Consider the following 47686-nt stretch of genomic DNA (forward strand, 5'->3'; position numbering starts at 1 on the left):
GCCAAACCCTCGGCTGGGACACCCCAGCCGAACGCCTCGCCCAGTTCCTCACCACCAACTGAAACGCCGTGTTGCAACGACCCCTGGAAACCACCCTCTCTCGCCATCGGACAAGTATCGATCGCGGAAGCGAACAGCGGCCACCGCGCGGGCAACCGATGGGATCCGTGCCCCACCGGGTGGCGGCGGGCGGCGGGACAGGGCACAGTATCCGCGTGTCTTCGTCCGCCCAGTTGGCCAACGCCGTGCAGGGCGCCCGGGCGATCGCCGCGCACGGCGATCAGCGGGGCGCGCTGGCACTGCTCGACCAGGCGCTCGACGCGGCGGCGGCGACGCTCGGGTCCGACGACCCGGACGTGCTGGCCGCGACCGGGCAGCTCGCGCGGTACCACGTCGAGCTGGGCGAGCTGGCCGACGCGCGCCGGGTGCTGGAGGAGGGGCTGGCCGCCGGGTACCACCGGCTGGGCGACGGGCACGCGGTCATGCTCGGGCTGTCCTACGAGCTGGCCCGCATCGCCGACGAGCTGGGCAACGTGTTCGAGGCCAAGCGGCGCTACGGGCAGCTGGCCAAGCTCGGTCCGGCCGCGCTCGGCGAGGGGCATCCGAGCGTGCGGGCCGCCCGGCAGTACCTCGGCCTGCCCGAGCCGGAGGGCATAGCCCACGTCCCGGCGCCCCCGCCGCCGACCTTCGACCCGGTGAGCCCGCCGCCGTCGCACCAAGCGCTGCCGCCGTCGCACGTCGCACCAGCACCCCAAGCGCCGCCACCGTCGCACGCGCCGACGCCCCAGGCACCGCCCGCCGAGCAGCGGCCGATCTACCGGCCGGAGCCACGGGACGAGGACGACCAGCCGACGATGTCCCTGCAGGACATCCAGGCGGCCCCGGAGGCACCGGAGGACGACTACCAGCCCGCGCCGTGGCAGCGGGCCGCGCCCGGCGTGCTGCAGCGGGCCGACTACGAGCCGCTCTCCGGCCCGAACTGGCAGGTCGCGCCCGCGCCCAGCTCGGCGACCGCGCCACCGCTGCCGGTCGGCGAGGCCCCGAAGCGCCGCTCGTCGCCGATGATCGCGATCCTCGTCATCGTGATCGTGGCGGTGCTCGGCGGCGGGATCGCGGCCGGCATCGCGTTCTTCGCGGCGAGCAACGGCAACGACGTCGCCGACCCGCCGGCCACGCAGGCGCCGCCGGCCGGCTCGGCCACGCCGACCCCGGCGCCGTCGGCCGGGTCGCCCGGGTCGCCCGGCAACCCGCGCGCGCCGGGGAGCCTCGGGCTGAAGGACAACTCGACGAGCGTCACGCTCACCTGGAAGGACCCGTCGGATGGGAACGCCCCGTTCGTCGTGGCCGGCGGCAGTCAGGGCGTGATGCGGCAGTTGCAGGGGCTGCCGGCGGGCACCACGAAGTACACCATCAGCGGCCTGAACCCGAAGCTCGAGTACTGCTTCACCGTGGCCGCCGTCTACGGCACCCAGGACGTACAGCTCTCAGATCTCGTCTGCACCAAGCGAAAGTAACCTGCCTGAACCGAGCGTAAGTAACTTGCCTGCACCAAGCGTAAGTAACACGTAGCCGAGAGCACGCCCGGGTATCCCGCACCCATCGACGGGAATATGATGGGCGCCGGTTTCGCCGGAGGGGGCCGGGATGGTGAGGAAATGCGTCTGAACCTGCGCTCACGCAAGAGCGGCGGGGTGGTAACGCTCGCCACCGTCGTGGCACTGCTCGCGGTGCTCGGCCTGACGTTGTTCGGCACCGGCGCGGCCAACCACGCGGTGGCGAGCTTCGACGTCAGCGCCTGGATGTGGAGCGCCGACAAGGGCGAGATGGCCCGGGTCAACGGCGTCACCGGCAAGGTCGACACGCGCACGAAGATCACCGATACGCAGGGGCACACGATGCAGGTGACCCAGAGCGACCGGTTCGTCATCCTGCGGGACCTCAGCACCGGCAAGATCAGCGTGCTCGACCTGTCCAGCCTGAGCCTCGGCGCCACCACGCAGACCACGCCCGGGCTGGGCGTGACCGTGGCCGTGCACGACGACACGGCGTTCGTGGTCGACACCGTGCAGGGGCAGGTCCGCCAGCTCGACCCGGCCACCCTGCTGCCGGTCGGCGAGACGCTGAGCTTCCCGCCGGGCATCTCCGGCGGTGCGTTCGACGACAGCGGCAAGCTCTGGCTGCTGGTGCCGTCCGAGGGCACCGTCGTGGCCATCGAGCCGGCCCCCGCCAAGAAGCCCTCCCCGGGCGGCCAGCCCAGCCAAGGGGGCCAGGGCGGCGGGTTCACCGGCGACCCGGTCAAGGTCAGGACGGTGGGCGTCGCCGACCCCAGCCACGACTTGGCGCTGTCCATCCTGGACTCCGGGGTGGCCGTGCTGGACAAGACCGCCACCACGCTGACCACCCTGCGCGGCGACAACGTGAAGAAGGTGCCGCTGAAGCTCGGGGGCGAGGGCGCGATGCCCGGCCGCACGGTCGGCGCCGACGTGCCGGTCACCGTGGTCGACGGCGCGCACGTCTACGTGGTCGCCAACGACAAGGTGACCGACTTCGCGGTGCCGGGCGACAGCCCGAAGCTGCAGCCGTGCGTGGCCTGGTCCGGCCGGCTCTACTGCGCCGACGACGCCACCGGCACCGTCTACGTGCTCGACGGGCAGGGCAAGGCGCTCGAGCCGATCCGCATCCAGGCCGGCGGCAAGCCGCTGGAGCTCGAGGTCCGCGAGGACCGCATGTTCATCAACGCGCCCGGCGGCTCCACGGCCCGGGTCGTGGACAGCAAGAACCACGTGATGACCGTGGACAAGTACGCCAACGACGTCCTCGGCGGCGACGCGCCGCCCGCCCCGCCGCCCCCGCCGCCGGCCAAGCCGCCGGTCGGGCCGCCCGGCGCGCCGGGCCGGGTCACCGCGGTGGCCGGCGACGGGGTGGCCCGGGTGACCTGGACGGCCGCCCCGCCCAACGGCGCCACGGTGACGAAGTACGTGGTCGAGGGCGACGGGCAGCCGCCGCACGAGGTCGGCGGGAGCCTGCGCGCCCTGGACATCGCGGGACTGACCAACGGGCAGACGTACAAGTTCACGGTCTACGCGGTCAACGCCAAGGGCAACGGGCCGAAGAAGGCGGCCAACCCCGTGGTGCCGACCCGCGAGGTGCCCGACGCGCCGGCCAGCGTGGCCGCGACCGCCAACCCGGACGGCACCGTCGCGGTGTCCTGGCCGGCGGCCAACGGGCAGGGCCACAAGATCGCCAAGTACGTGGTGACGACCGTGTCGTCGGCCGAGGCGAAGACGTACGAGACGGCCGGCCCGGCGCTCAGCGTCCCGGCCGGGGAGCTGCCGTACGGCACCCAGGTCGCCTTCAAGGTGGCCGCCATCAACGACATCGGGGCCAGCTCCGCCCAGTCGCCGCTGAGCCCGTCCGTGGTGCCGTTCAACAAGCCCACGGCGCCCGGCTCGTTCACCGTCAAGGCGGTGGCCACCAAGCGCGGCACGGTGGTGGCGGCCTGGAAGGCGCCGCAGGACAACGGGGCGCCGATCACCGGCTACGAGGCCACGGTCAACGGCACCAAGACGAACGTCGACACCGCGCTGAGCCACGAGTTCGGCGGGTTCAACGACGCCGAGCACGTCACCGTGCAGGTCCGGGCGATCAACAAGGCCGGGATGGGTCCGGCCGCGTCCGGGGCCGCCGACACGCTCGCGGCGCCGAAGATGACCGTCGACGACGGGGCCGACACCGCCACCCTCAACTCGATCACCGCCCACTTCACCGCCACCGACGGCGGCGGCGCGCCGGCCACCTGCCGGCTCGACGTGGCCGGGGTCGGCGGGACGCAGGGCACCTGCTCGGGCTCGCTGACGATGAACGGGCTGTGGCCCAACACGGCGTACACCTACACGGTCTCGATCACCAACGCGGCCGGCATGACGGCCAGCGGCAACGGGTCGATCAGCACGCCGGTGTACAAGGGCACGGTCGTCTGCACCGTCGCGAGCTACTGCGGCCGGGGCGCGAAGAACGGCGGCATCTGGGTGTACAAGACCCCGTCGCAGAACGGCACCTCGGTCGGCGACACGTTCGACGGGGAGAGCTGGGTCGCCATCTGCCAGACCGACACCGGCACGTCGATCAACGCGGCGCCGTACGGCGGCAAGCAGAGCACCCAGTGGATCAAGATCGAGTTCAAGGGCGAGAACTACATCCCCTACGCCTGGTTCAATCTCCCCAGCGGCACGGGGCCGCTGAAGCCATGCTGATGGAGCACCGTGATCGCGCCTGAACTGACCACCGTCTCCGGTCCACCGAGCCACGAGGAGGTCGGCGCGGCCGCCGAGCTGATCGGCCGGCTCGCGCACAACGTCGAGACGATCGTGCTCGGCAAGCCGCACGTGGTCCGGCTGACCTTGACCGCCCTGCTGGCCGAGGGGCACGTCCTGCTCGAGGACGTGCCCGGGGTCGGCAAGACCACCCTCGCGCGGGCCATGGCGGCCAGCGTGCAGGGCCAGTGGCGGCGCATCCAGTTCACGCCCGACCTGCTGCCCTCCGACGTCACCGGGGTGACCATCTTCAACCAGGCGACCCGCGGCTTCGAGTTCCACCCGGGGCCGGTGTTCGCCAACATCGTCATCGCGGACGAGATCAACCGGGCCTCGCCGAAGACGCAGTCGGCGCTGCTGGAGGTCATGGAGGAGCGCACGGTCACCGTCGACGGCGTGCGGCACGGGGTGCCGCGGCCGTTCCTGGTGGTGGCGACGCAGAACCCGATCGAGATGGACGGGACGTACCGGCTGCCGGAGGCACAGCTGGACCGGTTCATCATGAAGCTCGCCGTCGGGTACCCCGCCGAGGCGGTCGAGATCGAGGTGCTGCGCGGCGCCGTCTCGCGGTCCCCGGAGTCGCTGGAGCCGGTCACCGACACGCAGGCGGTGGCGCAGCTGGTGAAGCTGGCCCGGCGGGCGCACATCGCCGACCCGCTGCTGGGGTACGCCGTGAAGCTCGCCAACGCCACCCGCTCGCACCCGCAGGTCCGCATCGGGGTGAGCCCCCGCGGCGTCATCGCGCTGACCCGGGCGGCCAGCGCCTTCGCGCTCACCGACGGCCGCGGCTACGTGGTGCCCGAGGACATCAAGACCCTCGCCGAGCCCGTCTTCGCGCACCGGCTCGTGCTCTCGCCCGACGCGCAGGTGCGCGGGGTGGCGCCGGGCGACGTCGTGCGCCAGGTGCTTGAGGCGGTCCCCGTGCCGTCCCCGGCCGCGGCCTGAGCGGATGCGTCCCACCTCCCGCGGAGTGGGCCTCGGGGCCGCCGCCGTGGCGCTGCTCGGCGTCGGGCTCGTCTTCGGCTACCCGCATCTCGTCGTGCTCGGCACCGCCGCGGTGGCCGCCCTGGTCTTCGCGGCCGGCTACGTCTGGTGGCGCCCCCGGCTGACCGTCGAGCGCGGCGTGGAGCCGGACCGGGTCATGCGCGGCGAGTCGAGCACGGTGACGCTGCGGGTCGGCAACGCCAGCCGGCTGCGCGGGGCCACGCTGGTCGCGCACGACCGGTGCGGGCCGGTGTCGATCCCGGTGCCGCTGCTGCGGCTCAAGGCGGGCGGCGAGACGACGGCGCAGTACCAGGTGCCGACCGCCCGCCGCGGCGTGGTGGCGATCGGGCCGCTGCGCGTGGTGCGCCGCGACCCGCTCGGCCTGCTCTTCCTCGCCCGCGGCTACGGCGGGACGGCGCAGGTGTGGGTGTACCCGCGGGTGCACCGCCTCGACGCGGTGCCGACCGGCGTCCAGCGCTCCCTGGACGGCCGCGACGACAAGGTGCCGCACGGCACGATCACGTTCGACACGCTGCGGGAGTACGTCGTCGGCGACGAGCTGCGCCGGGTGCACTGGCGCACGTCGGCCAAGGTGGGCGAGCTCATGGTGCGCGAGCAGCTGGACACCAGCCTTCCCCGCCTGGTCGTACTGCTGGACGACCGCCGGGCCTCGTACCCGGATCCCGAACTGTTCGAGGCGGCCTGCGAGGCGGCGGCGTCCCTGGTCATGGCGGCGTTTCGCGAGGAGCTGCCGATCGCCCTGCGCCTGCTCTCGGGCGCGCACGCGGCGGGCCGCTCGACGCGGGACTATCTGGACATCCTGGCCGAATCCGAGTTATCCGAACAATCGCAGCCGATACAGCTTCTGCGCGGCCTCGGCGACACGCTGATCTACCTCACCGGCGACCCCGACCTCAGCCACGTCAGCCCGCTGAAGTCCGCCTACCCCACGCTGGTGGCGGCCGTGTTCGGGGAGACCAGGCCAGCGCTCGAGCGGGTCGTCGTGCTCGCCGCCCGCACCGGCGAGGAGTTCGCCGCCGCCTGGGACGGGGTCCAGGCATGGTGAGGCGCCTGCTCGTCCCCGCCAGCCTGTTCGCCATGCTGGTCCTGGCCGGCCTGGCCCTGGCCCCCATCTACAACGGCACCCTGCTGCCGCTGCTCACCACCTGCGCCGCGGCCGGCTCCGTGCTCCTCAGCGTCGCCGTGCGCCGCCTGCCCGGCCACACCGCCGCCCCGGCGTCGGTGCTCGGCCTGGTCGTCATGGTCTTCGCCGCCGTCGCCGTCTCCGCGCGGGCCGGCCAGGTCGCCGGCGCCGTCCCCGACGTGGCCCGCGAGGCGCTGCGCAACAGCATCCCGCGCCTGCTGACCGCGCTCATCCCGATCGAGCCGCAGCCGGACACGGTACTGCTGCCCGTCATCGCCACCTGGCTCGCCGGGCTGGCGGCGGCGGAGGTCGGGGTGCGGTACCACCGCGTCCTGCTCTCCTATGCCCCGCCCACGGCGCTGCTGGGCGGCGCGCTCTACCTCGTCGGCCCGGACACCACCGCGGCCCGGGCCACCACCTGGATCCCGCTGGCCTACGCGGCGTTCGCGGTCCTCGGCCTCATCGCCGGCTCCCGCCCCGACTTCGCCGGCGACGAGCTGAGCACCCCGCAGCGGCGCACCCTGGGCCTGCGGGTCGGCGCCGGCGCGGCGGCCGGCCTGGCCGTCATCGTGCTGCTCTCCCAGCTGCTCGGCCCGGCCGTGGCCGGCCAGGGCCGCGACACCCCGGTCGACCCGCGCGCCTACGTCACTCCGCCACAGCTGGACGCCCTGGACGAGAACCCCCTCGTCCGGCTGTCCGGCTGGAACCTCAACAAGGACCAGCACCTCTTCGACGCCGTCGTCCAGCCCGGCCCGGGGGCCGAGACCGAGCCGCTGATCCGGCTGGCGGTGCTCAGCGACTACGACGGCATCACGTGGCGGATCGGCTCGGTGTACCGCAACGCCGGCCGCGTCCTGGGCCGCCCCGACGGCGACGGCCCCGAGGTCACCCAGGCCATCACCATCGACGAGCTCGACGGCCGCCTGCTGCCCGGCATCGCCACCCCGCAGCGGGTCGAGGGCGTGCGGGTCGCCTACGACGCCGGCACCGGGACCATCGCGCTCAACGACAAGCTGCGCCGGGGCCTGACGTACACCGTCACCTCCCGCCAGCAGCCCCGCCCCGACGACCAGGCCCTCTTCGTCGCCGACGTCCCCGAGCCGCAGGAGGCCGCGCGCTTCCTCGCGCTGCCCGGCAAGGTCCCCGACTCGATCGCCCAGCTCTCGGCCCATCTCAACGAGGGCGTCTCCAACCCCTACCAGCGCGCCTTCGCCGTCCAGCAGTGGCTGGAGGAGCACTACAAGCTGGTCGCCGACGCCCCGAGCGGCCACGCCTACCCCAACGTCGAGCACTTCCTCTTCGGCCCGAAGCAGCTCGGCGGGCAGAAGGGCACGTCGGAGCAGTTCACCGCGGCGTTCGCGGTGCTGGCCCGGCTGGCCGGCCTGCCGACCCGGGTGGCCGTGGGCTTCCAGACCCACAAGGGCGACAAGGCGGTCCGCGGCGCCGACGCCCTGGCCTGGCCGGAGGTGCTGTTCAAGGGCTTCGGCTGGGTCGCCTTCGACCCGCTGCCCAAGTCCGACACGGTCCAGCGCCCGGTCGAGAACGACTTCCGCCCGAAGCCGCCGGCCTCCCAGCCCCCGCCGCCGTCGGTCCCGCCCCCGTCGGACGTGGCCAGCGCCGCCGCCTCCCGCTCCCCCGCACCGCCGGCCGCGGCCGCCCCCGGTTCCGGGGGCAACCCGGCGCTGGTCGCCGCCTCGGCCGCCGCGGGCGCGTTCCTGCTCGTGGCCGGTTTCTTCGCGGCGGTACCGGTCGTGCTCGCCCGGCGCCGCCGGCGCCGCCTCACCGAGGGACCCCCGTCCGTGCGCATCGACGCGGCGTGGCGCGAGGTGCTGCTCGGCCTGCGCCAGGCCGGCCGCCCGGCCCCGCCCCACCTGAGCGCGGCCGAGGTCGCGCACTACGCGGCGACGGCGGCCGAGCCGCGGGCCCACGCCGGCCCCCGCGCCGTCCGCCCGCCCGCCCCGCCGGTCGACGACCTGGCCGGCCTGGTCAACGAGGTCGCCTTCGCCGGCCAGGCCGCCCGCCTCGACGAACCGCAGGCCTCGCGGGCCACGGCCCAGGCGACGGCGTACCTGACCGACCTGAAGGCCCGCCGCCCCTGGTGGCGCCGCCTGCTGTGGACCTTCGACCCCCGCCCCCTGCGCTGGCGCAAGTAGTTCTGTTCAGCGGGTCAGGATGAGGTCCGCGCGGTTGCGGGTGGCCGCGATCACCGAGGCGTTGGCCTCGTCGCTGCGCAAGACCCAGTCCTGCGCCTCCGGCAGGTCGAGGCCCTTCGCGAGCTGGCGGCGCACCAGCGACTCCTGGCGCACGTTGTCGGGGGCGTCGAGGTACAGGACCAGGTCGAGCAGGTCGCGCACCGACGCCCACGGGCCGTGCTCCAGCAGCAGGTAGTTGCCCTCGACCACGACGACCCGCACCGAGGACGGCACCGGGATGGCGCCGCCGATCGACTCGTGCAGGGTGCGGCTGTAGGCGGGGGCGTAGACGAGGTCCTCGCCGGCCCGCAGGCGGCGCAGCAGGTGCACGAAGCCGGCCGAGTCGAAGGTCTCCGGCGCACCCTTGCGGTCGGTCAGGCCGAGCCGCTCCAGCTCCACGTTGGACAGGTGGAAGCCGTCCATGGGGACGGCCACACTGGACAGTCCGATGTGGACATCCGGGAGGGCCTGGGCGAGCGCTGAGGACAGGGTGGACTTGCCGGCCGCGGGCGGGCCGCAGATGCCCACCACCACCCGGCCCTGGCGGCCGCGGGCGAACGGCGCGACCACGTCCAGGGCGGCCTGGAGCACGTCCGGCTGCCTCATGACAGCGCGTCGCGCAGGTCGCGCAGGCCGGCGAGCCAGCGGTCGGTGTCGGTGGCGCGGTGCAGGTAGTACCGCGCCACCTCCGGGTGCGGCAGGATCAGGAACCGCTCGGCGTCGAGGCCGGCCACGACGCTCTCGGCCACGTCGTCGGCGGACAGCACGGCGCCGCCGGCCGCGGTCACCCTGGCGCCGATGTGGCCGGCCTCGAGGCCCTCCCGCAGCATCGGGGTGTCCACGCCCTGCGGGCACAGCGCGCTGACCTTGATGCCGCGGCTGCCGTACGTGATGGACAGCCACTCGGCGAAGGACACCGCGGCGTGCTTCGTCACCGAGTAGGGGGCGTCGCCGACGGCGGTGAGCAGGCCCGCCGCCGAGCAGGTGTGCAGGAGGTACCCCTCCCCGCGTTCCAGCATCGAGGGCAGCACGGCCCGGGCGGAGTACACGTGGGACAGCACGTTGACGGCCCAGGTGCGGGCCCACGCCTCGTCGCTCGCCTCCAGGCCGGCACCGCTGGTGATGCCGGCGTTGGCGCAGAACAGGTCGACGCGGTCGTGCCGCTCGAGGGTCTCCCCGACCAGCTCGGCCACCTGCTCCTCGCTGGTCACGTCGACCTCGACGCCGACGGCCTCGCCGGGCAGGCTCGCGGCCAGCGCGGCGGCGGCGTCGCCGTCGAGGTCGCCCAGCACGAGCGCGGCGGCCTTGCCGGCGAACCGGCGGGCCATCGCCGCCCCGATGCCGCCGGCGGCGCCGGTGATGACGACGACCTTGCCGTCCACGTTCACGATCCGGCTCCCAGTCTGCGCAGGGTGTCCAGCAGCGCGGGCGCGCCGCCGGCGGTGAGCTCGCGGGTCGGCAGCAGCGCGATCACCGGGGTGGTGACGCCGGCCTCGGCGTAGCGGCGCACGTGCTCGCGGCACCGCGCGGCCGGGCCGTGCACGATGAGGGCGTCGACCACCTCGTCGGGGATCGCCGCGAGGGCGCCCTTGCGGTCCCCGGCCGCCCACGCGTCCCACATCGGCCGCAGCGCCTCGCCGCGGCCCAGCCAGCGGTGGAATGCCGCGTAGGCGGGCACGGTCAGGTAGGCCGCGATGAGCCGGCGCCCGGTCGCGCGGGCCTCCTCGGCGTCGGCGGTGGGGCAGACGAAGATCCGGGCGGCCACCTCGAAGCCCTCGGGCGCGGCCGCCAGCTCGGCCCGCGCGCGCGCCACGTCCTGCACCGACAGCCAGTTGAGGATCGCGCCGTCGGCCTCGGCCGCCGCCAGGCGCAGCATGCGGGCCCGCAGACCCGCCAGAAACAGCTTCGGCGGTACCGCGGGAGCCCGCTCCAACCGGAACCGCCGCACCGCGAACGTGTCGAAGGACCCGTCGACGAGCTCGCCGGCGAGCGCCGCGCGCAGGAAGCGCAGGACGTCGCGGCTGCGCTCGTAGGGCCGCTCGAACGGCACCGCGTTCCAGTCGCCGACCACGACCGGCGAGGAGGCGCCGATGCCGAGGGTGAACCGGCCCGGCGCGGCCTCGGCGAGGGTCGCCGCCTGCATCGCCAGCAGGGCTGGCCCGCGCGTGAACACGGGGACGATCGCGGTGCCCAGCCGCAGGGCGGGCGACCAGGCGGAGGCCAGCGCCAGCGGGGTGAACGCGTCGGTCCCGGCGACCTCCGAGGTCCACACGTCGGTGTACCCGAGGTCGGCGAGGGTAGCCAGTAGCGCCGCGTGGTCGGGCAGCGGCACCCCCGGCAGAGGGATCGTCAGCCCCCATTGGCCGTTCATCAGCCGATCATCTCCGCGAAACGGCGGATGTGGCAAGCGCAACGGCCGCTCGTCCGGGCGCCCCTGGCGTCGCCGCCGGTAGCGCCGCAACGTAGCCTGGCGCCGATCTGCCACAAGGAGAAAGGACCGTACCCATGCTGGGTCTCGAGAAGAAGCTCATGAAGGAATGGGAAGGCAAGAGCGCGCAGGAGCTCGCCGACGCCCCCGTCACCGCGATCGCCGGTGTGAGCGAGGGTGACGCCGAGAAGCTGCAGGCCGCCTTCAACATCAAGACCGTGCGGGACCTGGGCACCAACAAGTACTTCCGCTGGGCACAGGGTATCGTCGCGCTCGCCGACTGATCACGGGCCACGGCGGCCGCCCACCGTTTCGGGGGGCGGCCGTTGGGTCTGTCAGAGAAGCGACAGCGAGCCCGTCACCGGGTGCAGGTCGGCGCCGCGGGCCGGGCCGATCGCGCAGCAGGTGGCGGTGCCGGCGGCGACCTGGGTGCGGCCCGCGTCGTGCACGACCTCGACCGGCAGCCCGGCCTCCTCGGCCGCCGCCACGACCAGGCCCAGCGTGTCCTCGTCGGGCACCTTCAGGACCACCTTCGGCTGCCCCGCCCGCCACCAGTCAGCGAAGGCGGGCGAGCGCACGCTGGCCATGGCCGCCGCGACCGCGGCGTGCGCGGCCTGCGCGGCGATCTTGCCCTTGCCCATGCCGAGGTCGGTCCGCATCACGATGACGAGCCGGGTCTCGGCACTCGCAGTCACGACTGGATCGTAGACGTTACAGCTGGATGTTGAACCGATCCATCAGCACGGGAGCCAGCAACACGGCCCCGGCGAAGATCGCCACCGTGGCGAAGACCGTGCGCAGCAGGACGGTCTCGGTCTTGTTCCCGGCGGTGAGCGCCACCGAGTCCGGCAGGCCGAAGCAGCGCCACATCCGCCGCCCGGTCGGGATCGGCCAGAGGATCGGCGAGCCGTGCCGGGTGATCATGTCGCCCAGCAGGTGGACCAGGCCGCCGACGCCGACCGCCACGCCGAGCAGCGGGTAGCCGCGGTCACCGGGCAGCCGCTCGTACACGCCGAAGGCCGCGGCGGCCGCGGCCAGGGTGACGACGAGCCAGCCGGCCCGCTGGGCCCACTTCTCGAACAGCCCGCGCAGCGCCAGGGCGAAGGAGAAGAACAGCACGCCCATGACCGCCCACTTGCCGTAGGCGTTGCACAGGGCCAGGGTGCCGTAGCCGACGCCGACGTTGAAGATGATGGTGTGGGTCAGCGTGCGGTGGCCGTTGTGCCGCGGCGGGTCGTGCTTCATCCTGGTGATCTTGTAGACGCCGAGCGAGAACTTCTCGACGCACTCGGCCAGGAACAGCGAGAACACGCCGAACGTGTGGGCCACCATCGCCCCGCCCTGCCCGCGCGTGACCCGGCCCGAGAGGTCCAGGTCGGGCACCAGGGCGCCGCCGGCGCAGATCGCGGTGCCGACGGCCAGCTGCAGGGGGGTCTGGTGGAAGTGCGCGAGCTGTTCCAGCGCGAGTGAACCGGTCAACCAGACCGCCGCCCCGGAAAGAGCGTGCGAAGAGCCCATCATGCCTGGTGACTATCCCAGGTGGACGATCATTCGTACATAGGACCTACCGCCGCATCAATGTGCCGCGACATCGAGCGTCGTTGCCGTCATGCTCGCCGCGGCGTCCGAGGCCAGGTAGAGGGCGGCGAAGGCGGCGGCGTCGACGGTGGACTCGCGCGGTGTCCAAGACACGACATTGGCCCGCACCCCGGCCCCGGCGACCAGCCGGGCGTAGTGCTGGGTGAGCGCGGTCACGCCCCCGCCGACCGCGTTGGTGGCCGGGTCGGCCCCGCTCGGCGCGAGGGTCACCACCGCGCCGCCGCCCGCCTCGGCCATGTGCGGCACGAACGCCTGCAACGCCTGGAAGGTCGCCGTCAGTCCACTGTCGACGGTCTGCTGCCAGCCGCCGGCGCTGCGCCCCGGGCAGGGCAGCACGAACAGCAGGTCGGGCGCGCCGAGCTCGGTGAGCACGCTGACCCGCACCGCGTCCATGGCGGCCGCGCCGGTGCCCTCGGCGACGATGCCGACCGCCTCGGCCCCGCCCCAGCGCAGCTCGTCGACCAGGTCGGCCAGCTCGGCCTCGTCCGGGCCGATGACGGCGATGCGGGCGCCGCGCTCGGCGAGCATCCGGCACACCGCCGCGGGCATTGCGTCGGGCCCGCCCAGCACCACGGCGACCCGGTCCTTCAGCTCGAACAACGACGATCCCAGCATGCCCAGCCTTCTCCCCGGGTCGGCGGGGCCGCCGCGCCCAGGCGGCGGCCCCGGTCGGTGTGTGTCAGCGGCCCCAGCCCTGGCGGTCGGACGCGGCCCCCCACGGTCCGCGCCCCCAGCCGTGATGGCCGCGGCCCCAGCGCGGGTGACCGCCGTAGGCCCGCCAGCGGGCGTGCCGGGCCAGCCCGATCACCATGAAGAAGAGCGGGATCGCCGGCCAGAAGAAGTGCGCCCCCGACAGCACCCACAGCACCGTGAGCACCGTCGCGAGGACCGCGACGAAGCCCGTGTGCCCCCACAGGTGGCGGCGGGAGTCCCGGGCGAACTGTTCCTTGGCCTCCGGCGTCTCGTACAGCCCGCGCCGGCCCCCCTCGGGCAGGTCGGCGGTCAGCGGCGGCAGCTCGTCGCGGAACTTCGCGGCGTAGACCCCGCTGAGCCGTTCCTCCCCCTCCTCGAGCGTGAGCCGGCCCTCGGTCATGCCGGCCCGCACCATGTTGGCGTACTGTTCGCGCTCGCTGTCCGAGGCGCGTACCCGTTCGCCGGCCATGTTCTCGGCCCCCTTCCGTCGATGGACTCCAGCGTGCCCGGCACAGCGCTCCCGCGCGTCGCACCGGCGTCGGCTCGTGCCGTACCGCGGCAGACGCAGCCGGACGGGTGCCGTACTCCCGCGGGAGTACGCGCCGCCGCGCCCGGGAGGCGATGCCGCCCGTCGCGCCGCTGCACTACCGTTTGTGGCGTGGGGAGAGCGCCGTGGGCCAGCCAGCGGCGCGCCGCGCGCCTCGCGCGCAAGGTCCAGTGGTTCGAGCGCAGAGCGGCGTGGGCCAGCGAGCAGCGCGCCGCGCGCCTCGCGCGCAAGGTCCAGCGGTTCGAGCACGCAGCGCCGTGGGCCAGTGAGCGGCGCGCCGCGCGCCTCGAGCGCAAGTTCCAGCGCTTCGAGCGGCGCGGCCCCGGGCGCTGGCCCGGGCCGCACCCGCTGGGGCTGGCCATCTTCATCGCGCTGCTGCAGGTGTTCGGCACCCGCGCGGCCGCCTACGGCAGCACCGGCCACGAGCTGGACCAGACCGGCTACCTGCTGCTCGTCGCCGGCCCGGCCGCCCTGATCCTGCGCAACAGGGCGCCCCTGATCACGCTGGCCGGGGCGCTGGCCGCCACGGTCGCCTACTTCGCCCAGCTGTACCCCAACGGACCGGGGTTTCTCGCCGCCATCATCGCCGTCTACGGCGCCCTGTCGGCGGGCTACCGCTGGCTGACCTGGATCGCCGTCGTCGCCGCCTACACGACGTTCGTCGTGCTCGTGCTGCCGCACGCGTCCGTCGCGCGCCTGGTCGCCATCGGGGTGTGGTGCATCATCATCGCGTTCTTCGGCGAGGCGGCGCGGGTGCGCGGGGCGCGGTACAGCCAGATGGCCCGCGACCGGGCCCACCAGGAGGCGCTCGCCCGGGCCGAGGAGGAGAAGGCCCGCAAGGAGCAGCAGCGCCGCCAGGCCAGCGACGAGCGGCTGCTCATCGCCCGGGAGCTGCACGACGTCATCGGCCACCACCTGTCGCTCATCAACGTGCAGGCCGGGGTCGGGCTGCACCTCATGGACGAGCAGCCGGAGCAGGCCCGGGTGGCGCTCACCGCGATCAAGCACGCCAGCGCCGAGGCGCTGCGCGAGACCCGGGCGGTGCTGGCCGGGCTCAACCCCGGGGAGGCGGCGCCGCGCACCCCCGCGCCGGGCCTGGCCGACCTGGAGCGGCTGGCCGGCGAGGCGCGGGGCGCGGGCCTGCCCGTCACGCTCGACACCGTCGGCGCCGCCCGGGCGCTGCCGCCGCAGGTGGACCGGGCGGCGTACCGCATCGTCCAGGAGGCGCTGACCAACGTCCGCCGGCACGCCGGCCCCGGCGCCACCGCCACGGTCGTCGTCGGCTACGGCCCGGCCGAGCTCACCCTGGTCGTCACCGACGACGGCACGGGCCCGCCCGCGGACCGGCCGGAGGAGCCGCGGGCCGAGGCCGGCAACGGCATCGCGGGCATGCGCCACCGCGCCGCGACGTTCGGCGGCACCGTCGAGGCCGGCCCGCGCGAGGGCGGCGGCTTCGAGGTCCGCGCCATCATCCCGCTGCGTGAGGAAGACAAGCCGTGATCAAGGTGCTGCTGGCCGACGACCAGGCGCTCGTGCGGGCCGGCTTCAAGGCCCTGCTCGACGCCCAGTCCGACATCGAGGTCGTCGGGGAGGCGGCCGACGGGGCGGAGGCGGTCCGGGTGGCCGTCCAGTCCCGCCCCGACGTGGTGCTCATGGACATCCGCATGCCGGTCCTCGACGGCCTGGAGGCGACCCGCCGCATCGCCGCCGACAACCGCCTGGCCGACGTGCGCATCGTCATCCTGACCACGTTCGACCTGGACGAGTACGTCTTCGAGGCGCTGCGGGTCGGCGCCAGCGGCTTCCTGGTCAAGGACACCGAGCCGGTCGACCTGCTGCGGGGCGTGCGCGCGGTCGCGGCCGGCGACGCGCTGCTGTCGCCCGGCGTGACCCGCCGCCTCATCGAGGAGTTCGCGAGCCGCTCCCGCGCCCCGCTCTCCCCGATGTCCCTGGACACCCTGACCGACCGCGAGCGCGAGGTGATGGCCCTGGTCGGCGCGGGCCTGTCGAACGAGGACATCGCGGCCAAGCTCTACGTCAGCCCGGCCACCGCCAAGACCCACGTCAGCCGAGCCATGATCAAGCTCGGTGCCCGCGACCGCGCCCAGCTCGTCGTCTTCGCCTACGAGGCCGGCCTGGTCCGCCCGGGCTGGCTCGGCTGATCGACGAGTCGTCGCGGCGTCCGGCACGGTTCGGCCGGCCTGACGTCCTCGGCGCGGCCGTATTGCGCCGCACCGGAGCAAACCGGCGCCATCCCCTCGGCGCGGCCACATCCCCGCCGCACTGAGCAACCCGCGCCATCTCCTCGGCGCGGCCGCGTCCCGCCGCGCCCCGGAGCAACCGGCGCTGGCGGCGCCACTGGGAGGGCCTGTTCGGCCCGGCGTGAGGCGGTTCGGGCGGCGGCGGATGACAGCATTGTGGGGTGACCAATGCGACGCGACGTTCCTTGCACGGGCTGGCCGAGCTGGTGCTGGCCGGGCCGCAGCATCGGGCCAGTGGGACCATCCGGCTGCGGGTGACCCAGGACGGCTTCGCCACCGTGGCCGGGCCGGACCTGCGGGTGAACGCCGACGCACTGTTCGCCGGCGGGCGGCGGGTGCCGCTGGCCGGGCGGACCCTGCGGGAGCTGGCGGACGAGGCCGGGGTCGGGATCGGGGCGCCGGAGGGGATCTACGCGGACGGGTCGGGGGCGGGGCCGGACGACCGGGTCGTGCTCGACGGGGCCGGGGAGATCCTGGGCGCGTTCGCGGCCGGCGACGCGGCGCTGCGGACGCTGGGCGGGGAGGCGGCGCCGGTGCTGTGGCCCGAGCACTTCGACGTCGGGGTCTCGCTCGACGAGGTGAACTACGGGGTGTCCGCGGGGGACACGGCGATCGACGAGCCGTACGCCTATATCGGGCCCTGGACGCCCCGCACCGGGGACTTCTGGAACATGTCCTTCGGCGCCGGCCGGCCCGTCCGCGAGGTGCCGGACATCGCGGCCTTCTTCGCCGAGGGGCGCCGCCTGGCCGCGCAGGGCTGAGGCCGCGCAGGGCAGGATCGCCGGGGTTCGATGACCCGGGACCCGTGGTACGCCGATCGGCGGTGGCAGGGTCACCCGTGCCCCCGAGGAGATCGCGGACGAGGCAGGATTGATCGCGTGGGACTTGACCGCGTTGCCGGAACTGACCTCGTTCATGATCGCGTGACGGTGTGGGACGACCTGCTGACGGCGCACGAGCGGGCCGCGCTGGCGCCCGGGCGGCCGGAGGACCTGGACCGCACTCCCGACGTGCTGGTCGTCGGGGGCGGCGCGATCGGGCTGGCGGCGGCCGCGTTCTGCCGGCGGCGCGGCTTCGAGCGCGTCGTGCTGATCGAGCGCGCGCCGCGGCTCGTGCCGGGGCCTTCCTCCGGCAACGGCGGCTCGGTCGCACCGGACATGCACCTGCTGACCGACACGCCGCAGTTCGTGGCGTTCGGTCGCCGGAGCCGGCAGCTGTACCTCGACCTCGACGCCGAGTGGGACGGCGCGATCGGGCTGCGCCGGACCCGCTGGCTCGACATCCGCGCGGAGGTCCCGCGGCAGCTGCCGGCCCCGCTGCGCGCCCTGACCGAGGACGAGGTGCGCGACCTGGAGCCGGACGTGCGGCTGCCCGACGGCGCGTCGGCCGTGCTCGCCGAGGGGCAGCTCGCGGTGCACCCCGCAAGGCTGGCGGCGGCGCTGGCCGGCCGGGCCGGGCAGGTGGCCACCGGGGTCGGGCTGCTCGGCGTGTCGATGCGCGGCGACCGGGTCGCGGTCGCACACACCACGGCCGGCGACTTCGCGCCCGGGGCGCTGGTCGTGGCCACCGGGCTGGTACCGCGGCCCTGGCACACCGGCGTGGTGCAGCGCTGGGTCAAGGGGCACATGCTCGCAGTCGCCCCCGGGCCGTGGCGCCTGGGCAGCGTGCTGGCCGGGCCCTACGGCGGCGGCACCCCGCTGCCGGGCGGCGGCGTGGTCTGCGGCGGCACGTTCGACGACGACGCCGGCCCCGAGGTGCGGCCGGAGGTCGCCGACCCGATGGCGAAGGCCCTGGCGACGCTGCTGCCGGGGGCCGCGGAGGCGCCGATCAGCCACCGCTGGTGCTGCTTCCGGCCCTGGATCGAGGGCCGCCAGCCCGTGGTGGACCGGCTGCCGGGCCTGGACAACGCCTGGTTCGCCGGCGGGCACTTCACCACCGGGATCATGATGGCGCCGGCGACCGGGGCGGCCGTGGCCGAGTGGATCGCGACCGGCTCGACGCCGTCCGAGGTGGAGGGGTTCACCCTGCCCGTGACCGAACCCTGCCCGTGACCGAACCCTGCCCGTTCAGCGGGGCGGGTCACGGCGTCAGGTCGATGTAGGGCGACCAGCCGCCCGCGTAGTACTTGTAGTAGCTGTGGCCGTCCTGGGCCAGCGTGTAGGCCTCAGTGCTGCCGAAGCGCGGGTTGTAGAGCACGGACGGCGCGCCGGTGTTGGCCCCGCCCAGGTTGTTCCAGCCGGACCAGCCCCCGAGGTAGTAGACGTACTGCAGTTCCGCGCCCGGCGTGTGGACGTACACCTCCGTCGTGCCCGACGAACGGTTGACGACCGCCGACGGGTCCGTGTCCAGGCTGCCGCCGAGGCCGATCCAGTCCGACCATCCGCCGAGGTAGTAGCGGTAGGCGAGCGTGTTGCCGGCGGTGCGCAGGTAGACCTCGGTCGTGCCGTACTTCGGGTTGTAGAGCACCGACGGGGTGCCCCGCACGTCCCCGCCGAGGCCGATCCAGTCCGCCCAGCCGCCGAGGTAGTAGCGGTAGGCCAGGCCCGCGGCGGTGCGCGCGTAGGCCTCGGTGGTGCCGAAGCGCGGGTTGTAGAGCACGCCCGGGTCGCCGGTCAGCGCGCCGCCGAGGTCGATCCAGTCCGACCAGCCGTTGCTGAAGTAGCGGTACGCGAGGGTGCCGGCGGCGGTGCGGGTGTAGACCTCGGTGGTGCCGAAGCGCGGGTTGTAGATGACCGCCGGGTTGCCGGCCGCGGCGCCGCCGAGGTCGATCCAGTCCGACCAGCCGCTGGAGTAGTAGCGGTACGCGATGTGGTTGTTCGACAGCCGCGCGTACGCCTCCGTGGTGCCGAAGCGCGGGTTGTAGAGCACCGCCGGGTCGCCGGCCACCGCGCCGCCGAGGTCGGTCCACGACGACCAGGCGCCGGACCAGTAGGCGTAGACGAGGTGGTCGGTGCCGGTGGCCCGGGCGTAGACCTCGGTGGTGCCGAAGCGGGGGTTGAACAGGCTCTGCGGCCGGCCCGCCGGGCGCGGCGGGTCGGACTGGCGCACGAAGAGCAACCGGTTCGGCGAGGTGGCGGCCGCGTACGCCGGATAGGACGACATGTTCAGCGCCCCGACGGTCGAGCTCTGCACCAGCGCGTTGCGGACCTGCTCGGCGCTGTAGTCCTGGTGCGCCTCGAGGATCAGCGCGGCCGCCCCGGTGACGTGCGGCGCGGCCATCGACGTGCCGTCAAGCGTCTTGGTGGCGCCGCCGATCCAGTCCGAGGTGATGCCCTCCCCCGGCGCATACAGGTCTACGCACGGGCCGTAGTCCGACCAGCGCACGGGGTGGTCGTCGATGGTGGAGGCGCCCACGACGAGCGCCTCGGCGACGTCGCCGGGCGAGTTGGTGCAGGCGTCGAGGGGGTTGTCGTCGGCGTCGCCGTTGCCGGCCGCCACCGACCAGGTCAGGCCGGAGGCGATGGAGCGGCGCAGGGCGGCGTCGAGAATGACGGAGGTGTCGTCGGAGCCGAGGCTCATGTTGACCACGGCGGGGCGGCGGGCGTTGGCGGTCACCCAGTCGATGCCGGCCACGACCTCGGCCAGGAAGCCGTTGCCACTGCAGTCCAGCACCCGCACGGCGACCAGCGAGACGCCCTTGGCCACGCCGTAGGTGGCACCGCCGATGGTGCCGGCCACGTGGGTGCCGTGCCCGTCGCAGTCGTTGGCGTTGGCCGGGTCGTTGCTGTTGGCGCTGTTGGCCGGGTTGTCGTAGGGGTTGGTGACCCGGTCGACGAAGTTGTGCCCGTAGCGCGCCCGGCCGCCGAAGTCGCTGTGCGTGATCGCGATGCCGGAGTCGACGACGTACGCCGTGACGTGCGAGGCGGTGTTCGGGTAGGTGTAGCTGGCGTCGCGGGTGTTGGCGTGGCTGTCGATGCGGTCCAGGCCCCACGCCGGGCCGGCCTGGCTGGCCGTCGCGCGCAACCGGGTGTTGCGCTCGACCCGGGCCACGCCGGACGCGGCCGCCAGCTGCCGGGCCTGGGCGTCGGTGAGGTTGTCGACGGCGAAGCCGCGGACCGTGGCGCTGTACTGCTCGCGGACGTCGCCGCCGTACTGCCGGGACAGCTCGCGCGCCGCGTCGCTCACCGCCGCCTGGGCCTGCGCCGCGCTCTGCGCCCCGGGCGGCTCCTCGAGCAGCACCACGTAGCCGCCGGACTCCTGCGCCCCGGCCGCGCCGAACACGACGCCTTCGGGCGGCGCGGCGTTCGCCGGGCCGGGACCAAGCGCGGCCAGCGACGCGAGGGCCAGGACCTTGCCGATGCGGACCATCTTCGCCATCACCCTCGGATATAGGACGACTACTCAGGGTCACCCTATCGGGGTGGGCCGGTCAGCGGCGCTTGATCCACCAGATGAGGCCCAGCACCACGGCGAAGCTAGCGGCGGCGGTCACCACGTACGGCACGGCCCGGCGCACCGCGAACCCCACCCCGCTGATCGCGAGCAGATCGATCGGCTCGGCATCGGGCTGCACGGCGGCGATCGGCTCGGAAGACCTGACCGGAACAACCGGAGCCTCCTCGGCAGCCGCGAGCTTCGCCGCCAGGCAGTCCGCGAACTGGCCGATCAGGCGGCCGCTCACCTCGCCGATCAGGCCCCGGCCGAACTGGGCGGCCTTGCCGGTGATGTCGAGATCGGTGCTGACGCTCACCCGGGTGGCGTCGCCCTCGGCGGCCAGCGTCGCGGTCACGGTGGCCCGGGCCGTGCCACCGCCGCGGCTGTCCGCCCCGGACGCGGCGATGACCACCCGGCGGCCCTCCTCGTCGCGCTCGACGAAGCGGCCGGAGCCCTTGAACATCAGGCTCACCGGGCCCAGCTTCACCTTCACGGTGCCGGTGAACTCGTCGCCGTCGACGGAGCTCAGCGTGGCCCCCGGCATGCACGGCGCGATCGTCTCGATGTCCAGCAGCACCGCCCAGGCCCGCTGCACGGAGACGGGCACGGTGAAGGCGTTCTCCAGTTGCACGGCCGTACCTCCAGCGCTCGGCGACCGGTCCGACTCGACCGTAGCCCCCGAGGGCGACACCGCGCAGCGCGGCGCCGCATGTCGCCACGACGGACGCGGTCCTGCGGTGCCGGTTGGCCCGCGTGGCTCAGGTGATCTCGAGGTTGGCCATCATGCCCATGTCCTCGTGCTCGGCGTTGTGACAGTGGAAGAGGTACCTCCCGCGGTACCCCTCGAAGCGGGTGATGATCTCCACCGCCTCGCCCGGGCGCAGCGCGACGGTGTCCTTGAGCCCCGCGTCGTGCGCCAGCGGCGGCCCGCCCCGCCGCGACAGCACCCGGAAGCCGACCAGGTGCAGGTGCACGGGGTGGTGGACGTCGGCGACCAGCCGCCACACCTCGACATCGCCGAGGGCGGCGGTGACGTCGGCGCGCGCCGGGTCGAAGGGGCGCCCGCCGATCAGCCAGCCGTGCCCGCCGCCCATCCGCCCGGCGCGGAACGCGAGGTCGCGCACCCGGACGGCGTCGCGGCGGCGCCAGGCGGGCAGGTCGGTGCAGAGCACCGGCGGGATGCGGCTGTCGTCGGGCGCGCGACGGGCGACGCGGAACGCCATGACGTCGCGGGTCCGGCCCTCGCCGATCCGGTTGCGCAGCCGCACGCGGGCGCCGGCCGGGACCGCCGAGAAGTCGATGACGACGTCGTAGCGCTCGGCGGGCGCGATCGGCAGGCTCCCGTGCACGACCGGCGCGGCGAGCAGGCCCTGGTCGGCGCCGACCTGCACGAGATCGAGCCGCCGCCCGTCGTCGGTGCGCGCCTCGAGCTCGTAGTGGCGGGCGTTGGACGCGTTGAGGACCCGCAGCCGGTACCGGGCCGCGTCCACCTCGTGCACCGGCCAGGGGGCGCCGTTGACCAGGATGACGTCGCCCTGCACGCCGGCGAGGTAGGCCGGCCGCACGCCCGGGCGCTCCTGCAGCGTCGGGTCGAGCGCGGGATAGGCGAGGCTCCCATCGGCGGCGAACGCCCGGTCGGCGAGCACGATCGGCACCTCGCGCGGGCCGGACGGCAGGCCGAGGTTCTCCTCGGCGTCGTCGCGCACGACGTGCAGGCCGGCCAGGCCCCGCCAGATCGCCGGGCCGGTGAAGTCCATGCGGTGGTCGTGGTACCACAGCAGGGCCGGCCGCTGCTCCAGCGGGAACGTGTAGTCCCGCGTCAGGTGGCTCACCACGGCCCGCGGGTCGCCCCCCATGTGCATGCCGGCATGGTGGCCGCCCGCCGGCAGGACCAGGTCGGTCGGGTAGCCGTCCGAGGCCGCCGGGGTCCGGCCGCCGTGCAGGTGCACGACGGTCGGGACGGGCAACTCGTTGCGGTGCGTGACGGTGATCGGGCGGCCCCGCCTCGACTCGATCGTCGGGCCGGGGAAGGTGCCCTCATAGGTCCACATCGGCGTGCGCACGCCCGGCAGGATCTCCACGACCGTTTCGCGTTGGGTGACGGTGTACCTCCCGTCGCCGGCCGGTCGCAGCACCGGCGGGATCGGCAGCGGCGTGCGGTAGGGCTCCGGCAGCGCCACCGCGCTGCGCAGCTGGGCGCCGGTGACCGCGGGACGGCGGGCCAGCGCGGCCGAGACCGACAGGCCCGCGGCCGCCACCAGCCCGAGGCCCAGCACTCGCCGCCGGGTCAGGTCGTGCTCAGCCAACGCTCGTCCCCTCCCCCGTCCGCCAGACGAGCAAGAACTGCACCACGACGCCGGCGACGGTCAGCACGCCCAGCGGGATGTGCAGCCACAGCGCGCCGTCCAGGCCGGCGAAGTACTGCACCGTCTCGGCCGTCACCAGGCCGGCCGTGGGCGGGAAGAGCCCGGGCCGGCGGGTGCGGGCCCAGGCCACCGCCGCCACGATCAACTGCACGTAGCCGATCGAGGTGACCACGTCGGCGCCGGTCGCGTGCCAGCGCAGGGCGTCGAAGTCGCCGCTGAGGTACACCCCGGCGAACACCGGCTGGGCGGCGATCGCCACCAGGTGCGCGCTGACGACGGCGCGCAGGACCCATCCCGGCATCCTCAGGACCCGATCGTCTCGCGCGGCAGCGGGACGGTGGTGGTCATGCCCCGGCCCGCGGCGCGTTGCCCCCGAGGGGGGACATGTCGACGTAGCGCATCTCGTACACGCGCTCGCTGAACTTCCAGCCGTCCCCGGTGCGCCGGTACCGGTCGTGGTAGACGGCGTAGTTCACGCCCTGCTTGCCGTCGAGCAGCCGGGCGATCTCCTGCATGTAGGTGCGGCCGGTCGCGGTGTCGCCGTCGAGCTCGATGATGCCGGGGTGCGAGTTCTGCACGAAGAAGTCCCACCGCGCCTGGAGCTGCTCGCCCACGACGCGGATCTCCTCGCGCCCGGTCATCTCGGCGACGGGGGGCATGCGCAGCACGCCGTCCTCGGTGAACAGCGACGCGAGGCGGGCCCGGTCGCGCATCATGACGGCGTCGGTGAACTCGCCGCGCAGCGCCTCGATCTCAACGCGGTCGGCGATCGCTTGAAAGTCGGTCATGCCCGTTCCGACACCGCAGCCGCCCGCAATGTCAGGCTCGGTGTCCGGGCGGGACGCACCTCACATTCCGGTGCGCTGTGCTGTCGGAGAAGGTATGAGCGACCGAGTCATGAGCGAACGCCGGCAGCTGACCAACGTGGCGTACCGGATGCTCGGCTCCCTGGCCGACGCCGAGGACGTCGTGCAGGAGGCCTACGCCCGCTGGTACGCCCTGTCCCCGCGGGAGCGCGACGCGATCGCCGCACCGGGCGCCTGGCTGACCACGGTGGCCACCCGCACCAGCCTCAACCTGCTCGGCTCGGCCCGGGCCCGCCGGGAGCGCTACGTGGGCGAGTGGCTCCCCGAGCCGCTGCCCGGGCGGCGGGGCTGGGCGGACGGCGCCGTGGCCGACCCGGCGGACCGGATCACCCTCGACGAGTCGGTCGGCATGGCGTTCCTCGTCGTGCTGGACCACATGACGCCGGCCGAGCGCGTCGCCTTCGTCCTGCACGACGTCTTCCGGTACTCGTTCGCCGAGGTGGGCCAGATCATCGGCCGCACGCCGGCCGCCTGCCGCCAGCTGGCCCTCTCCGCCCGCCGCCGCATCCGCGAGTCGCGGCGGCCGGCCACGCCGACGGGGACGCGGGCCCGCGTCGTGCGGGACTTCAAGCGGGCGTGGGAGGCCAAGGACGTCAAGGCCCTCGTCGGGCTGCTCGACCCCGGCGCCACCCTGGTCGCCGACGGCGGCGGCCTGGTCGGCGCCCTGCGGCGGCCCGTCGCGGGGGCGCAGCGGGTCGCCCGCACCTACCTCGGCATCGCCCGCGTCGCGCCGGGGCTGACGCTGGTGGAGCGCCCGGTCAACGGCCAGCCCGGGCTGGTGGGGCAACTGGACGGCGTCACGGTCACCGTGTTCGCGTTCCAGGTCGCCGGCGGCCAGATCACCGACATCTGGGCGATCCGCAACCCGCAGAAGCTGCGGGCCTGGGCATAGGACCGCCTACTGGACCAGCCCCGCGGCCGGCGCCACTGCTAAAGACTTTTAATCCCCTGGAACGCGTCATCATTGTCGCCCAAATCGAGTTGCTAGCCTCGCGCTGGCCAACGTTCTTCGCTGGATCGGTGGGCGGGGCACCGAGGAGCCGTCCCGGCGATCCGACCTTCTGATCCGTAGCGGCGTCCAAGGCCGGCCGAGGTCAGTTGAGCGGACATGCCGCCGGTCGGGCTTGGCTGGTTGGCGTGGCTGTCACGCTCGGTAGGCCATACACGCCGGTAGTCCCGGCCGGGCAGCATCACTGATCACCCCTCGCCGCCGGGCGACTGGAAGGACGGTTCGTTGGTCCAGGGCTCGCCCAGCCCGGTCCGGTAGGCGCTCTCGCCCGGCTCGAGGTCTAGCACGTCGAGCAACGTGAGGTCGTGCTCCACGGCGTGGTGAAGGTGACTGAGTTTGCCCGTTGCGGGGTCGGCGTCGCTCGCGCCGATGAGTTGCCAGAGTCCGTCGTCGGCGTCGTGGCTGACATACAAGATCGGCTCTGTCCGTGCGAAGACCTCACCGGTCTGAATGCTGGTCGTACCCAGCAGCCAATGCTTCCGATGATGGCATCAGCGGGTGCGGTCCTTCGCTGGTGTCATGTTGTCTCAGCAACCCCATGATCACCGATGGATCGCATCTGTCCCGCACCACCCCAACCCCGGCCACGGACGCCGACATCCGCCCAGGTCAAACGCCTGTCAATCGACTACGCAAACACCCTGGCACTCAACCCGCGGCCCTACCATCGCCTCGTCACCGAGCAGGTCGGGGAGTAGCCGCCACCGGCCGATGTTGTAGAGTACGTCGGACTCGTACAACAGCGATAGAAGTCAGTGGTCACCTCGCACACGACGAGCCTTTTACATAGGAGCCTGGCTATGGTCGACCCGGATTCCGAGCTCGCCGCGCAGCTTCGTTTCGATGTGCCACACGCGGCGCGGATCTGGAACTACTGGATGGGCGGCAAGGACAACTTCCAGGCCGACCGGGCCGCGGGGGACGCAGTGGTCCAGGTCTATCCGGAGATCGCCGTCATGGCGCACGAGTCCCGGCAGTTCCTCATCCGGGTCGTGCGGTTCCTGGCGGCCGAGGCGGGCGTCCGGCAGTTCCTCGACATCGGGACGGGCCTGCCCACCATGCAGAACACCCATGAGGTCGCCCAGCAGGTCGCGCCCGAATCCCGGATCGCGTACGTCGACAACGACCCGATGGTGCTGGTGCACGCCCGTGCCCTGCTGACCAATTCCAGCACCGAGGGCCGAACAGACTATGTCCACGCCGACTACCACGACCCGGAGCTGATTCTCGCCGAGGCGGCGAAGACGCTGGACTTCTCCGAGCCGGTCGCTGTGATGTTCATGGGCGTCATGGGCTACGAGCCCGACCTGGACGTGGTGCGTTCCATCGTCGGGCGGGTGATGGACAGCGCCGCACCCGGCAGCCACCTGGTCCTGTGGGACGGCACCGACACCACCCCGGCCGTGGTCGAGGGCGCCAACAAGCTGGCGGAGAGCGGCGGTGTCCCGTACATCCTGCGCAGCCCCGACCAACTGGCCGGATGCTTCGAGGGTCTCACGATGGTGGACCCCGGCCTCGCGCCGATCACGCAGTGGCGCGCGGAGGACCCTGCGGCCGAGCACATCGACGCGTATGGCGCCGTGGCCCGCAAGCCGTGACGCGTCCCTGATCGGACGGGGCTGCGTCCCGGGAGGTGTGCCGCAACAGCCGTCGAACAGGGCGTCAGTCGTGGTCAGGGCGTGCTCCGCAACGTCGCCGCCGGGCCGCTGAATGCCGCATGCGGCGTGATCAACGACAGCGTCTCGTTCTGCGGCGCCGCGCTCCGGCTCGCCATGAACCCGAATGGCCCCGTCAGTGGCGCTGCTGTCGGGGTCGTTCCTCGTCAGCGCCGCCCACCAGGCCGCCGGATGCGGGCACCACCAGATAGTCCCGGCCGGCGTGCGGTGGTCACCACCGGACGCTGCCGCACGAGGATCAGATCGGGACAGGTCATCGGCTCGAGGTGCTGCACCGCGCCAGCCGGGAATGGTGCCGGGTGGTGCACGGCGCCGACATCCTCGACAACCTCGACATGGACTAGGCGCTACACCTGCTCACGGTCGCCGGCCTGGACGTAGCCGACCTCGCGACACCGACAACGAGGCGGCGTGACACACCGCCGTCGCGGGGAACCGGGCGTCGTTGAACCGCTCGCCGACCGCGGCGAGCCGCCCGGTAATGATCTTCACGGCAGGGCGGATCCAGACGCCGTCAGATGCCGACACAACACTGCTCGCGGCCAGTTCGGCCAGCCAGGCACGGCCCAAGATCCAGACGGGTCGGCACGAACCAGCACGCACCGGCGCCAACCGATCTGGACCCTTCCGAAACAGCCGATCACTTCGGAACACATCAGGTCCACTGTGAACGAACGAAGAGAGGCGGTTGATCTACGTTTCCGCAGGTCAATCGCGCCTCTTGATGTTGCGCGCCCGAAGGGACTCGAACCCCTAACCTTCTGATCCGTAGCGACCTCGGCAACGGCACCGTCCTGCAGGGCTTCGCCCTGCGCGGACCGGTGATCGCCAGCGCCGGCACTGGCGGACTCCTCAACGCCTCCGCCGACATCGCCGCGGACCTGCTCACCAAACAGATCGACCGCTACACCGACGCCGCCACCAGCTAGACAACCGACGGGAAGGGCCGTCGGCTGGAACTCCTGGACCGGCCCCAACGTCGGCTCCGTCGGTATCACCGTGACCGCCCTAGTGATCGCCTGGATCGTGTACCGGGTCGCCCGCACGACCCCGGACCCGGGTCGCCCGCATGCGGAAGGCCGTCCCACCACTGGAACTCCGGCCCCGTCGAAGGCACCCGGCTGTGTTCCGGAAGCGGTAGTGGTTGTCCTGGAATATGGCCACCGTGCTGATCTGAAGACGGTCGAGGGCGGTGGGGGTATGGAGGTGACGCTGGCCAGGAAGGGCTCCCGGCGGATCATCGTCAACGGTGTCGATTTCCGCTGGACAGTGCGCCGCAGGCCCACATACTGCCAGGCCAATGGCTGGTCGCCACTGAAGTTCGTGGTGGAGCGGGCCGAGGAACCTCAGGGGGCCTTGCTGGTCGTGTCGTTGCCGTGTGCGCATCCCGGCAACTGGATCGGATTGCAAAGCCGATCTGTGCGTCCCGCGATGGTGGCCGCGGGTATCCGCCAAGCGCTGACCGGCGGCTGGCAGCCCTCGCGGCCGGGGCCGGTGTTCGCACTGACGCTCAGCGACACAATCAGCGCATGGTCTTGATGTCCTGCAGAACGCCGCCGCACTGCGCGCCCGGCCCGCCGCCCTGCCCCGCCACCTGCCACCCGGTCGCCGCCGCGGTGGCCGGCCTGGCAGCGCGGCCCCCGGTCGCCTTGCCACAGCAAGCCGGTGAAACCCGCGGTGAGGGGTGCGGACACTACGGAATGTGGCGGTGAGCGAGCAGGACGAGGCGCTGCTGTGGCGGCGTGCATGCGGCGGTGACGCGCAGGCGTTCGCCGCCGTGTTCGACCTGCACCGCGACCGCGTCTACGGGCAGGCCGTCCGACTGCTCGACACCCGCAGCGACGCCGAGGACGTCACCGCCTCGACATTCCTCGAACTGTGGCGTCGCCGAGCCGTGGTGCGGTTGGTCAACGGCTCAGTGCTGCCCTGGCTGCTGGTGACCACGGCGAACCTGGCCCGCAACGCGGCCCGAGCACGCCGCCGCTACCGCGACTTCCTGGCCCGGCTGCCCCACGAGCCGGCCGCGTCGGACGCCGCCGACGTGGCCCTGGCCGGCCGGGACGTCGGCGTTGACCCCAGGCTCCGGCAGGCCCTGCGCAGCCTGCCTGAGCGAGACATGGCCTTGCTGATCCTGGTGGCCTACGAGGACTGCGCGGTGGCCGACGCCGCCGCGCTGCTGGGGATGACGCTGGCGGCGGCCAAGACGCGGCTGCACCGCGCTCGACACCGCATCCGCGAGCAGCTTCCGGACTTCCCTGCGGCCCTCGACCGGACCGGAGCCCTGTGATGACCGTGCAGATGAACGACTGCTACGCCAGCGCGCTGCGCGCTGCGTTGATCGAGCACGTCGAGGCCACCTCTGCGCGTCGCCGGCGGACCGGCCTGCGTGTGGTCGCCGGCGTTGGCGCCGCCGTGCTGGTGCTCGGCGGAGGCGTCGCCGCCGCGGACGCCGGGTGGCTCTCCCTGCCCGGCGGCGACGTCGTCGCCACCGAAGCCCCCACCGTGACAGTCACCCGCACCGGATCCGCCACCGTGGAGCTCGGCGCAGCGCCGAAGGGCACCACCGACGTCATGCTGAAGCTGACCTGCCTCACCGCCGGCACCTTCACGTTCGAAGACGGGGCATCCCTGGTCTGCTCGCCGGCCGACGCCAGAGCCGGCAATGTGACCACCTACAAGCTCGCCCTCGCTCCCGGCCAGCACTCCACGTCGATCACCACCGCCGACGGCGCACGGTGGACCCTCAGCGCCACCTACGCCCACGTCGCCGTCAGCGAGTGGGGCAAGAACGCTGACGGCCTGACCTACGGCGTGGTCAACGAGCGCGGCGCCCCTGACCTGGTCGCCGTCATCGCGACCAACGGCCGCCGCGGCTACGCCTACAACCGCGACCTCAACCCGCCCGGCCCCACGACCCTGCAAACCGGCACGGAACCGCCGCGGACGGTCCCGGTCTACACCTCCGATGGCCACACCCGTATCGGCGAGTTCGTCATCGGCGGCCCAGCTGCCGGACCAAGCAGCCCCGGCGGGTGACACTCGAGCTCTATGACGCCGTCGCGACCGGCTGTTCCAACTGCCGGCTACAGCACCGGTCCTCGGAGAGCACATAAGCGCCGTTCCGGTGCACCCGCCTCGCGCTGCGGCTACGCGCGGTAGGGCCGGAAGAACTCGCGCAGCTCCTCGGCGTACACCTGCGGCTGCTCGAACGGGGCGAAGTGCCCGCCGCGTGCGTGCTCGCTCACCCGCACGGTATTGGCGATCCGGTCGAGCCAGGGCCGGGGCGGCCGCACGAGGTCGGCCGGGAACAGCGAGAAGCCCGACGGCACCTCGACCCGGCGGGCGTGCGCGGCACCGTACGCGTGACCGCCGGCCAGCTGACGATGACCACGGACGCAGGCACCGAGCCCACATCCGCCGCCGAACCCGCCGACCGGCCAGTCGTATCGCTGCTGCCGATCGGCCCAGGCCCGGACAAGATCTACAGAGCCTGGATGGACAGCCACGTCCCGGAGCTGCGGACTCTTAGCCGTGGTGGATGCGGCCGGAGGTGGTGGTCAGCCGGGCCCCGCCGCCGCCCCACCGCCCCGCGATGATCTCGGCGGCGATGCTCACCGCGGTCTCCTCCGGCGTGCGGGCGCCCAGGTCCAGCCCGATCGGCGAGGACAGCCGGGCCAGTTCCGCCTCCCCAGCCCCGGCCTCGCGCAGCCGCGCCATCCGGTCCTCGTGCGTGCGCCGCGACCCCATCGCGCCGATGAAGGCGAAGTCGTGGGCGAGCGCCACCCGCAGCACCGGCACGTCGAACTTCGGGTCGTGGGTGAGCACGCACACGACGGTGCGCTCGTCGACCCGGCCGGCGTCGATCTCCCCCTGGAGGTACCGGTGCGGCCAGTCGACCACCACGTCGTCGGCCCCGGGGAACCGTTTCGACGTCGCGAAGACCGGGCGGGCGTCGCAGACCGTCACGTGGTACCCCAGGAAGCCCCCGATCCGCGCGACGGACGCGGCGAAGTCGATGGCCCCGAAGACGAGCATCCGGGCCGGTGGGGCGTACGAGGCGACGAAGAGCGTCAGGCCCTCGCCGCGGCGCTCCCCGTCCGGGCCGTAGTGCAGCGTGTCGGTGCGGCCGGCGGCGAGCAGGCCGCGCGCGTCGTCGGTGGCGGCGGCGTCGAGCCGGGGCGAGCCCAGCGTCCCGTCGACCGAGTCGGGCCAGACCACGAGCCGGCGGCCGAGGCGGCCGGCGGGGCCCTCGACGACGGAGACGACGGCGACCGGGTCGCGGCGGCGGATTGCCGCGGCCACCCGGTCCAGCTCCGGGAAGGACGCCGGGGTGACCGGCTCGACCAGCAGCTCGATGATGCCGCCGCAGGTCAGCCCGACGGCGAAGGCGTCGTCGTCGCTGACGCCGTAGCGCTGCACGACCGGGGCGCCGGCCGCGACCACCTCGCGGGCCAGCTCGTACACGGCGCCCTCCACGCAGCCGCCCGACACGCTGCCGACGGCGGTGCCGTCCGGGCCGACCAGCATCGTGGCCCCCGCCGGGCGGGGCGAGCTGCGCCAGGTGCGCACCACGGTGGCCATCCCGACCGGCTCGCCCGCCCGCCACCAGCCCAGCAGCTCGTCCAACACCTCACGCACGGCGAACCTCCATGTTCTCCACCAACGCCTTGAGCGCCGCGATCGTATGGCCCGCCACGAGGGCGCCGACGTGCGGGAGCGCCGCGGCCGGGCGCGCCGCCAGCCGGACGACGGGGTCAGTCCGCCGGCGGTACGTCGAGATCGGTGTCATCGGCGATGTCCTCGCACGGCACGCCCTGCACGTCACCGGCGTGCGCGATCAGGTAGGCCCGCGCCCCGACGTCGGCCGTGGCCAGCGTGCTCACCCCGGGCCAGTGATCGCGGCCGAGGATCACCGGGTGGCCGCGCTTGCCCTTGTAGGTCGCGGTCAGCAGGGCGCCCGGCCCGGGCGGGGCGGCGGCCAGCAGCCGGGCCACGGCGTCGGGCCCGATGCCGGGGGTGTCGACGAGCAGGACGGCGACCGCCTCGGCGTCGGTCTCGGCCAGGGCGGCCAGGCCGACCCGCAGCGAGGAGCCCATGCCGCTCTTCCAGGTCGCGTTCTCCAGCAGCTGGGCGTCGCCGAGCTTCGCCTCGTCACGGACCCGGCCCGCCTCGGCGCCGAGCACGACCCAGATCCGCGCGCAGCCACCGTCGCGGAGGGTGGCAACGGCGCGCTCGACCAGCAGGCGGCCGTCCTCGTGGTGCACGAGGGCCTTGGGCCCGCCATACCGGCGGCCGCCGCCTGCGGCGAGAACCAGTCCGACTATCGCGCTCAGCGCCGGCTCCTACGAATGGTCATGTCCCGTACCGACTCGCACCAGATTAGTACGCCGCCCAGTCCGGCTCGATGAGGCTCCGCTCCGATCGACCCGGACCAGGCTCCGCCCAGTCTGGCTCGATGCGGCTCCGCTCTGATCGACCCAGACCGGGCGGCGATCGGTAGGCTGCATGCTCATGGCCCTCCATGATCACTGTTCGTACTGCGGCGCCGCCTATCCGCAAGGGTCGGCCTGGCCGCGGGTGTGCGCGGCCTGCGGCGAGACGACCTGGCTCAACCCCACGCCGGTCGCGGTGACCCTGCTGCCGGTCGATACCGGCAACGGCCGCGGGGTGCTCGTGGTCCGCCGCAACATCCCGCCGTTCATCGGCGAGCTGGCCCTGCCGGGCGGCTTCATCGAGGTGGGCGAGACCTGGCAGGAGGCCGCGGTCCGGGAGCTGCGCGAGGAGACCACGATCCTGGCCGACCCGGGCGACGTGCGCCTCTTCGACGTGCACAGCGTGCCCCGCAGCATCCTCGTCTTCGGGCTGCTCCCGGCCCGCCCGCTGGCCGAGCTGCCCACGTCGGTCAGCAACGAGGAGACGCAGGGCATCGAGATCGCCCTCGAGCCGGCGCAGCTGTGCTTCCCGGCGCACACGGACATGCTGGCCGCCTACTTCGCGTCGGAGTAGCGCTCGACGATCGAGACGCCCGGGGGGCCGCCTACTTCGCGTCGGAGTAGCGCTCGACGATCGACACGTCCAGGGGGAAGCGCACCTCGGTGTCGCCGAAGAGCAGCCGGCGGGCCTCCTCGCCGGCCGCACGCACGGCCGCGGCGACCTCCTGGGCCTCCTCCTGCGGGCAGTGCACGATGACCTCGTCGTGCTGGAAGAAGACCAGCTCCGCGCGGCGGCCGGCCAGCGCCGTGCGGAGGCGGGCCAGCAGGACCAGGGCCCACTCGGCCGCGGTGCCCTGGATGACGAAGTTGCGGGTGAACCGGCCGCGGGCCCGGCCCTTGGCCCCGCCGCGGGACTCGACCTCGGCGCCGGGCTCGTCGAAGCCCTCCCGCCAGCTGACCGAGGCCGGTGGGCAGGTGCGCCCGAGCCAGGTGCGCACCAGTCCCCCGCTCTCGCCGGTGCGGGCCGCCTCCTCGACCAGGTCCCACGCCACCGGGTAGAAGCGGCGCAGCGCGGCGAGGGCGGGCGCGGCGTTGCCGCCGGTCTGGCCGTACATCGCGCCGAGCATGGCGATCTTGGCCTTGGCCCGGTCGCCGTCGAACGCGTCGGTGGCCAGGGCCGCGTAGAGGTCGCCGGCCGCGCCCGCGCGGGCCAGGCGCCGGTCGCCGGCGACGGCGGCGAGCACCCGGGGCTCCAGCTGGCCGGCGTCGGCCACGACCAGCGCCCAGCCGGGGTCGGCGACCACGGCCCGGCGCACGATCTTGGGGATCTGCAGGGCGCCGCCGCCGCGGGTGGCCCAGCGGCCGGACACGACGCCGCCGGGGATGTACTCGGCCCGGAACCGCCCGCCGGTGACCCACTGGTCCAGCCAGGACCAGCCGTGCGCGGTCCAGAGGCGGTACAGCTCCTTGTACTCCAGCAGGATCGGCACCGCCGGGTGCTCGACGTGCTCCAGCTCCCACTTGCGGGTGCTGCGCAGCATGATGCCGGCCCGGGCGAAGGCCCGCAGCAGCTCGGCCGGCGAGTCGGGGTGCACCCGCTGGCCGAGGGCCTCGTTGAGCCGGACGCCGAGCTCGGCCAGGCGGGCCGGCGGTCCGCCGACCGGCGAGGGCGGCCCGAGCAGCTCGCGCAGCAGGGCGTCGTGGACGTCGGCCCGCCAGGGCAGGCCGGCCAGGCCCATCTCGACGGCGACGAGCGCGCCGGCCGACTCGGCGGCCACGAGGGTGCGCATGCCGCCGGCCCGCGGCGCGAGGGGGTGGGCGGACGGCAGCTCGGGCAGCGCCTCGATCCGCCGCCGCTGGGCCTGATAGACGGTCAGGAGATCTGCCAGCGGTACCGCGGGAGCGTCGAACGCGTCGAACAGCGAATCCTGCGACAGTCCCGGGGGCTCGGCGGGCCGCGCGGGAGGGTCCGGCGGCACCGGGAGCCCGGCGAGCCGGGCGGTCGCCGCGGCGAGCGTGCGCGGCTGGCCCCACGCGCCCTCGGCACCGAGCAGGAGCGCCTCGGCCAGCTCGAGGTCGTGGCAGCGCTCGACGCGGACTCCCCGCCGTACCAACCGGGGATAGATCTCGGCCGTGCAGGCCCAAAGCCAGCGGGGGCGGTCGCGTGACTCGACTTCCGCGACCGCCCCCGCCAGATCGGGGACGAACCGCTCGGGCCCGGCGGGCGTGCCGTCGTCGGCCAGCGGTCTGAGCAGACCACCGGCCCCGGACGGCACCAGCGCGACGAGCACGAGCCATTACACCGCACCCCGCAGGGTGCGGGACCTACTTGACGGCGCCGGCGGTGAGGCCGGCCTGGATCTGGCGCTGGAAGATGATGTACATCACGATCATCGGCAGGATCGAGATGCTCAGCGCCGCGAACAGGCCCGACCAGTCCGCCTCGTAGCCGGCCGCGGTCGAGATGTCGGCGATGCCCTGCGTGAGCACCCACTTGTCCTTCGCCCCGGCCATCAGGACCAGGGGCAGGAGGTACTGCGCCCACTGCCCGATCAGGTTGAAGATCGTGAGGCTGATCAGGCCCGGCTTGGCCATCGGCAGCATCACCGAGAAGAACAGCCGGGTGTGCGAGGCCCCGTCGATCGTCGCCGCCTCGGCCACCGAGTTGGGCAGCGACCGGAAGAACGACGACAGGAAGAAGATCGTGAACGGCAGGGAGTACGCGATGTACACCAGGATCAGGCCGGTGTAGGTGTTGAGCAGCCCGAAGTTCTTCACGACGAAGAACAGCGGGACGACGGCGAGGAACGGCGGGAACGCGATGCCGGCCACGAACGCGAAGTAGAGGATCCGGTTGCCCCAGAACCGATACCGCGCCAGCACGTACGCCGCCATCGAGGACAGCAGCATCGTGCCGGCCGTGCTGATGCTCACGACGATCACGCTGTTGAGCACGTAGCTGCCGACGTGCGCCTTGTTCCAGGCCCGGCCCCAGTTCTCCCACCGCAGTTCGCCCGGCATGGTCCACGGGGCGCTGAAAATCTCGGTGGTGTTCTTGAACGAGGCCAGGAACACCCAGATCAGGGGCACAATGATGAGCAGGGCCCACACGGCCAGCAGGACGTGACCGATGCTGCCGAGCAGGTTGAACTTGCGCCGGGGGGCCGGCCGCGCCGCCCGGGGGGCGGAGTGGCCGGGTCCGCTGTGCTGGCCAGGCGTCTCCCGGCCGATGATGGCGGTCATTCCTGGCCTCTCAGAACTCGTACGCTTCGCGCCGGGTGACGCGCAGCGTCAGCGCGGCGAACGTGAGGGTCAGCAGGCACAGCGCGACGCCGTAGGTGCTCGCGTCGCCGAAGCGGTTCTGCTGCATGTTGTTGTAGATCTCCAGGCCGAGGACGGTGGTGGCGCCGTCCGGGCCGCCGTTGTCCTGGGCCAGCACCTGCACGATGGCGAAGCCGTCGAAGGCCATGATCCCGAGGTACACCCACGCCGTCTGCAGCGTGTCCCACAGCAGCGGCAGGGTCACCGAGAAGAACAGCCGGATCTTGGACGCGCCGTCGAGCTCGGCCGCCTCGTAGATCTCGCCGGGGATGTTGGCCATGCCCGCCGAGAAGAGCACCACGTAGAAGCCGACCGCCTGCCACACCAGCACCGCGATGATCGAGGGCAGCGCCAGGTTCTTCTCGATCAGGAAGCCGATCGGCTTGTCCAGCCCCGCCTTCAGCAGCACGCCGTTGATCAGGCCGGACTCGTTCGGCCGGTACACCGTCTGGAACAGCACCGCGATGACCGGGATCGCGAGCACCTGGGGGAGGAAGAACACCACGCGGTAGAACTTCGACCCCCAGACGCCGCGGGTCTGACCGCCCTGGCCCTTGCCCCCCACGTTGAGCATGAAGGCAAAGACCAGGGCGAACGCGATGGTGATCAGCGGCAGGAAGACCAGCATGATCGCGTGGTGCTCCAGCGCCTGCCAGAACCGGTGGTTTTGGAACATGCGCGAGTAGTTCTCCGTCCCGACCCACTTGGGCGGAACGAACCCGCGCCACTGGGTGAACGACAGACGGATCGTCTGCACGTACGGGGACAGGACGAAGATCGCGTAAAGCGTCACCGGCGCAACCAGGAAACCCACAATGAAGGGGTATCTTCCGTGCCGCATGATCAGACTCCGATCAGCGCTTGAACTTGGTGATGGACGAGTCCTTCTTGATCTCGTCGGCCTTCTTCTGGATGCGCTCGACGAACGCGTCGGCCTTGATGCGGCCGAACATGAGCTCGTTGGTCGCGGTACGGGCCTCCTTGTCGAGGTCCTTGTACCAGGCGTCGAAGTACAGGTTGAAGACTTCCTGGCCGGCCGCCTTGAGGGCGTCCTGCGAGGACTGGGTGCCGGGGGTGAAGGTCAGGCCCTCGGTGCTGCCCTGGACGATGGTGGGCGCCTTCACCGTCTCGGTGAAGCCCTTGCCGCCGGCCTTCGACAGCATCTGGCGCATGTACTCCAGGCCGCCCTTGGGGTTCTTGCTCTTGGCCAGGACGATGTAGCCCTCACCGGCGGCCGCGCGCAGCGCCGTCGACTTGAGCTTGTCCGACGAGGTGATGCTCGGCGTCGTGAGCACCTGGTACTTGAAGTCGGCGGGCGCGTCCTTCTTCTGCTCGTTCTCGAGCCAGTCACCCGACGGGTACATCGCCAGCTGGTACTGGTTCTGCTTGAGCTGGACGTCGGTGTGCTTGAGACCCTCGGCGCCCTGCAGGTTGTACTTGGCGCCGATCTCGGCCCACGCCTCGGCGGCCTGCTTGACCGCGTCGGCCTTCCAGGCCCCGTCCTCGAGGTTGTCGATGTTCTTGAGGACGTCCGTGCCACCGATCTTGGCGGCGCTGGTGAGGATGATGTTCCACTGGTAGTAGGCGGCGTTCGCACCCGCGTAGGCGTACGGCGCGATACCGGCCTTCTTGATGTCATCGCAGAGCGCGGTGAACTCGCTCCACGTGGCCGGCGCCTTCCAGTTGTGCTCGCCGAAGAGCTTGCCCGAGTACCAGATGCCGTACACGGTGGAGACGTAGTACAGCACGTACGGCTTGCCGTTGAACGAGCCGGCCTCGATGGCGCCCGGCATCAGGGTGTCGCGGACCTTCTTGTTCGGGTCGTCCACCGACGGCGCGTCGAACAGCGCGGTGAGGTCCTGCAGCTGGCCGTCGGCGACCAGGGCGCCGAAGTCCATCGCCTTCTCACCCGAGTTGTTGACGAACTCGGGGGCGTTGCCGCCGGAGATCAGCGGCTGGATCAGGGTGCTGATGGCCTGGCTGGACTGGTGCTTGACCTCGGACTTCGGGTGCGCCTTCTTGTACAGCGGCTCGTGCACGTCCGTGGCGTACTTGTCGCCGTAGCCACCGTTGAAGATGACGACGTTGATCGGCTGGTCCTCCGGCGCACCGAGCGGGTTGGTCGCGGTGACCGACCCGGTGTTGCTGTCGGCCGGGGTGTCGTTGCTGCTGTCGGCGCAGGCGGCGAGCAGGCCGGCGGCCGGCGTCGCGAGCGCGGCCACGGCCCCCGCCCGCTTCAGGACGGTACGACGAGTCAGGTCATTGGACATTTTGGGGGTCTCCTCGGTTCGGGTCAGGCGGTTCGCCGGACACGCCCGGCGTACCGCGACTCGAGGGTGTGGTTGTGCGCGTCCCCACCAGGGACGTTTGCGGACAGGTAGACGGGTGCCACCTCGCCCGCAGCCTCGATGCGTCGCACGACCTCCGCGACCACCAGCTGCGCGAGCAGCGCGTTGGTGACCGATGAGACCGGGCAGACCGCGCCGCCGCTCTCCAGCGACAGCAGTGCGTCGCCGTACGGCGCGCCGTTGTCCAGCACGACGTCGGCAATGTCGGCGAGCCGCTGGCCCGAGGGGTGCCTGGGGGACACCCGAGCGGTGTGCTCGACCGATGTGATCGCGATCAATTTGTGCCCGCGCTGCTTGATCAGCAGCGCCATCTCGACGATCCCCCCGTTGATCCCCGACTGTGAGGCCATCACGAACACGTCCTCCGGACGCGGCGCGGCGATCTCGTAGAGCCGGACCGCGATGCTCGGATCGCGTTCCAGCTTCTCGTCCTCGAGAATCTTCGGGTCCGCGCCGCCATAGACGACGAGGTCCCGAAGGAGGATCTTGTTCGTCGGCACGAGGCCTCCGGCGCGGCCGGCGAAGTCCACCGCCACCGCCTCGGAGTGTCCCGTGCCGAACGCTTGGAGGAGGCCGCCGGCGCGCAGCGCGGCGGCGATGTGGTCGGCCGCCTGGCTGACGGTGTCGACCTGGGTGAGGGCGATCCGGTCGATGACCGACTGGATCGCGGAGACGTAACCGTGAGCGGTGACGGCCATCCCGTCGCCCTTTCTCGCGCGAGCGTCCTGGAGGGTGGTCACGGCGCGTCCTTTCCGGTGGCCGACCGGTGACCGGCGACCGCCTGGGCCGTGACGGAGAACGCTGCGTGGGCGCGCTCGTGGGTGCGCTGGGCGACCGCGATGTACAGCAGGTCGAGCACCACGAGCTGCGGGTGGCGGGCCGAGAGGGCGTCGGGCCGGAACGTCGTGGCCTGCGTCGCGGTGAGCAGGACGATGTCGGCCAGCTCGGCCAGGGGCGAGCGCGGGAAGCTGGTCAGCGCGATCGTCGTCGCGCCCCGGCTGCTCGCCTCGGCGAGCATCTCGATCGTCTCCCGGGTCTGCCCGCTGTGCGACACGCCGAGGGCGACGTCGCCGGGCTTGAGCAGCGCGGCGCTGGCCAGGCCGTTGTGCACGTCGGCCCAGGCCCAGGCGGGGATGCCGATGCGGTGCAGGCAGAACTGCATCTCGCCGCCGACCAGCGCGCTGCCGCTGGCGCCGTAGATGTCGACCCGGTCGGCCCGCGCGATGGCCTCCGCGGCGCGCTCCACCTCGGTCAGATCCAGCAGGGCCGCGGTGTCGTGCATGGCCTGGGTGTCGGCCGCCATGATCTGCCCGAGCACCCGCTCCAGCGGGTCGGTCGGCTGGATCTCGCGCCCGATGTCCATCGTCCAGCCGCCCGTGCGCGCGGCCCGGCCCGTCTCGCCGGCGATGGCCAGCCGCAGGTCGGCGTAGCCGACGAAGCCCAGCGCCCGGCAGAAGCGGGTCACGGTGGCCGGCGACGTGCCGCTGCGCTCGGCGAGCTCGACGATGGTCGAGCGGGCCGCGGCGGCCGGGTCGGCGAGGACCAGCTCGGCGACGCGCTGCAGGGCGCCGGTGAGCTCGGGCAGCCCGGCACGGACCCGCACCAGGACGCTCTCCCCGGCCGAGGCCGAGGCGATCGAGAAGCCGTCGCCGGGCACCGCGCCGGCGACCGGAACGGCGGACACCGGCGAGGCGCTGACAGCGGTCTGCACCGCCGTCGTGAGCTCCTCGCGAGATGCCATCTCGTTCCCCCTCATCAAAGTTCCCTAACTGTTGCGGTAAAAGTTCTTACTGAGGGGCCCTTCTTGTCAAGGAGTTGGGCGAAGTTTTCAAACCGTTACCTAAGAAGTTGATCTTAAAGGTAGCTAAAACCCCAGCTCAGACCCAATATTGATCTTGTCCGGAGGTGTGTTCTGCGGACGTCCAAGAAGACCATCCGGGCCGGGGGTCGCGGCAGCCTGCCGCCGATATTTAGCCCGTTTTGTTACAAGCGGAGGGTCGGCGGGATTCGCCGGTTTTCACGAGAAACGGCCGAACCAACCCCCCTTTGGGATGGTTCGGCCGCCGGCGATTGACCTTTTGACCTGGGCGTTCTCAGTTCGAAGTCAGTTCGAAACACTTCCGTGCTCGGATAGGGCGCTGGTCAGAATTTCCAAGCCTTCCCGCGCCTCGTCCTCGGTGAGGTTCAGCGGCGGGCCCATCCGGATCGTCGTGCCGTACAGCCCGCCCTTGCCCACCAGCAGGCCGTCGCGCCGGCACGACTCGAACACCGCGGCGGTCGCCGCCGGGGTCGTGAGCTCGATGCCGATCATGAGCCCCTTGCCGCGCACCTCGACCACGATCGGGCTGCGCACCGCGCGCAGGCCGCCCAGCAGGATGGCCCCGGTGCGGGCCGCGTTGGCCTGCAGGTCGTGCTCCACGATGTAGTCGAGCACCGCGTTGCCGGCCGCCGTGGCGATCGGGTTGCCGCCGAAGGTCGAGAACGAGATCCCCTGCACCGACTCCAGCACCTCGGCCCGCCCGACCACGCCGGCCAGGGCGATGCCGTTGCCGATGCCCTTGGCGAACGTCAGCAGGTCCGGCGTCACGCCGTGGGCCTGGTAGCCCCAGAAGTGCTCGCCGGTGCGCCCCCAGCCGGTCTGCACCTCGTCGCTGATGAGCAGGATGCCGTGCTCGTCGAGCACCCGCTGCCACACCGCCATCAGCTTGTCCGGGCCGTGCGTGAAGCCGCCGACGCCCTGGATCGGCTCGGCGATCAGGCAGGCGACCGGCCCGGCCGTCGTGGTGGCGAGCACCTCGCGCAGGTCCTCCTCGGCCGCCTCGAGGTACCGCTCGTCGCTCATGCCCCGCAGCAGCCCCCGCAGGCGGTCCCCGGAGTGCAGGTAGCTGACGTTGTACGGGCTGTAGGCCGACGCCGACCACGCCCGGTTGCCGGTCACCGCGATGGTCGCCGCCGTGCGGCCGTGGTAGCTGTTGCGCACGGCCAGGATGCTGTTGCTGCCCCGCCGGTTCGTGGCGACCTGCAGCGCCGCCTCGTTGGCCTCGGTGCCGGAGTTGGTGAAGAAGACCCGGGCGTCGGGGATGCCGGACAGCTCCGCGATCTTCTCGGCCAGCTCCACCTGCCGGCGGATCAGGTACAGCGTGGAGGTGTGCACGATGCCGGTGCGCAGCTGCCGCTCGATCGCCTCCCGGACCTCCGGCAGGTCGTAGCCCAGCGAGTTGGTCAGGACGCCGCCGAAGAAGTCCAGATAGGTCTTTCCGTTACTGTCCGTGACGCGAGCGCCCTTGCCCGTGACGAGCTCGATCGGCTCGTCGTAGTACAGGGGCATCCAAGCGGGCATGACCCGCCGATGGCGGGTGAGTAGGTCGTCCATGCCGTACATTCTCACGCTGGCGTTTTCCGGGCGCTTCGGTATGCTGACCCGCGATGTTGACGGCACCCAGGCGCCTCCTCACGCTCCTGGTCACCGCACTGCTGCTGGTGACCACGTTCGGTAACGCCGCGACGGCTGAGCCGACCCCCGGGGCCAACGAGGACGGCGGCCAGAACCTCACCGTGCGCCAGGCTCTCGACAAGGCCAACGCGGAGTACAACGACGCGAAGGGCCGGCTGGACAAGTCCGTGGCCGACCAGGCCGCGATCGCCGACCAGCTGACCAAGACCCAGACCACGCTGGGCGAGCTGCAGGCGGCCGCGGGCGCGATCGCCAACGCCGCCTACCGGGGCCGGCGGGTCAGCCTGGTCAACGTGATCGTCGGCGCCGAGAACCCCGACGACATGCTGCACAACATGGTCACGGTGGAGTACCTCGTCCAGCGCGAGAACGACCAGCTGCACGCGGTCATCGAGACCCAGAAGCAGCTGGAGCAGCAGCAAAAGGACATCGACGCCGCGGTCGCCAACCAGCAGGCCCAGCTGAAGATCATGGAGGCCAACAAGAAGGCCGCCGAGAACGCGCTGCGCAAGGCCGGCGGCGGCGCCGACGTGTCCGGGGCCACCCCCTCGGGCGGCAAGGTCACCACCAACTCGGTGGGGCGCAGCTCGGACGGCTCCTACCCGTCCGAGGGCTGCACGATCGACGACCCGACGACGAGCGGCTGCATCTCCCCGCGCATGCTCAACTTCTACAACGAGGCCCGCAAGGCCGGCTTCACGCACTACACGAGCTGCCACCGCAACGGCGGCGGAGGCGACCATCCCCTGGGCAAGGCGTGCGACTTCTCCGCCAATGCATCGACATTCGTCAACGCCAGGGCGACAGGGGCCGACAAGACCTACGGGGACAACCTGGCCGCCTGGGCCCTGGCCAACTCCAAGAACCTCGGCGTCAAGTACGTGATCTGGTACAAACGCATCTGGCAGCCCAGCAGCGGCTGGAAGTCCTACGGCGGCGACGGCACCCCGGCCGGCGACCACTACAACCACGTGCACATTTCGATGCAGTGATGCGGGGCGGGCACCGCCGGCCAACGCCTCAGCTGCGCAGGGCGTCCAGGGCCAGCAGGGCGACGTGCAGGGACAGGCAGGCGGGGACCGAGTCCAGGTCGGCGCCCAGGATCTTGCGGATCTTGGCCAGCCGCTCGTAGAAGGCCGGGCGGGACAGGTGGCTGTGCTCGGCCGCGGCCGACTTGTTGCGCCCGCACTCCAGGTAGACGCGCAGCACGCCCAGGAGCTGCTCGCGCGGGTTGTGGGCATCGTAAGCCAGCAGCGGCCCCAGCTCGCGCTCCACGAATGTCTGCAGCCGGGGCTCGTCGCGCAGCATGTGCAGCAGCCCGGCCAGGCCCACGTCGGTCAGGCGCACCACGCCGCTCACCGGATGGCGGACCGCCTCGGCCACCTGTGCCGCCTCGACCAGGGAGCGGCGGGCCTCGCGCGGGGACGAGACCCCCTCGCCCGCGGCGATGACGACCGGCTCGCCGCCGGCCGAACGCTGCAGCCGCTCGGCGAACTGGCGCAACACCTCGGGCTCGTCCGACCCGTCGCGCAGGGCCAGCAGGACGCCGGCGCGCAGCGGGTCCAGGGTGCCGACCAGGCCCTTGACCGAGAGCTCCGACAGCACCCGCTCGGCCGCGGCGGCCACGGCGGGGCGCAGGACCAGGCCGACGAGGTGGCGGCGCTCCAGGACCACGCCGAGCGCCCGGGAGCGCAGGGCCACCTCCTCGACCGGCATGGTGTGGTTGAGCAGCGCGGTGAGGAGCGTGCGCTGGGGGCCCTCCGGGTCGGGGTCGATCAGGCGGCCCAGGGCCAGGGTGGAGGCGGCCCGCTCGATGAGGATGACGTGCCGCGCCTCGGCCGCCGGCACGCGCATGAGCAGACGGCCCCAGTCCTGGCCGCGGGCGCCGACCGCGGTCACCAGCCAGCCGGAGCCGGCGTCGTGCGCGGTACGGCCCGCCGGCCGGATGGCCCGCGAGTGCGACTCCCAGGTGGCCAGCAGCAGCTCGGCCGAGCCGCCCGCGGCGTCGTAGGCCAGGACCTGCCGGGACAGATTCTCGAGGACGACCGGGGCGCCCGCCAGCGCGGCCGCCTGCGCGACGACCTCGGCGGGGCCGGCGCCCTCGACCGACAGGTCGGTGAAGCGCTGGTGGATCTCCTCGGTGGCGCGCAGCTCGGCCAGCTGGGCGTCGATGATCATCGAGTGGACGGCCTCGGTGATGGCGACGAACGGGGTGCCCCGGTGCAGCTCGACCAAGGGAAGGCCCAGGTCGGCGGCGATGCGGACCATCGCCTCGGGCAGCCGGCGGGCGTAGCGGCGGCCCATCTCCACCGCCAGGCCGCAGGCGCCCACCTCGGCCAGGTCGGCGATGTACCGGCGCAGGCCGGCGTCGTCCGGCGGCAGGCCGATGCCGGTCGTGAGGACCAGCTCGCCGCCGCGCAGCAGGGTGGCGATGTCCGGTACCTCGGAGCTGTGCACCCAGCGCACCGCCGCGTCGAGGCCGCGCTCGCCCGCCACGACCCGCGGGGCGCCGTTGCGCACCTGCTCCAGGTCGAGCACCTCGCGGACGGTCGGGAACATCAGCGCGGATGCTACCGCCTGGCGGGCCTCGCGTGAGCCTACCGGCCCTCCTATCGCCGCGGTGGGCTCACGTGAGCGCGCCGGCCTCCTGGAGGGCCTCCGGGCGGCGCTGCCGGATCGGGGTGGCCAGCGCCGCCAGCGCGATGGCCACGCAGGCGGCGCCGCCGGCCACGCAGGTGGCCATCACGCCGTAGCGGGCGGCCGCCCCGGTGAGCGCGGCCGCGCCGATCGGGCCGAGCGAGTTGTGCAGGGTCCAGAACGCGGACGTGACCCGGCCGAGGAGGTGCTGCGGCGTGACCTCCTGCCGCAACGACATCGAACAGATGCCGGCCCAGCCGGTGGCCAGCAGCTGCACGGTGGCGAGCGCGCCGACGGCGATCGCGCTGGTGGTCAGGCCGAGCCCGGCGATGGCCACGCCGCACAGCGCCCACGAGCCGATCCAGCAGGCGCCGAAGCCCAGCCGCTTGCGGAACGGGGCGACGGTGCTCGCCGCGAGCAGCGAGCCCAGCGTGGCCGCGGCCAGCACGTAGCCGACGATGTTGTCGGAGCGGCCGAGGTCGTGCTTGAGGTAGTAGATGATCAGGTCGGTCAGGCCGGTGGTGATGAACAGCAGCAGCGACAGCAGCACGGTCAGCGAGCGCAGCACCGGGTGCCGCCACAGGAACGTGACGCCGGCCAGGAAGTCCCTGAGCAACGCGCGCCGCCCCGAGTCGACCGGCGCGGCGGCCGTGGCCCCGGCCGTGGGCCGGATGCGGATCAGCAGCAGGCCGGCGGCGGAGGCGGCGAAGGTCGCGGCGTCGACCGCCACGGCGGCCGAGGGGCCGAGCGCGGCGGACACGATGCCGGCGAGCATGGGGCCGCCGACGCTGGCCACCGCGTAACTCGAGTAGAGGTGCCCGTTGGCCCGGGTGATCTGATCGGGCGGTACGAGGGCCGGCACCACGGTCACGTAGGTGACCTGGAACTGCATGGCGAAGGCGCCGGCCAGCGGGACGACCGCGTAGATCAGCCAGACCTGCGGCGAGATCAGCCACACCAGCGGCACGATGCCGTAGAGCACGCAGCGCGCCACGTCGCAGCCGATGAGCAGGGCCCGCCGGTTGGCCCGGTCGGCGATGTAGCCGGCGAACACGCCGGTGACGACGGACGAGACGCCGACCAGGCCGGTCACCACGCCCATCTGCACCAGCGAGCCGGTGGCCTGCAGCACCAGCAGCGGAATCGCCACGAACGAGAACGAGTCGCCCAGTGCCGACAGGGTCTGACTGGCGAGCAGGACCTGAAAATCCCTGCTCCGCCACAGGCTGACGTCGCCCCCGTTGGACATCAGCATCAATGGAACCGGCGGAGCCGCCGGCTGTCAACCGGCCCGCGGCGGTCCGGGTCATCGTCCAACGGAAGCACTTCGTGGCCGGCACGTCTTCAGCGCCGAGGTCAGCCTCGCTCGGCGTCGCCGGTGGCCCGGGCGCGGGCGTCAGGGGTGCGACGGATGAGCGGGGTGGCTGGGCTGGCGGCCGTTGCCGCTGTTGCTGTTGCTGTCGCTGCCGTTGTTGCCGTCGCCCTTGTTGCCGTTGCCGTTGCCGCTGCTGCCGGCAGGGGTGGGGACCGCGGCGGAACCGCTGGGGGCGACGGCGAGCAGCCGCCGGCAGTACTCCTCGATCGCCGGCTGGCCGCCCGCCAGCCGGGCGAGCTCCTGGCGTTCCTCGGCGGCGACGGGACGGGCGTGCGGGTCCGCCCGGAAGGCCAGGAACCGCTGGCAGGCCTCGGCCGGTACGAAGGACGCCGTGACGGACGACGCCGGCCCGGCCGTCGCCGTGGCGCGCGGCCGCCCCGACGGACGCTGGTCCGCCGGCGCCGTGCTCGGCCGGTCGTTCTCGCCGATCCAGGCCCGGACCGGGTCGGGCAGGTGACCGGTACCGGCCGCGTAGGCGGTCCCCCCGACCGACACCGCGGCGAGCCCGGCGAGGGACAGCGCGATGGCCCGGCGGCGGCGCCGGTTCACGGGCCGGTACGCCCGGCGGAAGCCGGCGACGGCCGCGTCCTCCCCGGCCAGCTCGTGCGGCCGGCCCGGCGCGGCGGCGGCCCGCAGGAGCTCGCCCAGCCGGCCGTCCGGCAGTTCCTCAGGATGCATCTGAACCGTCCTCGGCGGCGTTGCGGTAGTCGCGAACCTGTGGGTGCTCGGCCAGCCGGCGCAACCCGCGCATCGTGGCCACCCGCACCGCACCGGAGCGCTTGCCGAGCACCTTGGCGGTGCCGGCGACGTCAAGACCGGCGACGACCCGCAGCATGACGGCCTCCGCCTGTTCGCGCGGCAGGCTGGCGATCAGCCCGACGGCCCGGTCGGTGTCGGCGAGGGCCACCACCTCGGCCGCGGCGTCGGGCGCGACGGCCGACGCGGCCAGCTGGTCGATGGCCTCGTGCGGCTCCTCGTGCCGGCGCCAGGCGCGCCGGTTCTCGTCGATGCCGCGGTTGCGGGCTATGCGGAAGAGCCAGACCCGGAACGCCGTCGCCGTGCCCCGGAACCGCGAGAGGTCCCGCGAGACCTGCAGCCAGGTCTCGGAGGCGACGTCCTCCGCGGCGTCGCCGCACACCACCCGCAGGTACCGCAGCACGTACGGGTGCAGGGCACGCCACAGCACGGCGAACGCCGCGGGATCGCCATCGATCGCCGCGGCAAGCGCCTCCGCCAGGTCTTCGTCGGCCACCCGTCGCATCGAAGCCGTCATTGACGCGCGGCCGCCAACCCGGAGCGGGTCATGGGCCGCCAGCGCTGCCGCCCTCCGAGCATGGCCGCCACCGTCGCTTGCACAACGACAAGATAGAGCAAGTACCGATAGACGGCCTGCTGCAGTGGTACTGCCCATACGGCGCCGACCCGCTCGCCGTCCAGGTGCAGCGCATATGCGGTCGTGGCCATCTGCAACGCGGTGAACCCGAACCACACCGCCGCGACCTGGGCCCAGGGCAGGAACAGCGCGCCGTACAGCGCGTAGACGTCGATCAGCGGCGCGCACAGCGGCAGCAGCATCTGGAAGAACACCAGGTAGAGCAGCCCGCGCCGGCCGAGACGCCCGGCGCCGCCCGGCTCGCGGACCGCGGCCCGGTGCTTCCAGGCGGCCTGCATGGTGCCGTAGCACCAGCGGTACCGCTGCCGCCACCACTGCCGCAGGGAGCCCGGCGCCTCCGTCCAGGCCACCGCCCCGTCGGCGTAGACGGCGCGCCAACCTGCGCGCAGCACCGCCATGGTGAGGTCGGTGTCCTCGGCCAGCGTGCCGGTGGGCACACCGCCGGCGTCGCGCAGCGCCTGCCGCCGGAAGGCGCCGATCGCCCCGGGGATGGTCGGCATGCACTCGCCGAGGTCGAACAGGCGCCGGTCGAGGTTGAAGCCGACCACGTACTCCAGGTGCTGCCAGCGGCCGAGCAGCCCGCCCCGGTTGGCGACCTTGGTGTTGCCGCTCACCGCGCCGACCGCCGGATCGGCGAGGGGCTGCACGAGCCGCCCGATCGCGTCCGGCTCGAACACCGTGTCGCCGTCGACGAGCACCAGCAGGTCGCTGCGGGCCGCCGCGATCCCGGCGTTGAGCGCGGCGGGCTTGCCGGCGTTGGCCTGCCGTACCAGCGACAGCACGGGCATGTGCAGCCGCATCCGCTCGACGATGCCGGCGGTCGCGTCCGTCGAGCCGTCGTCGACGACGATGATCTCCACGTCGGGATAGTCGGAGCCGGCCAGCGACTGGACCGTCTGGGCGATGTTCGCGGCCTCGTTGTACGCCGGGACGACGACCGACACCAGGCCGGCGTACTGCCCCGGCCGTGCGGACCGGCGGGAGCGGCGGGCGTGCCGCCGGGCGGCCGTGACCTGCACGGCGAGCCGCGCCAGGGCCAGCACCGTGGCGACGATCACGATCCACCGGATCGCGACGGCGAGCAGGTGACCGATCGTCTGGCTCCACCGCAGCGCGAGCCCGCCGGCGACCGCGCCCCGCCCGGCGGCCGCGGCCTCCGGCAGGCCGAGTCCGGCCGGCACGGTGCGGAACAGGGCACCCTGCCCGCCGGCCAGGATCCGCCGGGTGGCCTCGACGGTCTGCGAGCGGTCGCCGCCGCCGTCGTGCAGCATGAC

45 protein-coding genes are annotated in these 47686 nt (G+C 72.9%); 17 read left to right on the forward strand and 28 right to left on the reverse strand.

Annotated elements, in window-relative coordinates; all coding sequences use genetic code 11:
- The first annotated feature begins 215 nt into the window (after nt 1–215).
- The 5 genes from AB0M46_RS36365 (at nt 216) to AB0M46_RS36385 (ending at nt 8594) form a co-directional block, all read left to right on the forward strand.
- Nucleotides 216–1514 (forward strand): fibronectin type III domain-containing protein, encoded by a 1299-nt coding sequence (locus AB0M46_RS36365; RefSeq protein WP_363343741.1) that lies wholly within the window; start codon nt 216–218, stop codon nt 1512–1514.
- Nucleotides 1515–1655: 141 nt separating this feature from the next.
- The gene (locus AB0M46_RS36370) at nt 1656–4253 is read left to right on the forward strand and encodes a fibronectin type III domain-containing protein (RefSeq protein ID WP_363343743.1); all 2598 of its coding nucleotides are present in this window, start codon (nt 1656–1658) and stop codon (nt 4251–4253) included.
- Between the two features lie 78 nt (nt 4254–4331).
- Complete coding sequence (locus AB0M46_RS36375) at nt 4332–5258, forward strand: MoxR family ATPase (protein WP_363343819.1); 927 nt, start codon at nt 4332–4334, stop codon at nt 5256–5258.
- Between the two features lie 4 nt (nt 5259–5262).
- On the forward strand, nt 5263–6363 hold the full coding sequence (locus tag AB0M46_RS36380) for a DUF58 domain-containing protein (protein ID WP_363343745.1): 1101 nt from the start codon (nt 5263–5265) through the stop codon (nt 6361–6363).
- Nucleotides 6357–8594: a transglutaminaseTgpA domain-containing protein gene (locus AB0M46_RS36385; RefSeq protein ID WP_363343747.1), complete on the forward strand. Its 2238-nt coding sequence runs from the start codon at nt 6357–6359 to the stop codon at nt 8592–8594. The genes AB0M46_RS36380 and AB0M46_RS36385 overlap by 7 nt, the downstream gene beginning before the upstream one ends.
- 6 nt (nt 8595–8600) lie before the next feature.
- Here the strand turns inward: AB0M46_RS36385 and AB0M46_RS36390 are convergent, their stop codons facing one another.
- From AB0M46_RS36390 to AB0M46_RS36400, 3 genes are read right to left on the reverse strand one after another with little or no spacing between them, the layout of a single operon-like run.
- Nucleotides 8601–9239 carry a nucleoside/nucleotide kinase family protein gene (locus AB0M46_RS36390; RefSeq protein ID WP_363343749.1) on the reverse strand — a complete coding sequence of 213 codons (639 nt, stop codon included), beginning with the start codon at nt 9237–9239 and terminating at the stop codon, nt 8601–8603.
- Nucleotides 9236–10021 carry an SDR family oxidoreductase gene (locus tag AB0M46_RS36395; RefSeq protein ID WP_363343751.1) on the reverse strand — a complete coding sequence of 262 codons (786 nt, stop codon included), beginning with the start codon at nt 10019–10021 and terminating at the stop codon, nt 9236–9238. The genes AB0M46_RS36390 and AB0M46_RS36395 overlap by 4 nt, the downstream gene beginning before the upstream one ends.
- A complete protein-coding gene (locus tag AB0M46_RS36400; RefSeq protein WP_363343821.1) occupies nt 10018–10986 on the reverse strand; it encodes an LLM class F420-dependent oxidoreductase in 969 nt (322 codons plus the stop codon). The genes AB0M46_RS36395 and AB0M46_RS36400 overlap by 4 nt, the downstream gene beginning before the upstream one ends.
- A 152-nt stretch (nt 10987–11138) precedes the next feature.
- Between AB0M46_RS36400 and AB0M46_RS36405 the strand changes: the two genes are divergently transcribed.
- Nucleotides 11139–11345, forward strand: a complete 207-nt coding sequence (locus AB0M46_RS36405; RefSeq protein ID WP_350615367.1) for a hypothetical protein — start codon at nt 11139–11141, stop codon at nt 11343–11345.
- A gap of 51 nt (nt 11346–11396) precedes the next feature.
- On the opposite strand, the gene pth2 is transcribed toward AB0M46_RS36405, so the two are convergent.
- The 4 genes from pth2 to AB0M46_RS36425 all read right to left on the reverse strand — a co-directional run bounded on the left by pth2 (nt 11397) and on the right by AB0M46_RS36425 (nt 13822).
- Entirely contained in the window at nt 11397–11756 is a 360-nt protein-coding gene (gene pth2, locus AB0M46_RS36410; RefSeq protein ID WP_363343753.1) for a peptidyl-tRNA hydrolase Pth2, read from the reverse strand.
- A 16-nt stretch (nt 11757–11772) separates the two neighbouring features.
- Entirely contained in the window at nt 11773–12582 is an 810-nt protein-coding gene (locus tag AB0M46_RS36415; RefSeq protein ID WP_363343755.1) for a metal-dependent hydrolase, read from the reverse strand.
- A 54-nt stretch (nt 12583–12636) separates the two neighbouring features.
- Nucleotides 12637–13275, reverse strand: a complete 639-nt coding sequence (locus tag AB0M46_RS36420) for an SDR family NAD(P)-dependent oxidoreductase (RefSeq protein WP_363343757.1) — start codon at nt 13273–13275, stop codon at nt 12637–12639.
- Nucleotides 13276–13339: 64 nt separating this feature from the next.
- Nucleotides 13340–13822: a DUF1707 domain-containing protein gene (locus AB0M46_RS36425; RefSeq protein WP_363343759.1), complete on the reverse strand. Its 483-nt coding sequence runs from the start codon at nt 13820–13822 to the stop codon at nt 13340–13342.
- 189 nt (nt 13823–14011) lie between these two features.
- Between AB0M46_RS36425 and AB0M46_RS36430 the strand changes: the two genes are divergently transcribed.
- The 4 genes from AB0M46_RS36430 (at nt 14012) to AB0M46_RS36445 (ending at nt 18212) form a co-directional block, all read left to right on the forward strand.
- Nucleotides 14012–15400: a sensor histidine kinase gene (locus tag AB0M46_RS36430; protein WP_363343761.1), complete on the forward strand. Its 1389-nt coding sequence runs from the start codon at nt 14012–14014 to the stop codon at nt 15398–15400.
- Nucleotides 15397–16062 (forward strand): response regulator transcription factor, encoded by a 666-nt coding sequence (locus AB0M46_RS36435; RefSeq protein WP_363343763.1) that lies wholly within the window; start codon nt 15397–15399, stop codon nt 16060–16062. Before AB0M46_RS36430 ends, AB0M46_RS36435 begins: the two co-directional genes overlap by 4 nt.
- Before the next feature lie 260 nt (nt 16063–16322).
- Nucleotides 16323–16922 carry a hypothetical protein gene (locus tag AB0M46_RS36440; protein WP_363343765.1) on the forward strand — a complete coding sequence of 200 codons (600 nt, stop codon included), beginning with the start codon at nt 16323–16325 and terminating at the stop codon, nt 16920–16922.
- 162 nt (nt 16923–17084) lie between these two features.
- Nucleotides 17085–18212 (forward strand): FAD-binding oxidoreductase, encoded by a 1128-nt coding sequence (locus tag AB0M46_RS36445; protein WP_363343767.1) that lies wholly within the window; start codon nt 17085–17087, stop codon nt 18210–18212.
- Between the two features lie 28 nt (nt 18213–18240).
- Here AB0M46_RS36445 and AB0M46_RS36450 read toward each other — a convergent pair whose 3' ends face one another.
- From AB0M46_RS36450 to AB0M46_RS36470, 5 genes are all read right to left on the reverse strand, one after another.
- A complete protein-coding gene (locus AB0M46_RS36450) occupies nt 18241–20478 on the reverse strand; it encodes a S8 family serine peptidase (protein ID WP_363343769.1) in 2238 nt (745 codons plus the stop codon).
- A gap of 52 nt (nt 20479–20530) precedes the next feature.
- A complete protein-coding gene (locus tag AB0M46_RS36455) occupies nt 20531–21166 on the reverse strand; it encodes an SRPBCC family protein (protein WP_363343771.1) in 636 nt (211 codons plus the stop codon).
- Nucleotides 21167–21293: 127 nt separating this feature from the next.
- Nucleotides 21294–22841: a multicopper oxidase domain-containing protein gene (locus AB0M46_RS36460; protein ID WP_363343773.1), complete on the reverse strand. Its 1548-nt coding sequence runs from the start codon at nt 22839–22841 to the stop codon at nt 21294–21296.
- Complete coding sequence (locus tag AB0M46_RS36465; protein WP_363343775.1) at nt 22834–23202, reverse strand: hypothetical protein; 369 nt, start codon at nt 23200–23202, stop codon at nt 22834–22836. Before AB0M46_RS36465 ends, AB0M46_RS36460 begins: the two co-directional genes overlap by 8 nt.
- Before the next feature lie 43 nt (nt 23203–23245).
- The gene (locus tag AB0M46_RS36470; protein ID WP_363343777.1) at nt 23246–23689 is read right to left on the reverse strand and encodes a nuclear transport factor 2 family protein; all 444 of its coding nucleotides are present in this window, start codon (nt 23687–23689) and stop codon (nt 23246–23248) included.
- A 94-nt stretch (nt 23690–23783) separates the two neighbouring features.
- On the opposite strand from AB0M46_RS36470, the gene sigJ reads away from it, so the two are divergent.
- Nucleotides 23784–24659 (forward strand): RNA polymerase sigma factor SigJ, encoded by an 876-nt coding sequence (gene sigJ, locus AB0M46_RS36475; RefSeq protein WP_363343779.1) that lies wholly within the window; start codon nt 23784–23786, stop codon nt 24657–24659.
- A gap of 305 nt (nt 24660–24964) precedes the next feature.
- On the opposite strand, the gene AB0M46_RS36480 is transcribed toward sigJ, so the two are convergent.
- Nucleotides 24965–25189: a hypothetical protein gene (locus tag AB0M46_RS36480; protein ID WP_363343780.1), complete on the reverse strand. Its 225-nt coding sequence runs from the start codon at nt 25187–25189 to the stop codon at nt 24965–24967.
- A gap of 387 nt (nt 25190–25576) precedes the next feature.
- Between AB0M46_RS36480 and AB0M46_RS36485 the strand changes: the two genes are divergently transcribed.
- The 4 genes from AB0M46_RS36485 (at nt 25577) to AB0M46_RS36500 (ending at nt 29488) form a co-directional block, all read left to right on the forward strand.
- The gene (locus tag AB0M46_RS36485) at nt 25577–26374 is read left to right on the forward strand and encodes an SAM-dependent methyltransferase (RefSeq protein WP_363343782.1); all 798 of its coding nucleotides are present in this window, start codon (nt 25577–25579) and stop codon (nt 26372–26374) included.
- A 1278-nt stretch (nt 26375–27652) separates the two neighbouring features.
- The gene (locus AB0M46_RS36490) at nt 27653–27991 is read left to right on the forward strand and encodes a hypothetical protein (RefSeq protein ID WP_363343784.1); all 339 of its coding nucleotides are present in this window, start codon (nt 27653–27655) and stop codon (nt 27989–27991) included.
- Nucleotides 27992–28160: 169 nt separating this feature from the next.
- Complete coding sequence (locus AB0M46_RS36495) at nt 28161–28739, forward strand: sigma-70 family RNA polymerase sigma factor (RefSeq protein WP_363343786.1); 579 nt, start codon at nt 28161–28163, stop codon at nt 28737–28739.
- Nucleotides 28739–29488: a hypothetical protein gene (locus AB0M46_RS36500; protein WP_363343788.1), complete on the forward strand. Its 750-nt coding sequence runs from the start codon at nt 28739–28741 to the stop codon at nt 29486–29488. The genes AB0M46_RS36495 and AB0M46_RS36500 overlap by 1 nt, the downstream gene beginning before the upstream one ends.
- A gap of 110 nt (nt 29489–29598) precedes the next feature.
- Here the strand turns inward: AB0M46_RS36500 and AB0M46_RS36505 are convergent, their stop codons facing one another.
- The 3 genes from AB0M46_RS36505 to AB0M46_RS36515 all read right to left on the reverse strand — a co-directional run bounded on the left by AB0M46_RS36505 (nt 29599) and on the right by AB0M46_RS36515 (nt 31785).
- The gene (locus AB0M46_RS36505; protein WP_363343790.1) at nt 29599–29958 is read right to left on the reverse strand and encodes a hypothetical protein; all 360 of its coding nucleotides are present in this window, start codon (nt 29956–29958) and stop codon (nt 29599–29601) included.
- Between the two features lie 19 nt (nt 29959–29977).
- The gene (locus AB0M46_RS36510) at nt 29978–31090 is read right to left on the reverse strand and encodes an XdhC/CoxI family protein (protein WP_363343792.1); all 1113 of its coding nucleotides are present in this window, start codon (nt 31088–31090) and stop codon (nt 29978–29980) included.
- 116 nt (nt 31091–31206) lie between these two features.
- Nucleotides 31207–31785, reverse strand: coding sequence for a nucleotidyltransferase family protein (locus AB0M46_RS36515; RefSeq protein ID WP_363343823.1), 579 nt, complete (start codon nt 31783–31785; stop codon nt 31207–31209).
- A 178-nt stretch (nt 31786–31963) separates the two neighbouring features.
- Here AB0M46_RS36515 and AB0M46_RS36520 point away from each other — a divergent pair, with 178 nt between their 5' ends.
- Nucleotides 31964–32458, forward strand: a complete 495-nt coding sequence (locus AB0M46_RS36520) for an NUDIX domain-containing protein (RefSeq protein WP_363343794.1) — start codon at nt 31964–31966, stop codon at nt 32456–32458.
- A gap of 31 nt (nt 32459–32489) precedes the next feature.
- On the opposite strand, the gene AB0M46_RS36525 is transcribed toward AB0M46_RS36520, so the two are convergent.
- The 7 genes from AB0M46_RS36525 to AB0M46_RS36555 all read right to left on the reverse strand — a co-directional run bounded on the left by AB0M46_RS36525 (nt 32490) and on the right by AB0M46_RS36555 (nt 40926).
- Nucleotides 32490–34175 carry a bifunctional 3'-5' exonuclease/DNA polymerase gene (locus AB0M46_RS36525; protein WP_363343796.1) on the reverse strand — a complete coding sequence of 562 codons (1686 nt, stop codon included), beginning with the start codon at nt 34173–34175 and terminating at the stop codon, nt 32490–32492.
- Nucleotides 34176–34209: 34 nt separating this feature from the next.
- Nucleotides 34210–35127, reverse strand: coding sequence for a carbohydrate ABC transporter permease (locus AB0M46_RS36530; RefSeq protein ID WP_363343798.1), 918 nt, complete (start codon nt 35125–35127; stop codon nt 34210–34212).
- A 10-nt stretch (nt 35128–35137) separates the two neighbouring features.
- Entirely contained in the window at nt 35138–35998 is an 861-nt protein-coding gene (locus tag AB0M46_RS36535) for a sugar ABC transporter permease (protein ID WP_363343800.1), read from the reverse strand.
- A 61-nt stretch (nt 35999–36059) separates the two neighbouring features.
- A complete protein-coding gene (gene ngcE, locus AB0M46_RS36540; protein ID WP_363343802.1) occupies nt 36060–37475 on the reverse strand; it encodes an N-acetylglucosamine/diacetylchitobiose ABC transporter substrate-binding protein in 1416 nt (471 codons plus the stop codon).
- Nucleotides 37476–37498: 23 nt separating this feature from the next.
- The gene (locus AB0M46_RS36545) at nt 37499–38251 is read right to left on the reverse strand and encodes an SIS domain-containing protein (RefSeq protein WP_363343825.1); all 753 of its coding nucleotides are present in this window, start codon (nt 38249–38251) and stop codon (nt 37499–37501) included.
- A 38-nt stretch (nt 38252–38289) separates the two neighbouring features.
- Entirely contained in the window at nt 38290–39294 is a 1005-nt protein-coding gene (locus tag AB0M46_RS36550) for a MurR/RpiR family transcriptional regulator (RefSeq protein WP_363343804.1), read from the reverse strand.
- A 363-nt stretch (nt 39295–39657) separates the two neighbouring features.
- Nucleotides 39658–40926: an aspartate aminotransferase family protein gene (locus AB0M46_RS36555; RefSeq protein ID WP_363343806.1), complete on the reverse strand. Its 1269-nt coding sequence runs from the start codon at nt 40924–40926 to the stop codon at nt 39658–39660.
- A gap of 53 nt (nt 40927–40979) precedes the next feature.
- Here AB0M46_RS36555 and AB0M46_RS36560 point away from each other — a divergent pair, with 53 nt between their 5' ends.
- Nucleotides 40980–41999, forward strand: a complete 1020-nt coding sequence (locus AB0M46_RS36560; protein ID WP_363343808.1) for a hypothetical protein — start codon at nt 40980–40982, stop codon at nt 41997–41999.
- Between the two features lie 28 nt (nt 42000–42027).
- Here AB0M46_RS36560 and AB0M46_RS36565 read toward each other — a convergent pair whose 3' ends face one another.
- From AB0M46_RS36565 to AB0M46_RS36585, 5 genes are all read right to left on the reverse strand, one after another.
- Entirely contained in the window at nt 42028–43566 is a 1539-nt protein-coding gene (locus AB0M46_RS36565; protein ID WP_363343810.1) for a PucR family transcriptional regulator ligand-binding domain-containing protein, read from the reverse strand.
- 67 nt (nt 43567–43633) lie between these two features.
- Nucleotides 43634–44893 carry an MFS transporter gene (locus AB0M46_RS36570; protein WP_363343812.1) on the reverse strand — a complete coding sequence of 420 codons (1260 nt, stop codon included), beginning with the start codon at nt 44891–44893 and terminating at the stop codon, nt 43634–43636.
- A 147-nt stretch (nt 44894–45040) separates the two neighbouring features.
- The gene (locus AB0M46_RS36575) at nt 45041–45697 is read right to left on the reverse strand and encodes a hypothetical protein (RefSeq protein ID WP_363343814.1); all 657 of its coding nucleotides are present in this window, start codon (nt 45695–45697) and stop codon (nt 45041–45043) included.
- On the reverse strand, nt 45687–46280 hold the full coding sequence (locus AB0M46_RS36580; protein WP_363343815.1) for an RNA polymerase sigma factor: 594 nt from the start codon (nt 46278–46280) through the stop codon (nt 45687–45689). Before AB0M46_RS36580 ends, AB0M46_RS36575 begins: the two co-directional genes overlap by 11 nt.
- Nucleotides 46281–46288: 8 nt before the next feature.
- The coding region (locus AB0M46_RS36585) for a bifunctional polysaccharide deacetylase/glycosyltransferase family 2 protein (protein WP_363343817.1) at nt 46289–47686 on the reverse strand (1398 nt) is incomplete at its 5' end.

It is taken from the genome of Dactylosporangium sp. NPDC051485 (genome assembly GCF_040682015.1).
Classification (GTDB): Bacteria; Actinomycetota; Actinomycetes; order Mycobacteriales; family Micromonosporaceae; genus Dactylosporangium.

What these genes read in the sequence shown, in the direction of transcription:
- AB0M46_RS36370 (WP_363343743.1), top strand. Translation starts at nt 1,656, where the DNA reads ATGCGTCTGAACCTGCGCTCACGCAAGAGCGGCGGGGTGGTAACGCTC.
- AB0M46_RS36380 (WP_363343745.1), top strand. Translation starts at nt 5,263, where the DNA reads ATGCGTCCCACCTCCCGCGGAGTGGGCCTCGGGGCCGCCGCCGTGGCG.
- AB0M46_RS36385 (WP_363343747.1), top strand. Translation starts at nt 6,357, where the DNA reads ATGGTGAGGCGCCTGCTCGTCCCCGCCAGCCTGTTCGCCATGCTGGTC.
- AB0M46_RS36390 (WP_363343749.1), bottom strand. Translation starts at nt 9,239, where the DNA reads ATGAGGCAGCCGGACGTGCTCCAGGCCGCCCTGGACGTGGTCGCGCCG.
- AB0M46_RS36405 (WP_350615367.1), top strand. Translation starts at nt 11,139, where the DNA reads ATGCTGGGTCTCGAGAAGAAGCTCATGAAGGAATGGGAAGGCAAGAGC.
- AB0M46_RS36415 (WP_363343755.1), bottom strand. Translation starts at nt 12,582, where the DNA reads ATGATGGGCTCTTCGCACGCTCTTTCCGGGGCGGCGGTCTGGTTGACC.
- AB0M46_RS36420 (WP_363343757.1), bottom strand. Translation starts at nt 13,275, where the DNA reads ATGCTGGGATCGTCGTTGTTCGAGCTGAAGGACCGGGTCGCCGTGGTG.
- AB0M46_RS36425 (WP_363343759.1), bottom strand. Translation starts at nt 13,822, where the DNA reads ATGGCCGGCGAACGGGTACGCGCCTCGGACAGCGAGCGCGAACAGTAC.
- AB0M46_RS36450 (WP_363343769.1), bottom strand. Translation starts at nt 20,478, where the DNA reads ATGGCGAAGATGGTCCGCATCGGCAAGGTCCTGGCCCTCGCGTCGCTG.
- AB0M46_RS36465 (WP_363343775.1), bottom strand. Translation starts at nt 23,202, where the DNA reads ATGCCGGGATGGGTCCTGCGCGCCGTCGTCAGCGCGCACCTGGTGGCG.
- AB0M46_RS36470 (WP_363343777.1), bottom strand. Translation starts at nt 23,689, where the DNA reads ATGACCGACTTTCAAGCGATCGCCGACCGCGTTGAGATCGAGGCGCTG.
- sigJ (WP_363343779.1), top strand. Translation starts at nt 23,784, where the DNA reads ATGAGCGACCGAGTCATGAGCGAACGCCGGCAGCTGACCAACGTGGCG.
- AB0M46_RS36485 (WP_363343782.1), top strand. Translation starts at nt 25,577, where the DNA reads ATGGTCGACCCGGATTCCGAGCTCGCCGCGCAGCTTCGTTTCGATGTG.
- AB0M46_RS36490 (WP_363343784.1), top strand. Translation starts at nt 27,653, where the DNA reads ATGGAGGTGACGCTGGCCAGGAAGGGCTCCCGGCGGATCATCGTCAAC.
- AB0M46_RS36500 (WP_363343788.1), top strand. Translation starts at nt 28,739, where the DNA reads ATGACCGTGCAGATGAACGACTGCTACGCCAGCGCGCTGCGCGCTGCG.
- AB0M46_RS36520 (WP_363343794.1), top strand. Translation starts at nt 31,964, where the DNA reads ATGGCCCTCCATGATCACTGTTCGTACTGCGGCGCCGCCTATCCGCAA.
- AB0M46_RS36530 (WP_363343798.1), bottom strand. Translation starts at nt 35,127, where the DNA reads ATGACCGCCATCATCGGCCGGGAGACGCCTGGCCAGCACAGCGGACCC.
- ngcE (WP_363343802.1), bottom strand. Translation starts at nt 37,475, where the DNA reads ATGTCCAATGACCTGACTCGTCGTACCGTCCTGAAGCGGGCGGGGGCC.
- AB0M46_RS36545 (WP_363343825.1), bottom strand. Translation starts at nt 38,251, where the DNA reads ATGGCCGTCACCGCTCACGGTTACGTCTCCGCGATCCAGTCGGTCATC.
- AB0M46_RS36550 (WP_363343804.1), bottom strand. Translation starts at nt 39,294, where the DNA reads ATGGCATCTCGCGAGGAGCTCACGACGGCGGTGCAGACCGCTGTCAGC.
- AB0M46_RS36555 (WP_363343806.1), bottom strand. Translation starts at nt 40,926, where the DNA reads ATGGACGACCTACTCACCCGCCATCGGCGGGTCATGCCCGCTTGGATG.
- AB0M46_RS36560 (WP_363343808.1), top strand. Translation starts at nt 40,980, where the DNA reads ATGTTGACGGCACCCAGGCGCCTCCTCACGCTCCTGGTCACCGCACTG.
- AB0M46_RS36565 (WP_363343810.1), bottom strand. Translation starts at nt 43,566, where the DNA reads ATGTTCCCGACCGTCCGCGAGGTGCTCGACCTGGAGCAGGTGCGCAAC.
- AB0M46_RS36570 (WP_363343812.1), bottom strand. Translation starts at nt 44,893, where the DNA reads ATGTCCAACGGGGGCGACGTCAGCCTGTGGCGGAGCAGGGATTTTCAG.
- AB0M46_RS36575 (WP_363343814.1), bottom strand. Translation starts at nt 45,697, where the DNA reads ATGCATCCTGAGGAACTGCCGGACGGCCGGCTGGGCGAGCTCCTGCGG.
- AB0M46_RS36580 (WP_363343815.1), bottom strand. Translation starts at nt 46,280, where the DNA reads ATGCGACGGGTGGCCGACGAAGACCTGGCGGAGGCGCTTGCCGCGGCG.